Here is a 57,671-nt window from a genome sequence, read left to right on the forward strand (position 1 = left end):
ACTGCATCCAACACATTATTAAGCAATATGGCAGAGTTGACTGCCTCGTTTCAAACGCAGGCATACACTTCTCTGGAAACATCGAAGACACCAGTGAAGATGAGTTTGAACGAGTATTTGGTTTAAATGTAAAAGGTGCTATTGCTGCGACTAAAGCGGTGTTGCCACAAATGAAATTACAACAAAATGGGGTGATTTTATATATGGCCTCTGACCAAGCGCTAATTGCCAAACATAACTCGTTTGCCTACAACATGAGCAAAGCCGCACTGGCATCGATGGCTAAAACCACTGCCTTAGATTACGCTAAATATCAAATAAGAGCTAACGCTATCTGCCCTGGCACCATAGAAACACCGCTATACCACAAAGCCATCAATCGCTATGTAGCACAATCTGGGGCCAATATTGACCAAGTTCATGCTGAAGAAGCTGCGCTACAACCTATCGGCCGTTTAGGCCAAGCTAGTGAAGTGGCTGCTTTAACCTATTTTTTAGCCTCTGATGAGGCACGATTTATCACTGGCAGTTTGCAGGTGATTGATGGCGGTTATACGGCGCAATAGTGCGTCTATCGATATGACTGAGTCACACCACAAAATCATCGATCCGCATCTACACTTATTCAATTTAGAACAAGGCGATTACGCTTGGCTAAAACCTCATAACCCGCCTTTTTGGCCCGATAAACAAGTGATAAATAAAAGTTTTTTCGAAACAGATATATTACTTCAGTCACCAAATCAACTGGCAGGATTTGTACACATTGAAGCAGGCTTTGATAATCAGCAGCCTTGGAGAGAAATTGACTGGTTACAAAAATATTGCTCCCTTCCCTTCACATCTGTGGCCTTTGCCGATATCACTGCCACAACTTTCACTGAACATATCGATTTGTTGAAACAACGTAAATCAGTGGTAGGTATCCGGCATATACTCGATGAACAGGCTGCAGAAATACTTAGTTCTACTTTGATACAAGGGCATTTTTCATTGTTAGCAGAAATGGAATTTAGCTTTGATGCACAATTGTCACTGACAGACAGTCAAGCGGTTGAGCGATTAATTGCATTGGCAAACAAACATAAAGCAATGCGGATCATTATCAATCATGCAGGATGGGCACCAGCAGAAAACAATGTGTATGCACGAAAACAGTGGAAATTGAACCTGTCAAAAATCGCTAAGTGTGAAAACATAGCCATAAAATTATCAGGCTGGGAAATGTCGAGTCGTACCTGGAACCCTCAGCATAGCGCAACCGTGATACAAGATTGCCTAGCATTATTGGGTGAGACAAGAGTGATGTTAGCCAGTAACTTCCCCTTGTGTTTGTTCTCAATGTCATACACTGACTTATGGAATACTTACGCAGAACTGTCTGGAATAAGTGCCCAATGTTTTGAAAAAATCACTTTCAGTAATGCTAAAAGTTGGTACCGTTTACATTGAACAAAAACCTACATTTTCTCCAATCGTTCATTGATACATTCATAAGAACCCATCTCAAACTCTCGACAAATCCATGGTCTGTTTTCATAAATAGAACACATTAATGTATCTCGGTCTAAAGCGGAACACCAACCATCGTCTAAGCGCAGCATAGTTTCACTCCCATGTTCATCAACATCAATATGTTGACTAGGCACACCCGTATCTGAGATGAGCATCACTTCCAAACTACAACAACATGCCTTGCAGTTGGAACATGTCACTTCTGTGGGGGGGATATTTTTTACTTCAATCATACTAAACGTTCATGAATTAAATTATTGCTAGGATACGCTAGATAATAAACATTCTCGAGCTCACTGAATACTCTCTTTGAGTAAAACCTGCACTGGGTTACATACCGCGCTAGTTATCCCTTTAAAACTCAGTAATAATCACCACACCAGAATGACTAGAGTGCCTTTTTTGAATTACTTAAACCTTAGTGAAAATTCTTCTGCTTATATACAAAGTTCGTTGAAATCTGGCGTACTGACTATCATGATGAACAAGCCAAAGAAATTAAATGGCTGGACAACCGAAATGATGGAGGCCTTTGCGACGGCGTTTGAAAACGCCGCTAAAGATGAACCCACTAAAGCCGTGATTTTCACCGGAGCTGGGGATTATTATTCAGCAGGAGTCAATCTGGGTGGCACTTTAAAACTGATGGCACCTAAAAAACTGCATAAATTGATTGTTGAGCATAATCAAAAGTTGTTTGATCGATTTTTGACCTTTCCCAAACCTATATTAATCGCAATTAATGGTCCAGCCATTGGTGCCAGCGTGACTTCAGCCACTTTGTGCGACGCTATTATTGCTGTTGACACATCAACATTTTCTACACCTTTCGCCGCTCTGGGCATTTCACCAGAAGGTTGCTCGAGTGTTCAGTTTGTAACGCTGATGGGAGAACAAAATGCACAGCGTATGTTGGGAAATGAAGGCTGGAAGCCAAATGCTGAAGAAGCCCTCACTGTAGGTTTAGTCCAATGGGTTGTGCCAAAAGGTAAGCTACAAGCCGAGGCCCAAAAAGTTGCTCAGCAATGGGTGATTGATGGCCACAGCAGAAAAATTTTAGGTGGCAGAGAGTTATCAGAGTTACAGTTTGTTAATGCTCGCGAATCAATCGAGCTTGCTAACCGATTTTTAGGGGCTAATTTTTTAAGAGGCCAGTTCACTTTTCTTTGGCGAAAGAAGAAACACTTACAGTCTATGGTATTTTTGATACTTTGGTTGCTTCGACCCTTGTGGAAGCATTTTTTATGATAGAAATATTAGCTTTCAAAGCAACTCACGTCTTCGATTAGTTATCGTGAATATTCTTCTAATCCCTCTTTGACCTCGGTGATTAATGCCTGTTTTACTACTTATCCAGAGCTCAGGTTACTTTTTTGCTTGAATCTCTAGCCGTCACCTCGATTTAACCAAAGCAATGTTACCTGCAAACTTTCCACCAAACCCAGAATAATTAACACTGGGACTTATTCATTAACGATCCTTCACCAAGGCTTTATTAATATTTATTCAAACCATACCCAAAGGGATACAATGCATTTTCTGCGTCTGGCGCTAAAGGTAAATCTTCATATTTTTCAGGCCATGATGTTGGCAGCTTTCCAACGGGCTTAAACCCATTGGCTGCGAATAAAAAATCGGCTACTCCAGCGCCTTCAGAGCCTGGCAACCATGCAGCAATAAACGCATCACTTTGCTTAATGGTGTCTGTAACCGTCATAGCTCGTCCTGAAATTAATAACACTATTACCTGTTTCCCAAGCGACTTGCATTGCGTAATCATGTTTTGTTGGGTTTCAGTTAAATTCAGGTTAGTTGAGTCTCCCATAAATTCGGCATAAGGTAATTCACCCACTACGGCGACCACTTTATTGGCTTGCATGCCTGGGGTACATCCCATTGTATGATATTCTGCTTCGGGCGCAAAACCATGGATACCATCGAGTATGGTTGTTGCAGTGGCGTAGTTATGCTTTTGACCTTGCCAATGAATAGACCAGCCACCACTTTGCAAGCCACTATTGTTAGCATGTTCACCCACTACCGCTATTTTGTCTGTAGATTTAAGGGGTAATGCATTTGCTTCAGATTTTAATAAAACAAGCGACTCACGCACTGCCTGTCTGGCAACCTCGCGATGTACAGTAGAGCCTACTAATGCTGAAAACTCCTTTTTTGTAAAAGGGTCTTTAAATAAACCAAGATTAAATTTTAATCCCAATATACGTGTTACCGCATCGTTTATTCGTTCCATACTGACGGTGCCATCAATCACTGTTGCTTTCAGTTTTGACATAAACTCATCGTGATTAGCCGGTTGCATCGCAATATCAATACCGGCATTAATGACTGTGTAAGGTTCTCCCCAGCGAGTTCCGCCTAACCAATCAGTGACCACTACACCATTAAAACCAAGCTGCCCCTTCAATACGTTTTGCACCAAGTATTCATGTTGATGCATGTTGATGCCATTTACTGAGTTAAACCCTACCATTATTGAACCTATGTCCTGGTCTACAGCAGCTTGATAAGGCGGCAAAAATCGTTCTCTTAATGCTTGTTCACTAATAATAGCGTTACCGCCTTCTACTCCGCCAATCGTTGCTCCATCACCTAGGTAGTGTTTGGCAGTCGCAGCTATAGTATGGCGATGCGCTAAATCAGCACCTTGATAACCCTGTATCGATGCAATAAGCGCCTTAGTGGTTATATTTGCATCTTCCGAAAAGCCCTCGTAAACCCGTCCCCAGTGTTCATGCTCTGGCATGGCAATAACCGGCGAAAAGGTCCAGTTAAATCCAGTTCCAGCGGTTTCGATAGCGGTAATTTCAGCAGCACGGCGGATTAAATCATAATTGCGAGTAGCGCCCATCCCGAGATTATGTGGAAAGATAACCGCACCTTCGAAGGTATTTTGACCATGAATTGCATCAACCGCTATAAGCAGCGGAATACCGAGCCGAGTCTTTAAAGCATGCGCTTGAAAGGTGTCGAACGTTGTTACCCAATCACTGACCTTAGGGCCTGGCGTGAGTCCCTCGGTATGAATAATTGAGCCAATCATTCTATCTTTAATAATTTCGGGAGACACACTGTTATGCCAAACTGACTGGGTCATTTGACCAATTTTTTCATCTAGCGTCATTTCTTTTAAGAAACCATTGATTATCGCTTCTTTGCTAGCGTATTCACAGATGTCGAGTTTAGCACTACCCCAAATACACTGGACATCAGGCCTTTCTACTAGTATGGGTGCTGTTGTTTTTTGTAACGAACAAGCCTGAATCAATATCAAGCAAAGAGATGAGTAAAGAAGGTGTTTAACCTTGGTCATAATAATAGCTGTTCACAGTGTTGTATTTCCTGCTACTAATACTACACAATCAAAAGGGTATCGTTAAAGGTTTTTGGATCTATTGGGATTAGAACAACCTTAACCTCTGATGAATGGAAACCGTAACAAACTTATTTGATTAAAAAATTATCTGTTATTCCTAGCCAGTGAAACGGATACAGCGGGGGCTACCCTTTTGCTTACTGGGAGCATGTACTCAATTTACCTGATAATGGATGGGCTCTTTGCGACCCTTGTCAGCACAAATGTTCAATCATGGTTAATTTAAGCGTACTATTGCTCACATAAACCTACCCTAGTGGCATGATTATTAAATGCTTGATTCAAGTAGTGTGGAAATATTTCGATGAATAAAAAAATTAAACTGACCCCGGCACAATGGACAGAGTCTCTTGCAAAGGAAGAGTTGCCGGCCATTACATCCATCGCCAGTATTCTGAATAAGTTTTCAAATGATGATACTTCCTCAATCCCCAAGTTAAGCAAGTTCATTTTGCATGACCAATCTCTATCCTCTTGTGTGTTGAGAGTGGCGAATAGTTCTCAGCGTGCGTCAGTCAAAAAAGTCACCACAGTCTCTCGGGCTTCAATTCTGCTTGGTATTCAAGCCATTAAAAATATTTGTTTGACCTCAAAAATATTGGAAGGGCTACTACGCAGCAAAAGTTTGCTGCCTGAGGTCTATGACCGTTTAATGAGCTTAATGGCGAACGCCTTTTATGCGGGTTTACTGGCAAAGATCATGGTACCTAATTATGATGAGAATACTCAGGAAGAAGTCTACCTAGCCGCCATGTTATACCACATTGGGGAAATATCATTTTGGAGCACGGGCACTGAATTAACTGAACAACTAATTCAACAAGTAAATATGCCTGCTGCAGAATTTCAAAAGCATTGTGCTAGAATGTTGGGGGTAAACTTTAATGATTTAAGTATTGGTTTGGCCAAAACCTGGAATTTAGGAGACTTGTTGATTAAGTCTCTTGATAAACCAGAAAATCGAACCATTGAAATGAACATTATTAGTTTGGCGAATCAACTCAGTAGCTCAATTGCATCACCTCCTAAAAGTAAAGGGGAGTTTGATCAGATACTGAGCCGCATTGGCAAAATAATGAAAATAGATGAACAGCACTTAAAAGTCCGGATCGAACAAACCAGAGAATTAGCCCTAAATTTGTTAAGCTCCTACGGATCTTCAATTCTAGAAAGTTATATAAAGCCCTTACCAAAGACCGCAGATTTTGAGCCTCAACTCGCAAAAAAAAATGAGACAAAGATGAGCACAGAGCAAGCTATGCTGGTTGCCATAAAAACGCTCAGCCAGTTGACAAAAAGTAAGAGCAACATCAATGATTTTTTGTCTCATACAATACAAAGTTCTGCGCATATTCTTGGTTTTGACCGCTGCACATTCTGGGTGTTGAATGCCAACAAAAACACTCTCGAAGCCCGCATCTCTTTTGATGGTGACAGCCATCTAATCAGTTTTCATCGTGCCATTTCATTGGCACCCAATATGAATATCATGAGTTACACCATTAACAAAAATAACGCTTTATTGGTTAATGATTACCAACATGCTAAATGGCAAAACTACATATCTTCTGAGATCATAAAACTAATTGATAAAGGCGCAATTTGTATTGCCCCTGTTAAAGTGGGAGATAAAAGTTTAGGGGTGATCACTGGCCAAAATTTTGATAAAACGCAAAAAATAAGTGAAGAAAAATTTTCTCAGTTTGATTTTTTAATTGAACACCTGAACATGTGTTTAAGCATGATCGCTAATCGATAATTGACCATGTTAGCTGGAAGGAAAATCCCCAACAAAGTGGACACGTGTAAACCTGTAAATCTGCGTGGACAGAGCCGATGAAATGTCACTTTTAGATATTGTATAGTCAATTACATCAGGACCAGAGAAAGGCTGCAAAGGTGGCTCACACAACTATCAAAACCAATTTTATCGAGATACTGCTATGACCAGTTAAACTCACAGCACTTTTGAGCCGCTTAGTATGAAATACTAATCTCTTACACTTACGGGTAAACTTTAATGCAAATAATTATCCTTATGGGCGAACTTTATTGTCACTTCACTTTAGGCTCAAGATTAAAAACGTTGAGCCTCCCATAGCAATGCAACAAAGAGGTCAGAATTTTTAATCTCGACTCTGGCAGATCAAAAGGTAAAATCGGCTCACCTTACGAAGTGTAAAATTCAATTTGTTGTATATACCCATACCACTGTTACTATGAGTGTTACAATAAACGGTCAGTTATTTTAAGTGAAAATCACATGTCGAATCAAAAAGCTGGGGCAGGCGGTTATGATAAAGTGTTCGCCGAGCAGCAAGAATACATAGCCAAACGTGCATCGGGTTATCGTGAACAAGCCATTAAGATATACCCTTGGATCTGTGGCCGTTGTCGCCGTGAGTTTACCCATAGAAACCTATCAGAGTTAACGGTACATCACGTCGATCATAACCATGGTAATAACCCCAGTGATGGCAGTAACTGGGAACTGCTGTGTTTGTATTGTCATGATGAAGAGCATTCTAAGTTTGAAAATTTTGTACGTTACGGTAGTACCCAGGATACTGAAATCGAAACAAGCACGTACAATCCATTTGCCGATCTAAAAGACCGAATGAAGCAAAAAAAGTAGGTAACAGGAGACACTCTCACTATGAACACTGCACTACTTTTATGGGCCATAGTGTTTAGCTCAATAGGTGTAGGTTACTTTATCTATGGCAAAAAACGAGATGATTTTGCCATTCGTTCCACTGGCTTAGCGCTGATCCTATTTCCATATTTTATCGATAATGCATTTCTTCTGGTATTAGTTGGATTAATACTGATGGCTGTGCCAAAACTGCTTAGTCGATATATGTGATGTCGGCGTATAAAATCAAAAATAATAGGACATAATTCTTTATTTTCAGAATCATCACACAACATCCAGCAACTGTTATTATTCTTTCGATACAATTTTAAAAAAGCTGATAGTATGCGCCCGAAAACCACTAAGTATCTATGAGCAATTCCTCGGTATGAGTGATGGTTTAATCCTTTTTAACTTTTGCAGGTATTATAATGTCAGAACAACCAACCAGAAACAGACGTCTTCAAAAAAAATTGTATTTGGGTGAGTGGGCTATCTTAGGCTTTGAGTTTAGTTTTAAGTTAACCGAAGCATCAGAATCAGAATACGAACTTTTTTTTAATAACCTTGAAGCACTAGTCAATACCGAAGAACTTTATATTAGTCTTCATAACAATAGCGAGTCATTCGAAGGTTCTGTGACATCCGCAGCACGTTATGGCAATGCTACAGAAGAAGACAGAGCCGCTATTGAAGCGCTTCTTAACAGTCATGATATGGTCAGTGAAGTCAAAGTAGGTGCTTTAGTGGATGCATTTTACGAAATGTAACGATTGGATATAAAGTGTCAAACCATCCAAAAACACAACTATTATTGAATCGACCAGAATAATTGAAAACAAATAGGTGTATATAATGAATATTCAGATGCACCACTTTACCGTTAGCCGAGTAAAGAGAGTGTACTTATAGACTGAATCTGGGTATCAAAAGAATTCAATTACATGATGACTGCTTTTTAGCAGTCATTTACCTCTGTGCTCTCCTTGTCCTCTGTGGTTAAATTCTATTGGCTTTTAGCTTTGATAGTAACTATTAGCTTAAAAATTATACCGTAGTCCAACATTGACAGTCGTCACGGTTAAGTTGTCTTGGCCTTTAATATATTCTATCTCAGCACGGATCATAGAGCGGGCCCCCACAAAATAATCAAAACCTAAACCAATAACCCCAGCGACACCACCTTCGTCATAATCACACATAGTAGCGGCACCAAAATCCGTAATAGCCAAAACATTAGCTTGACCAAATTCGCATTCCCTCACACCTGCTAAAAGTTGTTGACCACGAATATCAGTTTTGAGCACACCTATACGATAAAATAACTCGCCGGTTGGGCTTGATGCTTTACCAAGAAAGGCCAAAAACAGAGCATCACCTTGTTGTACGTTTTCACCCTGAGTAACATCAGTAGCGGTGGGTAAATCATTGGTGTATAAGGTGTCGTTGATCAATTGTTGGTAACCCGCTTCAAGATACCACTGAGGGTCAAACTGATAACCAAAAGCCATTTTATAACCAAACCCTCGGTTAGGATCTTGGATAAATTCCACATCTGAGTACCCGACTGAAAATACAGTATAAAGATTATCAGCCGCTAATGTTTGTCCACTCACCATCCAACTTAGTACCAGTACAGCAATCTGCTTTTTTAACACGCTACAATTCCATATTACTTACTATTGATAGTACAATACTACATTCATACCCTGCTGCAATAGCGTACGAACTTATATATTGATACGGTTGTATACATAACAGTAATCTTAGATAACTCATCTGAAGATAACTGATTGCTAGATTTTTCTTTTAATCGCAGATGACAAATTGCGATCTTCTTTGACCCTGTTTAGTATGAATATCACAGAATATAAAATTGGAGTGTCTTTTGTTTAACCACGTTTTTTTTAAAATCTTAAGCATCAGTTTATTGGTTAGCGCATGTGCTAGTAATACCCCAACAATCATGACAGATGAAAAATTTGATTCTCGGTTAACGGATAAAGGGCAAACTGAATTTGTTTATGGTATTTCTTGGCAAAACACGTCTCAAGAATCGTTACTCCGTGATGGTCGTAAAGAAATAAAGCGACCTCAAACTGACGAGATTTTTTTGCAAGAAAGGCCCAACAGATTAGCCATGCAAGCCAACAACCAAACCAAACTTGACTTGGAAGATCAGGCAGCACAAGCTCTAAAAAGAAGACTCGTAAAAGAGCAGCTTTGCGCTAAAGGATATGAGATCAGTAATGTGATCTGGAAAGCCGAAAGTATCCGCTTGCTCGGATATTGTTTTTAGCATAGCCCCCACCTGGGTAATAGACTGAATAAAATAAGGACAAATAATGAAAAGTATTAAAACTCGCGCAGCTGTTGCTTGGGCTGCTGGTGAACCACTAAAAATTGAAGAAGTTGATTTAGCACCACCACAAAAAGGTGAAGTATTGGTCAGAATAGTTGCTACTGGCGTTTGTCATACTGATGCCTACACCTTATCTGGTGATGATCCAGAAGGATTATTTCCCGCTATATTAGGCCATGAAGGCGCGGGTATTGTTGAAGCGATTGGTGAAGGTGTCACCCTAGTTGCAGTAGGCGATCATGTTATTCCTTTGTACACGCCTGAATGTGGAAAATGTAAGTTTTGTCTATCAGGAAAAACTAATTTGTGTCAGGCAATACGCAGTACACAAGGTAAAGGAGTGATGCCTGACGGCACCAGTCGTTTTTCAATTAAAGGACAGCCGATTTATCATTACATGGGCACCTCAACTTTTGCTGAACATACAGTGATCCCTGAAATTGCCTTAGCCAAAATCCCTAAAGACGCACCACTAGAGAAGGTGTGTTTATTGGGTTGTGGTGTCACAACCGGTATGGGCGCTGTAACCAACACTGCAAAAGTAAAAGTGGGTGACACTGTTGCGGTATTTGGTTTAGGTGGAATTGGCCTTTCGGTGATAATAGGCGCAAAAATGGCCAATGCAGGACGCATTATTGCTATCGATATTAATGAAGGTAAATTCGATATCGCCAAACAATTAGGGGCGACAGATGTGATCAACCCTAAAGACTTCGACAAACCGATTCAAGAAGTCATAGTCGATATGACCGAGGGTGGAGTGGACTTTTCCTTCGAATGTATCGGTAACGTTAACGTAATGCGCTCGGCATTAGAGTGTTGTCATAAAGGCTGGGGCGAATCCATTATTATAGGTGTAGCAGGTGCAGGACAAGAAATATCCACTCGGCCATTCCAATTAGTCACTGGCAGAGTTTGGCGTGGCAGCGCTTTTGGCGGCGTAAAAGGTCGCAGCCAATTACCCGATTACGTGCAGCGTTATATGGACGGTGAGTTTGAGTTAGACACTTTTATTACTCACACTATGCCATTAGAAGATATCAATTCTGCCTTTGATTTGATGCATGAGGGCAAGTCTATTCGTACAGTGGTGCATTTTTAATGCCGGGTGAAATCCCGGGTACAACCGGATTAGCTGAACTCAGTGCTAATAAGTGTTTTGGTGGTTGGCAAAAACGCTACAGCCACAAGTCAACTGTACTTAAATGCGACATGCAGTTTAGTGTATTTATTCCACCGATTGTTAATCGAGACGAAAAGCTACCTGCGCTCTATTGGTTAAGCGGACTGACCTGCACTGACGAAAACTTTGCTGCAAAAGCAGGGGCACAAAGAGTAGCGGCTGAACTAGGTATCATGCTGATAATGCCTGATACCAGTCCTCGTGGCGATCACATACCCGATGCAGCATACGCAGCTTACGATTTAGGCTTAGGGGCCGGATTTTACATTAATGCCACACAAGAGCCGTGGCATGAGCATTATCAAATGTACGACTACATTGTTGAAGAGTTACCCGCCCTTATTAATAAAGAATTTAGAGTAAAAGCTAAATCTGCAATAGCCGGACATTCAATGGGCGGACATGGCGCGCTAATCATTGCATTGTCGAATATGAAGCAATATTGCTCGGTATCGGCCTTCGCACCTATTGTTAATCCATCAGATTGCCAATGGGGTCAAAAAGCCTTTAGCAACTATTTAGGCGATAACCCAAAAGACTGGGAGGCCTACGATAGCTGCGTGTTAATGCGTCAACAAGGGAAATTCCTGCATATTCCCATGTTAATTGACCAAGGTGTGGATGATAATTTTTATCATCCACAGAAACTCACTAAACCTTTAGAGGACGTAGCCTTAGAAATAGGTTACGAAGCCGAATTTCGATACCATGCGGGTTATGATCACAGCTACTTTTTTGTGGCTAGTTTTATTGAAGAACATCTAAGGTTTCATGCCAAACACTTATAATTAGAACTGCTTTTGCACTTAAAAATTTGTCTGTTCCTCGGTGCAGCAAATCCTCTTTGTCCACTGTGGTGCAAACACTCCTAAGCTAAAAAGCTAAAAGCTATCTAACCACAGAGGAAAACGAGGTCACCAGGTGCCGCAAACAGAGAAAAGAAAAAGAAAACTTAACATCTGTTCCTCGGTGCAGCGAAGCCTCTTTGTCCTCTGTGGTGCAAACGCTCTTAAGCTGAAAAGCTAAAAGCTATCTAACCACCCGACTTAGAAATAATACTCTACACTTAATTGAACGTAATCGTCTCTGCGCACTAGATAGCTAGGTTCTGCGGGTTCATCGCTAGAAAACAGCCATGCGTCTAGTCTCCACTTCCAATGATCATTTATGCGACTAGACGCCTCAATAAACCCCGTTCTAACATTTGAGTAATCAAGATCTTGTACTATACCTGCCAATATTTGAGTGCCATCAATATCATTAAACACTAGCCGAGTACCCAGCATTAAATCATTTTGTGCTACAACATTTGTCAGATCTTCGCGATCATCATATTGATATTCCATAAGCCAATTGATATCGTAGACACTATTAAAAAAACCTACAAAAGAATATTCAAAGCCCCCCACAAAAGCAGTAAAGTCTTGTTCCATGGCCTTGCGTTGAATGCCTTCAAACTTGATTGTCCAGCCACCCAACATGGCCAAAACATCGATTCCAGCTTGTTGAATTTGAGGATAAAATGGACGCAGACTTGGTTCTAATAATTCATTAGTGGTAAGAACAAAATCTGGCTCTCTGGAGGTTCCGTCAAAATATGATAAACCCACTTCCCAGTCGCCTAATGTATGTTGCCATCTGATAGCCCAATCAAGGTTTTTTTCCTCATCTTCGGACTCGTAGATTGGATTGTCGGTATCCACTGGGAGTGGAGGCCTTAAACGGCCATCATCTCCAGAAAAGGTGCGATCTCGAAAATATGGCAACAAAAACACCGTAGTATTACCCCAGTCTTTAAACAGAGAAAACGCCACCATTGGCTGACCTAACTTATCTTCGCCATCAATGGTTTCAACACCATCAGTTTGATTAATGATATCAACTAAATGTAACGACTCAGTTTGCCCCCAGAATACCTTACTGATACCTGTTTGGATCTCCCATTCCTCACCACTGTGTACCCACTTCAACTCGCGGATATCTCCATGGGTTCGTTCTGGATCTTGTTGGTCAAAACGGTAAAAACCTTTAAATAATAAGCTGTCATTACCGTCATTAAATGAGGTATAAAGTTCTGGGGCAAAATATACCGACAAATCAGCTCTTTCCTGTTGAGGATAAAGCGCATCTTGGAAAAAATAGCGTTGTTCTACAGCCGCGATACCTGTGTATTCGATTTCAGCAAACACTATTGTAGGTAGAAAAGCGATAAATAAGATAAGTATCTTCAATGTGCATCCTTTAAAAGCGGATCGTACACTTTTTTAGCAAAGCCAGATTTATCGAACATTCTTTAAAGTACCCTTATTAAAATCATTGTCCGATAAACCGGTATTAAAATTTATTTGATGAATAACTAGCTCAGTACTTTTACCATTTTGCTCATTAAACATTTCAGTGCGCTTTGGACGCCAATATTTGTCTAAGTACAAGGTAAAGTCATAGTTCACTAATTCTTTTAGCAAACTACCTTTACGATCATAAAATTCAGCTTTTAATAATCGGTAGTGCTTTTTATCAACCCAGATAATTTGTTTTGAATAACCTGAATCTTTATCAGTTGGTACTTGCTCCAACACAAAACTGGCCTGCCCATCAAAGGTTTCGTCCCGCAAATACCTAAAATCATATTTTTCTATTTCGAAGGAACTCATATCTTCGAATGCAAACTCACTGCCCATAAAAGGGCCTGACTTATTTCGAGAACGTATACGTTTTACTTTACTTAACTTAGGCAGATACATCCATTGATCATCAGGCTCAATTGCATGAGAAAAACTTAAAAATGCAGTACCTTTTACATCTAAGGGTTGATCAAAGATAGTTAAAGCTTTGTCTCCGTCATCAGCAATTTCCAACGATTTCATGCGCATTTTACGTTCAACTTCATCCCCTTGAGTATTACGTAAAATCATACTCATATCGCCGGTACTGTCTCCCCAGCCCGAATCTCTTAGCTTGCGCTCTTTAGCGATAGTCAGACCTTTTTCTTGCGCAGATTGTGCATAACTAACCAAAGAATGCGTCAAGAGTATAAAAACTAAGACTGCTTTTGTCACTGATGAAAGGTGATATCTATTCATGGGTAAACTCCTGCTTGATATTTTTTCTATCAAAGTACATTAAAAATGGTGGTAAAAATAAGAAATCGACAACTAAAGCAACCACGATAATAATACTGGTTAACATGCCCATATCTGAGTTCAAAGCGAATGGTGACAGCATCAGTATTGAAAATCCAGTTGCTAGCACTAAGGTGGTGATCCATATTGCTCTACCCACACTGGCAAAGGCATAACGTACACTTTGTTCAGCATCATTTCCACTAATCCGAGCATGGCGATATTTGCTTAGGAAATGCACTGTATCATCCACAATAATACCCAGTGTCATACTGAGTACCACAGATAGGCCAAGATTGACTTCCCCGGAGTAAATACCCCAAATGCCAAAACCGATACCAGCGGGTAATAAATTTGGTAGCAGGCTAATCATCCCCATTTTGAAAGACTTAAGTGCAAATACCAAAAGGCCCGATATGAGTACAAGAGCAACCAAAGTGCCTTTTAGCATACTAGCCATATTAGCTTCACTTATGTGGGCAAACATTAGCCCTGGACTTGCGACTGTCAGTTTTAAATTAGGTGCATTACTTGAGAACCATTGTTGTGCTTTAATTTCAAGGGCAGTTAATGCTTTACTGCCAGAGTTTTTGACCATTGCCGTAACACGAGTGGCTGACTTGTTCATATCCAGTTGATTGGTTAAGTCCAAGCCATAAGGTAATGACATTTCATATAAGAGTAGATACTGAGCAGCTAGTTCTCGATCATCTGGCAATTGATAATAGTCGGGGTTGTCGCCATGCATGTTTTTGTTCAAGCGTTTAAAAGTGTTGGTAATAGAAGAAACATGGTCTATTTCAGGTTGTATGTTGAGCCACTGACTAAAGGCTTCAATTTTTTGCAGGGTTTGTGGTTTATTAATACCTGAATCTTCGTCAGTGAAAATCGAAAAATCCAGATTAATCATACCGCTTAAATGTTTTTGTTGAAAATCAGTAGATTGCCGAAATTCGGTAGTTTTATCAAAATAGGCGGTAGGCACATCATTTAACTGATTTTTAAACGAAAATCCAATTGCTATCACGGCTACCACTAGCGTAAGAGGTAAAATCCGTTTGTGATGGGTGATCACCCACTCGCCAAGTCTTTCTATATACCCCAACTTAGTGCTAGATATTTGTTTGGGCAGTTGTTTCATCGGTAAAACCATTATGAGCGCGGGTAAAATAGTCAGCGAAAAAATACAGGCAAAAATAACACCCACAGCTGTTAGGTTGCCCAAATCAGCTAAAATAGGCACTGCCGCAAAATTAAGAGTTAAAAAGCCAACACTGGTAGTGGCACTGGTAATAAAAATAGGGGCTTTGTTAAGGGAAAGACTGTAGACCAGGGCTGCCTTTTTATCTTTACCTAGGCGCATCCCATACAACATAGTCGATATGACATGAATACAATCAGCGACAGCGAGTGTCATTACCATAGTCGGTACATTCACTGTTGCGGTGCTCATAAACATGCCAAACCACCCCGCAATGCCCATAGTTACAGCGATACTCGAAGCTATCACCACCACAGTCGAAAATGTTCCCACGGCAGTTTTTAATAGTAACCACATGATTAGTATAATGCTCAAAAACATCAGCGGAACAATAGTCGTGAAATCTCGCTCGGCAAATGAGGCAAATGAATAGTTCATCAAAACGTCGCCGGTATGATAAAAATCATGTTCGGGGTATTTTGCTTTATATTTGTCTGTTAAAGCTTTTATCGATTCAGTGATCTTCTTAACTTCAGCGGTTAGGTCTCCATCGGGTAAATTAACAGAAACGTTTATAACGGTAACATCGGCCTTGGCCGAGATAAGTCGGTTCAGTAGATTAGGTTCGTTCAAAGCGACTTTTTGAATATAAGCGAGCCTTTTCTGGTCAAGATCAGCCAAATCGTAGACGAGATCTTCAACAATCATGTCGTCGTCTTCAGCCCAGGTATGCTGAAAGTTAGTGAGGGAATCAATACGAATCGATAAAGGTGTTTGTTCTGCGTCTTCAGTCATTTCATGAATCAATGACAAGGTTTGTAAGGTAAAAACGTTCCCTGACTTTGGCGCAATAATAATGCTAGCGCTATCATTCTTACTAAAGGTCCTTTGCATCTCCTCAAATGCCATTCTTTGGGGATTTGAATCCTCAAAAAACACTTTGTAATCGCCGCGAAAATAAAGGTTTTTAGCACCCAAAGCAGTCGCAATAATGAGCATAAATCCAATGATAAGAACCGTCTTAGGACGATTAACTGAAAAGTCTAACCAAGAATTATTCACTTAGTTCTCCAAGTGTTAAAATTTACCGGCTGCAAGTATGAATTAATCGACAAAAATCGGGCTACGTAATTGTAGGACCTATTTTATACTCTGATTGTCTACTAAAATAAGTGATTACAGATTACATTTTTAAAATTAAAGACTATTGTTGAAAACCATTTTCAGGACATCTTTAGTATAGTTTTACTGCCCCAAAGAGTTTATTTGTAGTCAACAAAAGTTAAATGACAGCATAATTATCAATTAAAAGAGCCATTTCTGTTTAATAATCATTGATTATTAAATTCTATCAAATTTCTATTTTTTTAAATTATACCATTGAAAAATATCTACATTTCATCTTTCAAAGATGTTTTTAAAACGGTGATTATTAACAAACATACCAAAAAATTTTGATCTTTTTATGGAAACTAGTATTATAAATACCAACTGGTCAGATGAGCGGATGAGATAAAATGAGTATTAGAACAAGTCTTAAAAAAGTATTACCTCCTATTTCAATTACTGAACAAGAAGCATTAGAAGCTGGTGATGTATGGCTAGAAGCGTCCATTTATCAGGGCAAACCTGACATGCACGCGTTGAGAACCATACCTACTGCTAAACTTAGTGCTGAAGAACAAGCCTTTTTAGACGGCCCAGTAACACAAGTATTGTCGATGATCGATGATTTCGCGCTGCAAAGTGAAAACCGTATTCCAAAAGAAATATTAGACTTTATTTCAGTGAATAAATTCTTTGCACTAATCATACCTAAGCGATTTGGTGGCTTAGAGTTTTCCCCATATGCCAACTCCACCATAGTAGCTACATTAGCTGCCAAAAGTGGTGCATTAGCAGTAACCGTTATGGTGCCTAATTCTTTAGGTCCGGGCGAGTTGCTGATGCATTATGGAACGCCTGAACAACAAAACCATTATTTACCACGCCTAGCTGTGGGCACAGACATTCCATGTTTTGCCTTGACTAGCCCAGAAGCAGGTTCCGATGCTGGCGCTATTCCAGACGCAGGTATCGTCACCAAAGGTATGTGGGAAGGTAAAGAAGTCATTGGCCTGAGAGTTTCTTGGGACAAGCGTTACATTACACTGGCACCCATAGCGACGGTATTAGGTTTGGCCTTTAAAGTATTTGATGTAGATGGCCTATTGGGCGACAAAGTTGAACTGGGTATTACATGTGCACTCATTCCTAAATCACACCCTGGTGTTGAACTAGGTAATCGACACGATCCAATGGGTGTCAAGTTCTATAATGGCACTACCCGAGGTCAAGACGTATTTATTCCAATGGATTTTGTTATCGGTGGACAGAATAACATTGGCCGTGGTTGGCAGATGTTGGTTGCTTGTTTAGGTGCTGGCCGAGGTATTTCACTCCCAGCCATGGGCGTAGCTTCAGCACAAACAGCGCTTAAGTCTACTGCTGAATACTCCTTTGTTCGTGAACAATTTGGGGTACCCATTGGTCGCTTCGAAGGCATTCAAGAAGAGATGGCTGATATTGCCGGTAAAACATTTGTACTCGAAGCCATGCGAGTGTTAACCACTGAAGGGCTAAATCAAGGTCTTATCCCGGGTGTCGTTACCGCGATAGCTAAATACCATATGACAGAATTAGGCCGTGATGTGGTCAACACTGCTATGGATATTCAAGCAGGTAAAGCGATTCAACGTGGACCTCAAAATACCTTAGCAAGCGCATATGTCGCTTTACCTATCGCGATAACTGTTGAGGGCGCAAATATCCTGACACGTAGTTTAATGATATTTGGCCAAGGTACTATGCGTTGTCATCCACATCTTAAAGAAATGGTTGAACTAATTCATAGTAGTGAGCAAGATGCCGATGCGAAATTTAACAAGGTATTAGGCAAAACCGTTGTTTTTAGTGTCAAAAATGCATTCCGTAGTTTGTCGAAGAGCTACCTGCCCTTCACACGCGGAGCTCAGTCAGCATTACCAGAAGTGAGAAAGTACGAAAAACGTATGAATGCTCTTTCTGCAAAACTAGCGCCAATGGCTGATTTGTCATTACTTGTTTTAGCGGGTGATTTGAAGAAAGCTGAAATGTTATCTGCACGTCTTGGTGATGTAATGAGTTACATGTATGCAGCCATGGCTGTAGTACGGTTTTATGAGCAGCGTGTTGAGAGTCGTAAAGAAGCATTACCATACTTTGAATATGCTATTCAGTGGTGTTTAAATAAAGGCGAAACCGCACTGAATGAGTTTATTGTGAATTTCCCAAATACGGCTGTACGCGGCTTAATGCGTGTATTAACGAATACATACACCACTGCTGTTACAGGTATTTCAGATGACTTAAAACGTAAACTATCTGAAGCTTCGATGCAAGACACCAGCATCAAAGCTCAGTTAACACATTTGGTTAAAGTCATCCCAGGGGATGGAAACGATATCAACGAGCAAGCATTTAAGGCTAAACATGCCGTAATGCCACAACTCAAAAAGGTTCAAAAAGCTTTGCGCAAAACGCCTGTTGTGCCTTTCATTTCTTTTGAGCATGCCGTTGGTAAATTGCAAGAAGCCGGTGAATTGACTGCAAAGGAAGTTGCGTTAGTTATCGAATACAATGAAAAACGTAAGTTAGCTATCCGTGTTGATGAGTTTACTTATGATATGGATTTGTTAGATGACAAGCTTGAGCTAGTCAATGAAAAAGTGACAGCACAAGCGAATGCCGCTTAAGGTTGTGATGCAGTATTGCCTTATCGCATAATCGTTAAGTGCAAATATCACAACAACGGTATTGATACATTATCAATACCGTTTTTTTTTGCAAAGAATAAAAGACTTAAAAAGTTACTTCACTTCCATATTAGGTGAGCGGTATACCACTTCATCGTTAAGCTCTATACCTATGCCCGGCTCTTCTGACACTTCAAAAAAACCATTAACGGGTTGCGGATCTTGAATACATAACTCTCTATTCCAATCTTTAATTGCATAAGTGTGATGTTCATGAATTAAGAAATTAGGGATAGCGGTTTCTAAATGCAAACTGGCTGCTGTGGCAACAGGTCCGCCACACACATGGGCTTGTATACGGATGTCGTATACATCGGCGTAATCACAGACTTTTTTGGTTTCGGTAAATCCGCCGCATAACCCTACATCTGGTTGCAATACATCAATACTTTGATCTTCAAAATAGGGGCGTACATCCCAACGATGATAAAGCCGCTCTCCACCGGCAATAGGTACGCGTACATTTTCAGCTACTTTTTTATGTACCGCCGAGTTCAAATAATTCACTGGCTCTTCGTACATCATGCAGCCTACTTCTTCTACCAATTCACCCATTTGAATCGCTGAGGCCGCGCCCATTAATGAGTGTGACTCAAAAATAATGTCTACATCTGGACCTACTGCTGTACGGATAGCACGTAAACGGTCTCCGAATAATCTCATTTGAGGTTTAGTGAACAATTTAGTTCGATCAAACGACGAATTACCATCGCTGTCATATACTATTGGATCGACTTTTACCGCATCATAACCATCGGCTACTGCCTTTAGTGCTGCTTCCGCGTACTGCTCGGGTTGGGTCAACTTAGTGCATTCTTTATCCCAATCGAACTGTAATTGGCTAGCGTAAGTTCTTAATTTGCCGTTGGTTTTACCGCCTAAAAGCTGATACACAGGCACACCAAAAACTTTGCCTTTAATGTCCCACAGAGCAGTATCAATGGCACTCATAGCAGCATACAACACTGGGCCACCGCCCAATCCCCAAAAACTTTCCCGTAGCATACGCGACCATAACAATTCGGTATTCATTGGGTTAAAACCAATTAACATAGCTTCGGCAATTTCTTTGATCATATGGGCTGCCGCGCTATGACCTAAATCATAAGCGAGGCCTGCTTCACCTACGCCAGAAATTCCTTCATCTGTATGAATGCGAATAAATACAGGATTCCAAGATGGGCGTTTGGGACAGTGAGTGTCGAAAATTTCAACGCGGTTAATTTTCATATGTTTTTCCTGTTTTTTAATAATTTTTAACTAATACCAATCCGTATAACTGTTTAAACGAAAAGTCTATTCGCAAAATGAGGGATCGAGTTTGTAAGCCCGCCTTAACATCGCAGGCCACGCTTTTTGGCCACCTGTTTCACCGCTATGCACAATGTTTGCCTGAGCATAGATACCATCGACAATAGGTTGTGGGATCTCGATAACGGCTTGACCACATTGCATCAACTCCATTTGAATTTCACAGGCTCTTTGTAAGTCGTAAAAACGCATAAATGCGTCACCTACAGTTGCACCCACGGTTAATCCACCGTGATTATGCAGTAGCATGTGATTGGTCTGTCCAAGATCAGCTTGCAAGCGAGCTTTTTCGGCCTCATCCACCGCTAACCCTTCATACCCGTGATAACTTAACGAAGATAACGAAAACATCGCATATTGGCTCCAAGGTTTTAATCCACCTTGCACAGTCGCCACGCTAATAGTCGCTTTGGTATGTAAATGAATAACGCATTGGGCATCATGTCGTACTTCATGAATGGCACTATGAATAGTAAAACCAGCAGGGTTAATTTGATAGGGTGAACCATCCAATACATTGCCTTGCAAATCCACTTTAACCAAATTAGAAGCACTCACCTCATCAAAAGTTAAACCAAAAGCATTCACCAAATAATGTTCTGTATTAGGCACCCTTGCCGACAAATGGGTATAAATTAAGTCTCCCCAACCATGGACAGCCACCAGCCGATAACATGCGGCTAAATCTACTCGCGTTTGCCACTCCTGCTGCGAAACCTTGCCTTTTAGACTAAATTTTTCGAGTTGAAACACCTTGCCTCCCCTTTTTTGATTAACCTAATTAAAACGCCTATCAGCGCATCGATATAAATAAATACTACCTTAAATAACCCTAATAATTGAAAGAAAAAATAGGGTCTGTGGTTATTTCATATGCTTTGCGGCTTAGCGTAGACTCTTATGCTTTGCCAAAACTCATTATCCAGTAAAAACCACATCATTGCCTAAGTTGCAAAAATTCATAATCAGACATAAAAAAAGACTCATCACCCAGAACACCGAGATGAAAAAGTACGGCAACAGGCTCTACCTTTTTGTAATGCACAGCCCGTTTTTAAACAATGAGAGAATCCTATAGTAAACTTGGCTCAGCTTGCAGCCAGTTTTCTGTGGCATATTTCGTATTGGCACAAGTAATATGTAGGGTAAAGGCATGGCGCGACTTATCAGATAAGTTAGGCGCGCTGAAGTGTGGTAACAACCCATTAAATACCACTAGGGTTCCTTTTTTAACTTCTAAAGGTTTAGCACTATCGTCGTCAGGCCACGGCATATCATGCAAGGTTTTTAACTCTGTACTGTCATCTGGATAACGTAAAAACTGCTCTTTTAATGGAATAGCCGCCCCGCCCGATTGCACCTGTAGACAACCGTTTAGCAAGGTTGCATCTTCTACCGCCAGCCAAAAAGTCACCACTGAAAGAGGTGATGAGTAAAAGTAACTTGCGTCCTGATGCCAACGAATAACACCACCAATTTTAGGTTGTTTGAAAATATACATAGATTGGTGAATTTGAGGCCGCTGCAATCCTAGATCCTCTGCAATACGCTTAATTTTATCACTGTGGCTGAACGTCTTAAACTCGGGAACGAGTTGATGCAAAGCATGACCAATTTTATTAATGCTGAGTGACTTATCTTGCTTAAGTGCTCCTTTTTCATCAAACGCATCTTCTTCAAAAAAACACCGTACTTTATCGCCAGAGGATAAAAAATAGTCATCCCGAGTTTTACTTTGATCTTCAGTAGAAAATACTGAACGGGTTGAATTGGGATCAAAATTGGCAACTATTGCATTTGCAGAATCTTTTAAAAGGCTCATCTGCTCATCTGTAAAGCACTGTTCAATCACCAAATATCCGTTTTGTTGGTAAGATGTTAATTGTTCTGTTGTAAGCATTAAAGTGTCTCGAACTACTAAGAAGTGGATGATAATATGGCAAGCAAGATGGCTTATATAAGACAAGATTTCAAGTCCCTGAGATAAGAATCTTACTGGATAATCTCACGCTTTAAGCACTTTCAGTGTCGACTTGATGACAAGACCCGTTAACCAGATAGGTTAAACGGCCTATTTACTTCAGGCTTTTACTCACGCCGTCAAATATAGGACTATTTTTTTGTTATCACAGTCACAAAGCCGCTTTCGATAAGGTATTATTCATCTTACAAATTTATAATATTTTCTAATGAATACTTAAGGTTGTAACTTATTAGCTACAGTTTCAAAGGACCTTTACTTAAACAGTCTCAAATCAATAAAGCTCACCATTAATTTGCTATTTTGACTAACTTTTTGTGGTTTATTTGCTACTAACCATTAAGAAGAACAAACATAACTATAATTATCATACGCTTAGACATTTGGCACAGGTTCTGCTTTAGCAAATACCAGCACACAAACAAGAACAACAATTATTATCTCATTACGCACTAAGGACAACGATGACACTCTCTAAATTAACAACAGCGGCACTACTTACCGCATTAACCTTAAGTACATCAGGCTGTATCATTCACGTGGGTGGTCAAGATAATAATGACAAGGATAACAGTGATTATAGTAGTGTATTTGGTGGCGTAGATATTTCCGAAAACAAACAGGTGGGCGATCTTTCCTCAGTCAATGGCAATATCACCATTGAAGATAATGTTAGTGCTCGTGATGTTAATGCAGTAAATGGCAATATCGAAATAGACAATAACGTTCAGGTACATGATTTATCCACCGTCAATGGTGACATCCGAGCACTAACCTACTTGTCAGTGAAACGTGACGTGAGCACGGTTAACGGTAACATTACCCTTGGGACTGACTCAATGGTGGGCAATGATGTGACAACGGTTAATGGCGACATTTCTCTAACCAAAACCTTTGTAAGCGATGATATCAAAACCAAAAATGGCAGCATCACTCTTGTTAAGGGTTCAGTTGTTGGCGGAGATATAGAGTTTGAATCTCAAAATGACGGTGGTTGGTGGAGTGACAAATCACCTGAACATAATCCACCGACCTTAACGATTGATGCATCATCTGATGTAAAAGGAAAAATCGTCTTGCACCAAGTGGTTATTTTGGAAATTGCCAACCCGGCGTTGTTAGCAAAAGTGGAACGCCGTTACAAAGGTCAAGAGTAACTCTCACCCATAATCTAGTCTGAAGTTGATAAGGTCTACTATTGAGCAGACCTTATACCTTTTCTGACAAATACTGAGCGACATTAAGAGAAAATATAGTCATACAAAACCGCTCTAACATTTTCCCACTCTGCTTAACTAAATAACCTATCCCTAAGCGCTTATTCTTTTATCATAAAGTTGCTGATAAAAAGGCTTAACCTGATTAACCACGGCTAGCTGTTCAGCATTTAGGCTTAGATGTTTAGCTGAATAAGGCGCAAAACCGCTAGAGTTATCAACACTCTTGTACCAATGTTTTGCCCAAACACCATCACTTGTCCGCGTCCCTTGCGGCCATGTCAACATTGCAGGCGTAAATGAAACGCCTAATGTTTCACACAAGCGTTTTAAAATTCTTTCAGGATCTTTAAGTACGTCATTAGAGTCAATAATAGGAATATCTTGCCCTGTGATCCGAGTGATCTCTTGATACAACTCCCACTGTCTTTGAATGCCTATATCTTCCGCCGAGCACTCTCCACGACTGTTGGTATATGAATTGACGACCTGAGCAGGATCGCGGATCAAAAAACAATGTTGCAGCTCTTTAACCCAGTTTAAATCGATCCCTGCTAACATATGATGTGTCATATGTTTTTGATATTGCACCTTGTTGAGACAGGGGGTTTGCGTCAGCTCACTCACCACTTGTTCATAGCCGTTACTTTGGCTTTGTAATACTTCTTCAAAACACGGGTGAGGGCTCCGAGTTTTATGTAGATAAAAGGCGTAAAATGGTTCATCGACTACTTGGGTATCACTGCGGTTTTCCCAACTACGCATCATGGCTGTCGAAATATTCCGTGGACCAGACCACATGGCAATCCTCTGGGTCATCACTTACTTCCTTGTGTTTCAGTCTCAAGCAACTGCATATATAGTTGTTGAAGTCGCGCTAACATAGGTTTTTCACCCGTACCTATGGTGCGTCCATCAACCTGAGCAACTGCAGATAAACCAGCAAAAGTACCAGTAATAAAGGCCTCGTCAGCCCCATAAACATCAGCAAGGGTGAAATTGCGTTCAAATACCTTTATTTCATTGTCTTTGCACAGATTGATAACGTTACGCCGAGTGATCCCATCTAAACAATAGTCTCCTGATGAGGTCCATACTTCACCATCTCGCGCAATGAAAAAGTGAGTGGAATTGCAGGTTGCCACAAAACCGTGAGGGTCCAGCATTAACGCTTCTTCGGCGTGGGCTTTGGTTGCTTGAATACATGCAAGAATACAATTTAACTTTGAATGTGTATTAAGTTTGGGATCTTGTACATCTGGATAGCCTCTTCTTACATGACTAGTAAACAGTGACACCCCTTGATTGTCTATTTGCTCAACGGCAGATTTGTACTCCGCAATAATCACCACAGTCGCGGCAGAAATGGTCACTCTTGGATCTTGGTAAGGCGTGCTTTTGATACCTCTAGTCACCATTAAGCGAATGTGCACACCATCCAACATCTGATTAGCAACACAAGTGCCTTGAATTCGTTCAACTAGCTGAGACGCTGACAGTCCAATATTCATATCTAAGGCTTTAGCCCCATCATAAAGCCTGCGCATATGTTGATTGATAAAGGCGAGTTGTCCATGGTGCAGACGGATCCCCTCCCACACCCCATCGCCCAATATAAACCCGCTATCAAACACCGATATCTTGGCTTCACTACGAGGGAATAGCTCACCATTAATATTGATTAGAATATTCTCATTGCGAGAGTCTTGCTGATATTGATGTGTACCGGATGTCATAGTGATAAACCCAAACGATTAGCATTGCACAATAAGTTAGCATAGATGATATTGCCTAGCATGTATTTTAGGTTTGAAAAATACAAGGCATATTAGGAGGTTAAGAGTGATTTCAGATGGACATTGGCAGCTACTCAGAACGTACTTTTTAAAAATGACACCTCTACTCGATTTAGTCCAACATTTAGCTAACAGGCTTCTTAGCAGCATACTTGCGTTTTGCGCCGCTTTTAGTTTTTTTTGTAAACGTTTTTTTACCTAAGCCAGACAAACCTTGAGGTAATACATCAAGGCTCTGGGCAACCAAGTCTTTAAGTTGTTCCTCTAAAGGACCCATCAATTTTTTGTACTGACTTTTGCCTTCACTAATAGCTGACAACTCGGCTTCCCAGCGCGCGGTCATGTCTGGATAAGTCGCTACATCTGGCAACGCATTTACCAAACCTCGACCGGTCACTGTTGAAGTAATCGTTTTACCTGCACGGGACAAAAATCCTCGGGTAAAGAGTAACTCGATGATCCCCGCTCTGGTGGCCTCCGTTCCCAAACCGTCAGTTTCCCTAAGGATTTTACGTAATTGAGGATCACTCACATGGGCACTGATCCCCGTCATGGCAGCTAATAAGGTTGCATCTGTATATGCCTTAGGTGCTGAGGTGTTTTTTGCTAACACCTCAGCTTGTAATGATTTAAGTGCCTGGCCTTTTTCTAAAGGAGGTAACAGTTGCTGCACGTCACCGTTATTATCTTGATGATTATTTTTGATGCCGCGCACCAATAAGCACTTCCAGCCTTGTGCAATCAGTTCTTTTGCTACTGCGACAAATAAACCAGAGGCAATTCCGACTTCAACTCGTACGCCATAAAATTCATGATGGGCTAAAAATTGCGCCAAATAATTCCTGCAAATTAGACTATACACTTTGGCATCGTTGCCAGATAAATGGCTGCTGACTTTTTGGGTGGGAATAATACCGTGATGGGCATCTACCTTTTTATCGTTCCACGCTTTTGATTGGTGGCTTAAATCAAATTGAGTTTGATTTAATAACTTGCCCTGCTGGCCCAAATGTTGGCTATTGGCCAGCACAGCAGCATGTACCTCTTTAGCCTGCTCAAAGTGACTCATAGGTAAATATCGGCAATCAGAACGGGGGTAGGTAATTAACTTATGCCGTTCATATAACCCTTGGCAAATATCCAGTACCTGCTGGGCACTCAGACCAAACGCCTTACTTGCATCAATTTGCAAAGACGACAAATTGTAAGGCAGTGGTGGGGCTTGTTTTTTATGCTCACGTTTAAGACTTTTCACCTGAGCCGGTTGTTGACTAACACGCTTTGCTACATTTTGTGCCAGCGCCTCAGACAAATTGCGACCCTGTTCATCGAGATACTTTGCACATTGTTCACTGGGTTGCCACTTGGCTTTAAAGCCCTCCCCATTGCCAGTTTCTAAACAAGCCCAGACCTCATAAAACGCCTTACTCACAAAATCGGCTATGGCTTGATCACGGCGCACCACTAAGCCCAATAAAGGGGTTTGCACTCGCCCCACCGACAACACGCCGTTGTAACCCGCTTTTTGACCTTGCAAGGTATAGGCACGGGTTAAGTTGATCCCATATAACCAGTCAGCGCGGGATCTTGCCAAAGCAGAGGTAGACAAGGGAATAAACTCTCGGTTACTACGCAACTTACTCAGAGATTGTTTCACAGCAGAAGGGTTTAAATCACTGATTAAACAGCGTTGAATATTATTTTTTTTGGCCCCAGTCACCCCTAAAAAATTTATCACTTCGTCTACCAGCAACTGACCTTCACGGTCGGGGTCACCCGCATGTACCAAATGCTCAGCTTGTTTAACTAATTTACGCAAAACGCCCAATTGTTTAGCGGTTTGCTTTTTAACCCCAAGCTGCCAGTGCTCGGGAATAATCGGCAGATGTGCATGGTTCCACTTTTTAAAAGCAGGATCATAAGCCTCAGGCTGTTGTTGTTCGAGTAAATGCCCAATACACCAACTCACGGTATCGCCATTGGCGGCAGTGATATAACCATCCCCCTTCTTATGTGGCTTAGGTAATACCTCAGCAATAGCACGACCTAAACTGGGTTTTTCGGCAATAAAAAGGCGCATAACAATAACTTCACATGTTTTTTTATACAGTAGTGCATTTTTGTTGTTTGGGCAAGGGCAATGCTCCCGTGGTGCCAGATGCCAGCTGATTGTGCCCTCCTGACACTGGCATTCTGTTTTTTTCTTGAATTAAGGTAGAATCGATGTCTTCGTATCATTCAGAGAATACACATGCTCATCAATTCTATGGTTAAGCAAAATCGGTTTATTGTTTTAGTTAAGTTGTTTTTATTGTCCACGTTTGTAATGGCCACGAGTGCCGACGCCGCCAGCCAAAAGAAAGTCTATGAGTTACGCACCTATCATACCAATGAAGGTAAGTTACACGCGTTGCAAGCTAGATTTCGTGAGCATACTCATCATATTTTTGAACGTCTTGGAATGAAAGTGGTTGCCTATTGGATCCCAACCACAGCCCCTGCAGCTAACAATACCCTTATCTACATTATTGAGCATGATAGCGAAGCAGATGCCAAACAAAAATGGCAAACATTTATCAATGACCCAACATGGAAAACGGCTTACCAAACATCCATAAAAGACGGGGCTTTGGTAGACAGCATTGATGTGGTTTTTATGCAAAAAACAGACTTTTCACCTGAATTGTAGAGATGGAGTAAGTGTCTGAATATGGTGGAAAAGAACAAAGTAAACCATCAGGCACTTCGCTGATTTTTAGTGTAATAACAGCGAAAAGAAGCGACTAAACTACTTTAATGCAAAAAAACTCAAAGTGTTGGTGGTGCCAAAACAGAATGTGATCACACAGCCTACTATGATAAAGGCCCTTTTAATTCACCTTAGCTAATTGGCTAATGACCAGCAACTTTTTGACAATCTCCCTCAATAAATACGATTCCCTCTCAATGGAAAGGCCTTTTTCATCACTCGTCGCCATTACCTCATCATTGTGCGCAATCGCCTTATGAATATTCACCCACAGCGGTCTCATACCATTTTTGACTTAATGAGACTCAAGAGCGGTGTCACCCAATTCAGCATCAATTTCACACACATAACAATAGGAGATCATATGAATAATATCCCCATTAGGTTTATACCAAGGGCGGTATTCATCATAACGTGCAAAGGCTTTTACATTGCACGCCCTGCGCCCTGTTTCTTCCTGTAACTCACGAATTAAGCCCGCCACTTCATCCTCACCTTCGTCTATGCCACCACCAGGGAGACTGTAATCGTGATAACGTTGAGTGTATAACAGTAAAATATCTTCCCCCTTAACCACAATACCTCTAGCAGCGTGACGCACAATGACTCTAAGCTCACTGGCAGCAGAAATATCTTCAAGGGACACAGCGGGATGAAAAGCTGTTTTTAGAAGTTGCATGCATAATTACCTAAGGGGTTTGCCGCCATTTTATCATTGTTAAGCCTAGCTAATTTCAGATAATTGGAAGAAGTTCATAACTTGGCAATTAGCACTTTTCTCTCCTTAAAAGCTAAAGGCAGGCTTCGCGACATCTTTATCATTTTTAGTTGGCTAAAATAGCGAGCCAAGTGAGACTAGCTTATTATGATCAGTCTCGTTTGAGTGGCTTGTAAGGAACTTTGCTCTATTTCTTTGAGCGAGATTCAAGTATTGCAGCCCTAATCGCCATGGCAACAGCAACACTTGCTGCGAATGCAGCCAGCTCCATGCCTAATATTGTTCTACTCATATTACCCGACAATATTGACCCACTATAAAAACCTTTAATTGCATGTGCAACTAAAACACCGCCCATCACCAAGACAACCAAAACGCTTGCCAGTTGAATCTTATTTTTTAGCCAAGCCAACCAGAGACATAGTAAACCAATTCCGCAATTAGTTATTAGCTGCCAAATTTCATGAAATCTGGCATGTGCAGGCCAGCTAGAATTAAATACGTGAGAAGCGTTAACTTCTAGAATTGGAATAACGACTGCAAAAATCAATACGCAATAGGTAATAAGTATTCTTGATATCATCCTAGCTCCTAACACCTGTCTCACATGCATACAAAGTGATGTGGTTTTTTAGAAATGTTACAGCCATACACAAAGATGTGCCGCTTTGGCTAACGGTCGAGACTGGTTATACCGCTGCCAGTTGCCAAGCTACTTGGATGAGCATTGCAATCAATACAAAGCACCCAAGCAAGAACAACCGCAATCTAATTGGCACGTAATTGGAACCAATGTGCACATAGGCATGAGCGAACCTACTCAGTGCGAACAACCATGCCAGAACTATGGCAACCATGCCTACAGCATTAATACTGAAGAGCACCAAGCACAGTACGTAGGATGTAAACAACCTGAGCTCTGGATAAGCCATATCGTCCAGCACCACTATTCTCACGCCTATTTCAGAGCAAGCATATGGCAGACCATTAAACCAAGAAGGATCATCTTCGTGATCAGTTAGACATATCGCCGATCTAACACGCGAGGCTGTATATTAACTCGTTTTAAATTTATTTAGTTCATCCAATAACTTGCACACCCAAAGTAATAAAGTACCCAATCATAAGCAGTCTGTTTTGCTGTTTTTTTAAAATTGGGTGTCTTCTTTATCGTTTTCTTTATCCGCGGCTAAAAACTAAATAGTTTAACCGTATTCTCTTTCGCCCATCTTTTTTTAGCGTTTATTTGTTGATCTCGCTTTATTGCCTTATATTCCCATTTAGTGTTTGCTAGCTGTCTATTTTTTTCTACATTTGTGTTCCACGCGTCTCTAGCGGCAAGAGTACTAAACATATAAAGCTTTCCTTCTTCCAAGGTATAGATGGCCGGATTAGCAAGCATCTCTTTACCCATGGTAAGAGAATGTGCACAGTATGCTTCATATTGCGGGAGATATTTATTTGGATCGTTAGCAAACCTTTCTTGATTTAATAAAGACGAAAAGATATATCGCTTGCCTTTATAAACCGCTTGATATTTATCTGAACCCTTTTTAGCACCATTAATATTGAAATAAGTCAGAATATCATAACCTTCCACCGCTAAAGGGACTTCACTTTCAAGCTTTGTTTTATCCATTGATTGTGCGACAACAAATGCAGAGTTTAATGACAGTGCTACAAATAATATAAAATAATACAATTTTGAGATATCTAGAATTTTCATTAACATTACTTCCCTAAGCTTCTTATATAAGATATTTAACTACCATTACCCTATGGACAGGTAAAGAACGCGAGATATTACAAAGTAGTCACTCAAATTCGCCACTAAGTTTTCTGAATACACTATGAAAAATGTAGATCAAGTAAAAAATATCGTTCTAAGAAGGTGGTTTTGATTTCACTTTAGAGCTGGGGATCTGTGGGGTCAGCCGTTATCAATAGTGCGATTATAGCCGGAGCGCGTTGTAGCAAACATTATAGTTTGTGTACTGTGTCCCGAGTTTCATTCGCTATTCTGTTTTTCTATTGGTTGTGCTGGATAATTCATCCGCAACAGTCACCTATCTGGATCTAATCCTTGACCTGTGAAGCGTGAAGGCCAATTTCCCATGTACCGGGGTACGCCACAAAACTTTGCCGGGAGCAAAGTTTAACATCCGCAGGATGCCCTTTTGGTAATACTGTCTGGAAATACTAAGCTTGGAGAAAGCACTTCATACAACTATTGGGGTCAAAGTTAAATCATCCTGATTGGTTCAAATATCTGTTTAAGTACAACTATTGGGGTCAAGAACAAAGTTAAATCATCCTGATTGGTTCAAATATCTGTTTATGGGTATAAATCAAAGGCACGCTGCGCGTCAACGTCCCGCGCGGCGTCCGCTGATGGTTTTTATCTTGAATCCGTTCAAGCCAGCTACTAAAATTTTTAACCGCAAAAATGACTTAGTTTATGTACCCCAACCGCGTTGTCGCATCGAATGTAGCCCTTCAATCTCCACTCAAATGACTTACCCGCGCGGCGTAAGCTGTCATTTCCCCCAGGAATAAGCCACTTTTTGCTGAAACTTTAAAGGCGGAAACAACAGCGGCGGAGCCACCAAAGCGGTATCGGAGAAACCGATTTTTTGTTTTATCTTTTGCTCTATCCCTCGCATCGATGTTCGCCAATTATTTATGAGATTTCGTAGGGCAATTTACATGGGTGAAACTGGACTCTTTAGAAGCACAGCTTCGCCCAGTTGAACAGCTCGACAGGGAAGTCGAGATTGGGTGCCGATCATCAGGGATGTGTGATTGACCAAATTAAAGGGTTCATATTATTTACAAGTAAGTCGCACAGAAGGCGACCTACATGGATGTAGGAAGGTAGAATAACGCAGGAGCAGTTATCGAGATTCTGAGAGAAACCTGCCAAGCCGTGACCGCGCGGGATGGCAGTGCCCGCTAGTGCATAGAACCAAAAGGCACCCACCAAAACCAAACCTCAGTGACTACCCCAAAACCATCAATCAATAAGCGTGTTAATCCCGCTTTTTATTAGCCTGACGCACCCTATGCTTCTTAACCGACCGCCGCATACGACTAATCTTCACATGATCCAATTTACCGGGATCAATCTTAATCAAAGTATCTGTCTCAGCTGGCAATTGCACACTTTCTCTTAGGGTATTCAAATCAGGTAAACCCAATTCCACCCAGCCACCTTGAGGTAAACGTTTTTGTAATTCGAGTGTGCCATAACGTACTCGCATCAAGCGGCTTACTTGCACGCCTTGAGATTCCCATAAACGCCGTACTTCACGGTTTCTGCCTTCGGACAAACTGACGTTGTACCAGGTATTTTGACTTTCTTCGTCACCGGGCTTTTTAACAATATTGGTAAATTTGGCTTCGCCGTCTTCTAGTTGCACGCCTTTGGTTAGACGTTTCAGCATCATATCTTCCACTTCACCAAACACCCGCACCGAATACTCTCGCTCCACTTCGTGTTTAGGATGCATAAGGCGGTTAGCCAGCTCGCCATCGTTGGTGAACAACAATAAACCACTGGTATTAATATCTAATCGACCTACGGCAATCCAGCGACCATTTTTGATACTGGGCAAACGATCAAATACGGTGGCGCGACCTTCAGGATCTTTACGACTACACAGTTCACCTTCGGGTTTGTTGTACATTAAGACTCGGCACACGGGGGCGTCATTGGATGTATTAAGGGGATTGCCATCCACGCGTATTTTGTCGGAGGGTTCGACCCTGTCACCTAAGGTTGCCAGTTTGCCATTGACTGAAATACGCGCGGCCTCTATCCATTTTTCCATTTCGCGGCGCGAACCTATTCCAGCGTTAGCTAGTACTTTTTGTAATTTGTCACTCATTAATGTAATTGCTCTGGTTCATCTGCGTCATTTGACTCAATATTAGATTCAATAGTAGTCCTATCTGCAGATTTTTGTGGGGGATTATCCTCAGTAAGCCTGTTGTCAGCATCACTCGATAGGATATTCAGTTGATTGTCTATGTCTTCAGATCCCAAAAAGTCATCACTACTGGGTAAATCACTCAAACTTTTGAGAGAAAAATAATCAAGAAATGTTTTAGTGGTGGCATATAAGGACGGTCTGCCAGGTACTTCTTTATGTCCTATGACTTTTACCCAGCCTCTTTCACTCAAGGTTTTCATAATTTGACTACTCACAGACACTCCACGCACATCTTCAATTTCACCGCGGGTAATAGGTTGTCTGTAAGCAATCAAAGAAAGGATTTCAAGCATGGCTCGTGAATAACGAGGTGCTTGTTCTTGCCAAAGTTTACTTAACCAAGGGCTCAAACTGTCCATAGATTGAAAGCGATAACCCGAGGCGACCTCAACGAGTTGAATGCCCCGGGCTTGGTATTCAAGTTTTAGCTCTGTCAAAGTCTCTTTGAGCATGGTTTTACTGACAGCCAATCCGTCTAATACCGTTAATTGTATTTGTTCTTGGCTAAGGGGCTGGTCAGCTACAAAAATGGCAGCTTCGACTAATTGTTTCAGTTGTGCACGAGAAATCTTAGCCATTAAGATTGCACGCCTTGTGAAACTCTAGGCGAAACGCCAGAGGAAACCCGAATATGAATATTAGCGTAAGGTTGAGCTTGAACCAGTTCAATTAAACTTTCTTTGGCCAACTCTAAAATCGCTAAAAAGGTCACCACCACACCCGCTTTGCCTTCGCTGGCTAGAAACAACTCGTCAAAGCCTGTGAAATGTTCAGAAGAAATTTGCTGTAAAATCAAACTCATGCGCTCACGGGTCGAGAGGGTTTCTTTTTCAATATGATGGTGTTCAAAGGCTTGTGCTCTTTGCATGGCCGCTTGAAACCCTAGGACTATTTCTTGCAAACTGACGCTGGGCAGAACACGAATGGGGGCTACCGAGTCAGAAGTTTGTGCCTGTGCTGGGAATACGTCTCGCTCTTGGCGAGGAATATTATCGAGTTCCTGCGCCGCATGTTTGATCAATTCATATTCTTTTAAACGGCGGATCAGTTCAGCCCGAGGATCGTCTTCATCGTCTTCGGCATCAGGTCGTTTTGGCAGCAACATGCGAGATTTCACCTCGGCTAAAATAGCCGCCATCAATAAATATTCGGCTGCCAATTCCAGTTTAATGTCTTTCATCAGCTCGACATATTCCATGTACTGCTGAGTGACTTGATACACAGGCAAGTTGATTATATCGAATTTTTGTTTGCGAATTAAATATAAGAGTAAGTCCAATGGGCCTTCAAAAGCTTCTAAAATCAGCTCAAGAGCATCAGGAGGAATATACAAGTCTTCAGGTTTTTCGATTAACGCTTCGCCATTGATAAATGCCAGTGGCAACGGTTGCTGCACTGGATCATTGGCTACTTTTAAAGCTGAAAAAGAGGAATTATCCGCAGACATAAAAAATGGCTAGTAGATTTAAATGAAAGGGCTAGTGTCGCCACTACCCTTTCTAAGAATAATGTTTTCACCCTCTGACATATCAATCACAGTGGTGGGGTGCTCCCCTAAAAAACCGCCATGAATGATCAAGCCCACTTGCTTTTCTAATTCATCTCGAATGTCATCAGGATTAGATTCTGCCACCAATGCACCGGGTAAAATAAGGGTACAGGACATCAATGGCTCACCGAGTTCTTCCAACAGAGCTAAAGCAATCTTGTTATCCGGCACTCGGATCCCAATCGTTCTGCGTTTGGGGTTTTGTAGTCGTTTAGGGACTTCTTTGGTGGCTTTGAGGATAAAAGTATAAGGGCCAGGGGTATTATTTTTAATCAACCTAAACGAAGTATTGTCTATTCTTGCATATTCAGACAGCTCAGACACGTCGCGACAGATCAAAGTAAAGTTATGATCTTTACCTATTTGCCTTACTCGACAAACTTGCTCGAGGGCAGCTTTGTCATTCATATGACACCCTATGGAATAACCAGAATCTGTGGGAAAAACCACTACAGCACCTTTATGAATTAACTCGCAAGCTTGTTTAATCAAGCGAACTTGAGGGTTTTCAGGGTGAATATAAAAAAACTGACTCATGAGTACATTCCTATTCTACTATCGCAGCAGTATTGCCTGTTAAGTTGTGTAATGGATTAGATCGCTAATTCCCAGTCATGCCATATTGGCACAAGCTGTTCGGGAAGCGAAAGGTTTTTACCTAATTCAGTCCAGCGATTAGGATAATGAAAATCAGAACCACTGGAGGCTTGTAAATTGTGTTCAGCCGCTATATCGGCCAATAACTTTTTGCGTTCTGGAGTAAGATGAGAATGAATCACTTCCATCCCGTCGCCACCAGCATCAGCGAACTCTTCTACCAAACGCTTTAACCATTTTGTGGTCATATCATAATGCCCTGGGTGTGCTATCACTGCCTTACCGCCAGCATCCTGAATCCAAGTAATGGCTTCTGCTATATCAATCCATTGAGGCTTAACATGGGCTTTTTTGCCTTTACCCAAATACTTTTTAAATACGTCCTCAAAGTCTTTCACTACTCGGCGTTCGACCAATACTCTAGCGAAATGCGCGCGGGTAATTTGGCCTTTTCCTGCCAAGGTTTTTGCTTGTTCAAACATGTTGTCGATACCCACTTTAGCTAACTTGTCAGACATCTGCTGGGCACGGCGATCACGCTCTTTGCTTTGTTGGTCTAAGCGAGCTAAAAACTCTGGGTTAGTATGATCGACATTTAGGCCCAAAATATGAATATCAAAGTTATGCCAAGAAGTAGAAATTTCTACACCAGGCAATATTTGCATAGGGCGCTTTTGCCCAGACTGATAATCCATTGCCTCTTGAATACCGTTAACTGTGTCATGATCGGTAATCGCTAACACATTGACTTGCATGTTGTGGGCGCGATCAATCAACTCTTTGGGAGAGAGGTGCCCATCAGAATAATGTGTATGGCTGTGTAGGTCGATTTTCATTCAGTAATAACTTTATTCATTGTGTTTATTTATGGTTAAGATTAATTTGGGTGTTGACATAGCAGCGTTTTTGCTTTCTTCTATGCACAATCAAATTGATGCTATTCGGCGCTATTATACTGATCCTCATGTGAATAACAGCCGAATAACAGATTTAAACTGATAACGAGTGAAATAACTAATGAAAAATATTCAAACACACAACATTTGGTGGTGGCACAACCTGAACTAACGGGCTGTGAGTGTTTGTATTTTTGCAAATAAATTTCAAAAAAGCCCGTATAATGCGGGTTTTTTTATGCCTGCTCTTCAAGATAAATTGCAATAGAGAACCAAAAAAATGAGTTTAGCCCAATTAACAGAGCAGTTTGGCAAAGTAGAAACGTTATTAGTGGCAGCTGATTATGTAGCCGATCCGCTGCATGCTTATCAATACCTATGCCAAGGGCGTAGCAATAACTTATTATTAGAATCTGCAGAAATTGATAGCAAGGATAATCTCAAAAGTTTGTTATTGGTGGATGCCGCAATAAAATTAGAATGTCATGGTCTGCTTGTGTATTGCAGTGCGTTGTCAGACAACGGCCATGCGGTGTTGCCTATGTTTGATGAATATTGTCCCGTTGGTGTGACCCATGAATATGACCCCAAAAAAGGCTTAGTCACTCTGACCTTTCCAGCGCCAGATGTAGAGCTTGATGAAGACAGTCGCTTGAAAGCCCCAGCCGTATTTGATGCCTTAAGACTTATCACTAATAAAATCAACGCTATTCGCCAGCATCCCCATGCCGTATTTCTAGGCGGTGCACTGGCCTATGATTTATTGGCCACTTTTGAAACCCTTCCTGATGTTGAGGATAGTGCTAACACCTGTCCAGATTTTGTGTTTTATCTGGCAGAAACCTTGGTGATAATCGATCACCAAACCAAACAAAGCGAAATCATTGGTAGTGTGTTTAGCGGTAAAAATGTGGCGAATAACTATTTTTCTGTGAGTCAACGCTTAGAGCAAGTCAAACATAAATTAGGCACCATCAAACCCTTATCGGAGACGATTAAAACGGCTATCACACACGATGATCTAGAAGTGAATAAATCCGATCAAGAATACATAGATGATGTGATTGGGCTCAAAGAAAACATTCTAGCAGGTGATATTTTCCAAGTTGTGCCCTCACGCACTTTTAGTTTACCTTGCCCTCACCCTCATGATGCTTACCGTGCTTTAAAACAACAAAACCCCAGCCCTTATATGTTTTTCTTACAGGACGACGACTTCTGTATGTTTGGCGCATCGCCTGAGTCAGCCTTGAAGTACACCAAACACACCAACCAAGTGGAGATTTACCCCATAGCCGGCACTAGACCCAGAGGTAAACGAGCCGACGGTAGCATCGACTTAGACTTAGATTCTCGCTTAGAGCTGAATCTACAAGAAGATCAAAAAGAGCGTGCCGAACATATTATGTTGGTCGATTTGGCTCGAAATGACGTAGCTAAAGTATGTAAGCCCGGTACACGATATGTTACCGATTTACTCAAAGTTGACCGCTATTCTCATGTGATGCATTTAGTGTCTCGAGTAGTAGGGCAATTGCGGGATGATTTAGACGCACTGAATGCCTACCAAGCCTGTATGAATATGGGCACCTTAGTCGGCGCTCCTAAAGTCAGTGCTGCCACATTAATTCGTCAGGTAGAAAAACAACGTCGTGGCAGTTATGGCGGAGCAGTGGGTTATATCAACAGTCAAGGCGATATGGATACTTGTATTGTGATCCGTTCTGCATTTGTAAAAAATGATGTGGCTTATATTCAAGCCGGTGCAGGCGTTGTGTTTGACTCCGATCCACAGTCAGAAGCCGATGAAACCCGAGGTAAAGCACAAGCGGTAATTGGCGCTATTATTTCCAGCTCGCAAAGACCTAGTCCTCAAACAAAGGGAGCAGCATAGTGATTTCACAAACCGCTCAAATCAAGCAACAAATTTGTGTCTTTTTGTTAGATAACTTTGACTCATTTACCTACAACTTAGTGGATGAATTGCGGACCCTAGGCCTTGAATTAATCGTTTATCGGAATAATGTTTCGGCCGCTGTGATTTTTCAAAAAATGCATGAACAGGCACAACAAACTGATGAACATGGTCACACTAAACAGGTGATGCTGATGTTATCACCTGGGCCGGGCAATCCTTCTCAGGCAGGTTCAATGCTAACACTGCTAAACTTGGTGAAAGGCCAATTTCCAGTGTTGGGCATTTGTTTAGGTCATCAGGCGATTGTTGAGTCTTATGGTGGCAAAATTATCCGTGCCGATAAAGTGATGCATGGTAAATCCTCTTTAATTGACCATTGCGCTGATAAAATGTTTGCCAATATGCCACAGCCATTACCGGTGGCCCGTTATCATTCTTTGATGGCGAGCAATATTCCCAACGTTTTAACTGTATTAGCAAATTTTGCCGACATTCCTATGGCAGTGGCACATTTGGAAGATAAAATGTTGGGCTTTCAATTTCATCCAGAATCTATTTTGACCTCTCATGGCAGCCAGCTGCTGATGCAAAGTATTCAATTCTTAACCCAAGATAAGGTGTAGACATGATCCACACAATTCTTCAACAACTCTATCAAGGCCAAGACTTAAAGCAGGATGATGTCACCGAAGTATTTTCACAAGTGGTGACCGGTCAGGTGGATGATATTATTTTATCGTCTTTACTTACCGCATTAAAAATAAAAGGCGAACAACCAGAAGAAATAGCCGGTGCGGCTAACGCATTAATCGCTAACGCAGGTTTTTTTCCGCGCCCAGATTATGAATTTGCCGATATCGTGGGCACAGGGGGGGATGGACATAATACCATTAACATCTCATCGGCATCAGCCATTGTCGCTGCAAGCTGTGGTGTTAAAGTCGCTAAACATGGTAATCGCAGTGTTTCGAGTCAATCTGGCTCGGCTGACTTATTCAAAGCATTCGATTTAGAATTAGGCATGTCAGCATACACCGCCCGTCAATGTCTCGACGAATCAAACCTGTGTTTTTTGTTCGCACCAAATTATCACTCTGGCATTCGCCATGCGATGCCTGTGCGCACCACATTAAAAACCCGTACCTTATTTAATTTACTGGGTCCCTTGGTTAACCCAGCTCGTCCTAGTCATATCATTATTGGGGTATATGCTCCAGAATTACTGATGCCTTTTGCAAAAACCTTGCAGCTATTAGGTTATCAAAAAGCCTTAGTGGTGCATGGCAGTGGTTTGGATGAGTTTGCCTTGCATGGCAATACCCAAGTAGTGGAAGTAAATGGTGACAAGTTAACACAAAGTAGTGTCTCTCCAGCAGATTTTGGACTTGAAAATTATCCGTTAGATGCCATTAAAGGTGGCGAACCAGCAGAAAATAAAATCCTGATTGAAAATGTGTTATTAGGCAAAGGCGAAGCAGCCCATCAAACGGCAGTGGCGATGAATACAGCTGCATTACTAAAACTCTGTGGCAAAGTAGAAACCTATGCACAAGGGGCTGAAATGGCAATTAAGGCCATGCAGCAGCAACGTCCATTAGCCACCATTAAATTGTCGGCTTCCATCAGCCAAAATCAATAAAGGACAACGTTAATAACAATGGTCAATGTATTAGAAAAAATCGTTTTAGACAAAAAACAAGAAATAGCTCAACGCAAGATGAATTTACCGTTAGCAAGTTTTATTGATGCTTTAACGCCATCTGACAGAAGTTTTTATGATGCATTGGCACAGCCCAATGCTGGCTTTGTATTAGAATGTAAAAAGGCGTCACCGTCTAAAGGGCTAATTCGTGAAAACTTCGACTTAGATGAAATCATTCAGGCTTACAGTCCTTACGCTGCCTGTATATCGGTATTAACTGATGAAAAATATTTTCAAGGTAAGTTTGAGTACCTAGAATATATTCGCAGTCGGATGACTCAGCCGGTTATTAACAAAGATTTTTTTGTTGAACCTTATCAAATCTATTTAGCCCGCTACCATAATGCTGATGCTGTGTTGCTGATGTTATCAGTGTTAGATGACACCGAATATACGGCACTCGCCACACTTGCCGAGCAATATCAACTCGACGTATTAACCGAAGTCAGTAACGAACAAGAAGTACTCAGAGCCTGCGCGCTGCAAGCCAAAATCATTGGCATTAATAATCGCGACTTGCGTGACCTGAGTACCGACTTAGCCACAACTGAGCGATTGGTGCCTTTGATTAAACACCATGCTACACATCAACATGTGCTTATCTCTGAATCCGGTATTTATACCCATCAAGATGTGCGCAGATTAGCGCCTCTGGTTGATGGTTTTTTAGTAGGAAGTTCATTAATGTGCGAAAAGGATATCGAATTAGCGGCAAAACAGTTGGTGTACGGCAAAGTGAAAATTTGTGGCACAACAAGTTTAACCGGCGCCAAGCTAGTTAAAGATAGCCCAGCTAGTTTTGCGGGCCTGATCTTTGCCGAAAAGTCCAAACGTTTTGTGACCTTAGAGCAAGCAAAACAAATAACGTATGCCGTGCCATTTTACTATGTAGGCGTGTTTGTTAACGCCCCGATTGAACAAGTGGTGAATTACGCACAGGTTTTGGCATTATCGGCTGTCCAGTTGCACGGTCAAGAAAACCAAACTTATATCGATAGTTTACGTATGAAACTACCAACTCATTGTCAAATTTGGTTAGCTAAAGGTGTGACAGATGTTGTACCTACTTTAGATGAACATGATGTTGACTACTTCTTATTAGATTGCCAAGTAGGTGAACAATCAGGTGGCACTGGCCAGGCTTTTAGTTGGCAACTGTTAGATGAGATAACCGACAAGTCCAACATTGTGCTTGCTGGCGGCATCACCCCAAACAATGTTAAACAGGCAGCTAATTTACAAGTCGCGATGCTCGACTTAAATTCTGGTGTAGAAAGCGCACCGGGTATTAAGCAGCAAGATAAAATTAATCAGGCTTTTAAGCAGCTTAGAGAGTATTAAGAGCAGCTACGAGCATCGAGCTGAGAGCTAAATAGCATTAAATGAAGCCAATCAATTTTAGTTTTTGCTCGTAACTCGTAACTCGTAGCTCGTAGCTAGAAGCGAAAACCGTTTTAAAAAGGTGAGTAATAGATGAATCATTTAGACAGTAAATTTGGTGACTATGGTGGTATGTATGTACCCGAGTTGCTGATCCCTGCACTCGATCAACTCGAGCAGGTTTTTATCGATGCCCAGAAGGATCCAGAATTCCAAGCTGAATTTATGGGTTTATTAAAAGATTATGCGGGTCGCCCCACAGCAATGACATTGACTAGAAACTTAGTCAATAACCCCAAGGTCAAGCTTTACCTCAAGCGTGAAGACTTATTGCACGGTGGCGCCCACAAAACCAATCAAGTATTAGGTCAAGCACTGTTAACGAAGCGCATGGGCAAAACGGAAGTCATCGCCGAAACTGGCGCGGGGCAACATGGTGTCGCCACAGCATTAGCTTGTGCATTAATGGGTTTAAAAGCACGGATTTATATGGGTGCAAAAGACATGGAGCGCCAAGCACCTAACGTATTTAGAATGCGTTTAATGGGCGCAAAAGTCATACCGGTTAACTCAGGTTCTGGTACCTTAAAAGATGCAGTTAACGAAGCCATGCGTGACTGGTCTGCTAACTATGATACCGCTCATTATTTACTAGGCACAGCGGCAGGCCCTCACCCGTTCCCAACGATTGTCCGTGAATTCCATCGCATGATTGGTGAAGAAATCCGCGCACAAATTATGGAAAAAGAAGGTCGTTTACCCGACGCTTTGGTTGCTTGTGTAGGCGGCGGTTCAAATGCGATTGGTATGTTTGCTGATTTTATCGATGCGCCTAGTGTACGCTTAATAGGTGTCGAGCCTGCTGGTAAAGGGGTGCATACCAAAGAGCATGGTGCTGCTATAGGTAAAGGTACCACGGGTGTTCTTCATGGTGCTTACAGCTATATCATGCAAGATGACGATGGCCAAATTGAAGAGTCGTATTCAGTCTCTGCAGGACTTGATTATCCAGCTGTTGGCCCACAACACGCCCATTTATATGATATTGGTCGGGCGGAGTATGAATCCGTAACGGATGAAGAGGCGCTAAACGCATTTCAACTTTTATCTCAAAAAGAAGGCATTATTCCTGCTCTAGAACCTGCACATGCCCTCGCTCATGCTTTAAACATGGCTGATGAAGCAGCAGATGGCACTATCATAGTGGTGAATTTATCTGGACGTGGAGACAAAGATTTAGAGCATGTCCGCAGCATTTTAGGAGATCAAAATCATGATTAATTCTATTGACCGCTACGCAAACATGTTTAAACAGCTTGACGCAAAGAATGAAGGTGCGTTTGTGCCTTTTGTTATGGTCGGCGATCCCGATATCCACACCTCTGTGAATATCATCAAAGCATTGGTTGAGGGAGGCGCAGACGGATTAGAATTGGGCTTCCCTTATTCTGACCCTATTGCTGATGGCCCTACCATTCAAAAAGCCAGCATTCGGGCGCTGTCAAATAAAATCAAAATCGATGACTGTTTTGAAATCATTCGCCAAGTCCGTGAAGCCTATGCCGACATACCTATTGGTTTATTGTTATATAGCAACTTAGTGCTGAAGCGAGGTATCGAAAAATTTTACCAAGACGCAGCCAAAGCGGGTGTAGATTCGATTTTAATAGCCGACGTACCCCTGCGTGAAGCCGACCGTTTTATTGCTATTGCCAAGCAAACAGCGATTAAACAAATTTTAATTGCACCACCCAATGCCAGTGACGAAACCTTTGCTGAAATTGGCAAAAAATCCCAAGGTTATACCTATTTATTAGGTCGGGCTGGGGTAACGGGAGCCGAGACAGCCGTGACTATCCCTGCCAGTGAGTTAATCGACAAACTCACGCAATATAAAGTGGCTCCACCACTGCTTGGATTTGGTATATCAACACCGGTACAGGTGGCAGATGCCATCCAGTCTGGTGCAGCAGGCGCTATTTCTGGCTCAGCAACGGTGAATATTATCGCTGAGAATCTCAGCCAACCCGATGTCATGCTCGAAAAACTAAAACGTTTTGTAACAGAAATGAAAGCGGCTACTCACAAGTAGCCGTTTCTATTTACATAATTAAAAGGATATCACTATGTGGTATGTCATTTATTCAGAAGATGTTGAAAACAGCTTAGCTCTTCGCAAACAAACAAGAGCAGCACATTTAGAACGGATTCAACTATTGGTTGATCAAGGTCGAGTATTGGTAGCCGGCCCCTGCCCCGCCATTGACAGTGAAGATCCCGGCGAAGCAGGCTTTACCGGTTCATTGGTGATTGCTGAATTTAGTAGTTTAGAAGAAGCACAACAATGGGCAGATACCGACCCTTATGCACTAGCAGGTGTGTATCAAAAGGTAGTAGTGAAACCTTATAAAAAAGTACTACCTTAAATAGTGAACCAGCCTTAAATGAGTTACACACCGAACATTGAATCACTTATGCCCGCCATCGATTTAAGCGCCATGCGCGCTCAGGGCGCTGGTGGGCAAAATGTGAATAAAGTCTCTAGTGCCATTCATTTAAGGTTTGATATTCAAGTGGCGGCTATGCCTGAATACGTTAAACAAACGCTGCTTTCAGGCAAAGATAAACGGATCACCCAAGAAGGAATATTGATAATAAAAGCCCAAAGCTATCGCACTCAAGAAATGAACAAACAGGATGCGATAGACAGGTTGACTGAAGTACTGATGGAGGCTGGCAAACTGCAAAAAGCCCGCAGGGCAACCAAACCCAGTAGAAATTCTCAAAAGAAACGAGTAGACAGTAAAGTGAAATCTGGTAGAACAAAAGAGTTGCGAAAAAAAGTTGATTTTTAAAACATTGAGTTATTCACCTATTTGCCGATACAACACTTAAGGTCTGAGGAGTGTTGGATGTATAAAATCAAAGAATGTATGCTTAACAGAGTTATTTTTAGTGTGTCTGCGCTGTTTATTGCGATCACTTTAAGTGGCTGTATGCAAAGTAATGCTGCCACCACTGATAGTGCAACCACGACTTTGCATAAGCCGCAAAAAGTCATTACAGATAACACCCTAAAAATCGTCAACGCGGCATTTTATCAAACATTTGTTTTAGGTGAATGGCGCTATAAAGGTGCCCGAAATCGTGGTGGTACCATCAACGCCTATATCCAAATCCCCGGGCCATTGGATATGAGTAAAGAAGTCCAAAAATCCTATCTACAAAAAGCTATTTGTCCATCATCTGCAAACACTAGTATGTGGAACGAAATAAGTGGCATTCCTCTGAGTGTTCATATCTATACCCACAAACAAAAAAATAGTCTACATGTCAATTGTATCGACCCTTTTATTAGAGCCGGATAACGTTTTTCTAGTTAACCTGAACTCTGGTTAAGACGTGCCGCTTCGTTTAAACTCAATTCAGCTAAAATTCAGCCCCAACAGATTAGTCTTGTAACCACTTTAAACAGGAGTGGTTACATGAAATTATTAATAACAAGCGCGTTACTATTTTTAGCTTTTCCTACTTTAGTGCAAGCTAAGCATGATCCTAGTTATCAAAATAATCACCAACATAGCCGTGGTGCATTCAAAGCTAAGGTGATTAATGCAACTCCTGTCTACAAATACCTGACAGTCCGCCAACCACAAGCATACTGCGAACCAGCAGTGATACATTCAACTCATCGCCACTCTCATGATAATCGGTCTCATAATAAAAGTGCAGCCATAATCGGAGGAGTTTTAGGTGGTGTGATTGGCCATGCAGCTAGCGACAACAACCACAAAGGTTTAGGCACAATTGTAGGTGCTGTGATTGGCAGTTCATTAGGGCATAACATCGGGTATGCTAACAACAATCACACTCGTAACGTGCAAATTAAACAACAAAACTGTGTGGTTACATCCAGTAAGACCAAGAAAATTCGGGTATTAGATGGGTATAGAGTGACTTATCGCTCACAAGGGAAAATTTACCGAAACTTTAGGCAAGATAAGCCCCAAAAGTATATGCGTATTGATTACTAGGTAAAATGTATGTTCAACATATCACCAAATATAATGATAAGAATAGCAATTACTTTTAAGTCAATTGATGATTGGGGTAAACTAGAATTTGAACAACAACTAACATGAGCAAAACTTTGAAGCAGAATCCTTACATTAGATTTTTAATTATTTGTTTAACAGCGATATCGTTAAACAGCTTAACGGTTTCCGCTCAAGACACTCAAGCAGCGCCAAAAACCAAATCTGATGCGGCAAAACAGGCTCAACAAAAAGTCAGCGGTAGGGTGTTGAGAGTGGATCAAAGTAAGAGTAAATATCGAGTCAAAGTGTTGCAAAAATCTGGACGGGTTGTGTCTGTTGATGTTGACAAAAAATCAGGAAAAGTGAGTCAAAAGAAAAAAAAGGATTAGACAGGTTTTCGTAACCTTGGAAGAAAATCGTCACCAGCAAGATAAACATAAAGGAAAAATAGGCTCCCAATGCGCATATTAATAGTAGAAGACGATAGCCGATTACTTACCCAGCTTGACATATTACTGCAAAAAAATGGTTACAGCGTGGACTTGGCAGACGACGGTGCCAAAGCGTTATTTTTGTTACAAGAACATACCTATGACTTGGCCATCATTGATATAGGACTGCCGGTAGTCGATGGTTTTGAAGTGATCCAAAAAGCGCGTAAAAACGATGTCAGTTGCCCAATATTAATCTTAACCGCTCGGGATAGATGGCAAGAAAAAGTGGAAGGATTAGATGCAGGGGCAGATGATTATCTGACCAAACCTTTTCACAACGAAGAATTGTTGGCGCGAATTAATGCACTAATACGCCGCGCCGCAGGTAAAGCACACCCCACTATCGAAAAAGGCCCCATCAGCCTTGATACCTTAAGTGAAGAAGTGACAGTGAACGGCCAATTTATTGAGCTCACCGCATACGAATACAAAGTATTAGAATATCTGTTACTCAATCCTCAAAAAGTAATTTCTAAAACCGAATTAACCGAACATATCTATGATCAAGATTTTGACCTAGACAGTAATGTCATTGAAGTATTTGTAGGACGCCTTCGTAAAAAGATTGACCCTGATGGCACTATTAATCCTATTGAAACACTCCGTGGCCGAGGATATCGAATCAATCGTGAGCTCTAACTTAATTAGAAACCCTAGTGCATAACCTGTCCCTTAGAGTAAGGAGTTTTGCTGCCGCAGTGCTTGCGTTGCTGATTTTTATTCCTCTTACTGCGATAACCTTAGAGCAAGCTTTCAACGGCAGTTTGAGTCAATCAATGTTGCAACAGCTGCGGGTTCAAAGCTTAACCTTAATCTCTGAATTTGAATTAGATAACACAACTAGCCAAGCTCAGATGCCTGAACAGCTATATAATGATCAATTCAATATTCCAGACTCTGGCTTGTACGCTTTTATTCAATCCCACGATGGCGTGTTATGGCAATCACTGTCTACTCTCAATTGGCAGCAACAACCTGAATTTGTTGCGCCAGACATAGGCGCTGAGATATTTATTGAAAATTTTTCGATGCACAACAGCTACTTTTTATATGCTTATACCGCTGAATTTGAATCGTCAGTAGGTTACCAGCCAGTGAGTTTTTATATCCTACAAGATAAACAAGTGTTTAATACCGAGAAGAGTAAATTTGCCAATACCTTATGGAATTGGTTAGGGCTGATTGCGCTGTTATTGCTTATCTTGCTATTGGTAAGCCTTAACGCTGCTTTGCTACCCATAAGCAGACTGAATAAACAAATACGCCAAGCTGAAAGTGGCCAACTGAAACGCATCGACCAGCACTACCCACCCGAACTGGAAAAACTCAAAAGTAGTATCAATAATTTACTGGATACCGAACAACAACAGCGCAGTCGCTACAAAAATAGCCTAAGCGATTTGGCCCATAGTCTTAAAACCCCCTTAGCGGTATTATCTGGAACAGAAGGCTTACCAGAGCAAGCTCAAGAGCCTATTAGTCAAATTAACCTACAAATACAGCGGCAACTCAAACGCGCCGTTGCGGGTACTACAAGCACATTCGAGCAAGCCGTTCCTATTATGCCTGTGGTCGACAAATTGTTTAACGCTATGGACAAAGTTTACGCCGACAAACACTTAACCCTTACCCATGATATTCAACATCAAGCATTAGGCTTTCACGGCGATATAACTGATTTGATGGAAATATTAGGCAATGTGTTAGACAACGCCTGTAAAGCTGCCGTCAAGCAAGTCACACTTTCAGTGTTAACTAGCCTGAATACATTACTGATCCATATTGAAGACGACGGCCCCGGCATACCAAAAGATAAACGCGAACAGTTGTTAGAAAGAGGCACCCGTTTAGATAGTTATAAAGAAGGTCAAGGCATAGGCATGGCCGTGGTGGCAGACTTAGTCTCTGCTTACCAAGGTCAACTCGAAATCAAACAGAGTGATTTAGGCGGAGCTAAACTCACGTTGATTTTTCCTATCAGAGTGTGAAAATCACTAAAATGTGCCCTGTTTATCATATTAACGTTCACGACAAAAAATTAAGCTATTGATTTAAAATGAATTTTCAACTGGCATGCTATCTGCTTTATTTTTTAAAAATATCAATCACTAAAAAGTAGGAAAGCAACATGGCCGTAATACTCGAAGACAGACCGATTGAAACCGTACGTGAAGAAGTTATCGATACCCTGATTTATAACTACAGTCATGGCGTGATTTCTAGTGAAGCATTTGAGCGCAGGCTCGATCAGGCCATGGCAAGTCAAAACCATCAAGAAATAGTCAATTTAGCAGCAGATTTAGAACACACTAGTGATCCAGAGTTTAGCTCGCAAAAAGAGCGTCAGTTCAACGTCAACTATGCCGCGAGTGACAATGACGAAACAGATACCATAGTCAATATCCTTGGAGGATCCGGTCGCAGCGGCCAATGGACAGTGCCACGAGAGATAAGAATTATTACTATTTTTGGAGGGGCTGATATCGATTTTACCGACGCTATATTTACCACTCCCAATGTCACCATAAAAATATTATGCCTGTTTGGTGGTGATAATATTTATGTACCAGAAAACATCAACGTCGTTTCAAAAGCGTTTTGCATTTTAGGCGGCATAGATAATAAGGCGCCTTCCATTGCGTCGCGACAAGCCCCTACCCTGACGATCGAAGGATTAGTATTATTTGGTGGTTTGGATATCAAGATAAAACGCACCATAAAAGAAAAATTTGTCGCCTTCGCCAATCAAATGAAAACCATGTTTAACGACCGTGCTTAAGAGTCACTGTGGATAACGAGTAAAGAAAAACAAGGCGTATTATGTAAGAATTGTCTCAATCCAAGTGTGTTCTATAGACCTGGCATAGAGCTTATCCTTGCTATACTCAAATAAACTGCATAAAGTTTGTTACATTGGGTGATTTTTACGCGTAGTAAGAACTCAAAATAACAATAACTTTCTCATTGTTTCAGCTCACTTTATGTTTTATGTAGATTAAAAACAGAAATGATGAAAATTCTGGCCATGCAGTCTCACATAATCAAACAATTCAATCGCCAAGGTGGCTCGTTTTGAAGCACTATATTACTAGGATAAGCCAATCCATTAAGCGCCATAATTCTGCTGCAAAACGCAAGGCACTTATGCCACTCAAACATGGTTTATTGGCCGTTAAACGAGGGTTAGCCCAGGAAACCCGAGAGACCAAGATCATGCTGATCACCTATCAGCGATTCACTAAAGGCCGAGCGAGCAAGCAGGAAATGCAAGAAGCGAATAAACAATTTATTGATGTTATTCGTGGGCTAGGATTGGGGGTACTTGCGGTCTTACCTTTTGCGCCAATCACTTTACCTTTTGTTGTCAAATTGGGGGAAAGAATAGGGGTGAATGTATTGCCCAGTGCATTTATGATAGATCCTCAGGAAGATGAAATTATCGATATTCAACAACAAATTGAAGTAATAGTTGAGTCAGACAGTGTGTCCCACCCTATTGACGATAAACTATAACCATTCTTAATTTAACGTCGAGAGAGGTTACTAGAGGACGTCTTTAAAAGACTAGGCTAAGTGTATCAAAGTCTTCATCACCTCGTTTATTCTGTTCCTCAGATTATTTATTTACATCACTTTTACCCATTACTAAAGTCAGATTGTCATAATCTAGGTCGTTGTATAGCTCAGAGATAGCGCATATCCTTGATGTATACAAACTAAACGGTTAGGGCATATGCAAGCAACACCAAGCGTAAAAGAGCGTAAACCACTTATTCGGCAAGCCATTATTTTTCAATTGAAATTGGGCTTAGATGCACTGCGCGATATTTTGATGAGCCCAGTATCAATCATACTGGTAATAACGGATATCGTTATGGCGAATAACCATCAGCAAAGTTATTTTATACGTCTAATGCGGCTAGGGAAAAAAAGTGATCATTGGATTAATTTATTTGGTGTTGAGTTAGCCAACACAGAAGATCAAGACAATGAAGTCGCTTCCGATAGTAATGTTGATGACTGGTTTACAAAGATTGAAGAGGTGATCAAAGAACAGCAAGTAGATGGCAAATTGAGTCAATCAGGGAAGGAAAAACTTCAGAAATACTTTAGACGAATCAATCAATCCACAGACAAGCCAAAAGGTAAGGAAGAATAAAATTACGCCAAATGAGCTAATGTGTGTTCGCACAACACCGATCCAAAAAAACTTAAGTCTGCCACTGGTCATAAAAATAACGGCTTTGGAACTGAAAAGAGTCAGGCCAGTCTGAAATCAGCCAATGGTATCTCATAGACAACATTCAAATTAGGACTCAATTCCCATCTAGTAAGTGAGCCGAATATTAACCAGCACAACTGAGTCCTTTTCTTTTCCTTTGCTTTAAGATCGAAGCTCTTGCTCTTTTTCTTTCTCTTCAGCCAAAGCGTCAATCTCATGAATCACCGGTTCACCACTATCGCTGGCTAATAATAACGCGACCCAGCGTGTATCTGGGCTAGATTCTAAGGCTATTTTGACTATCATAGTTAAAGGTACCGATAACAACATACCTACTGTCCCTAACAACCACCCCCAGAAAATCAAAGATAAAAACACCACCAAAGTCGACAAGCCTAAACCACGTCCCATATAACGTGGCTCGATAACGTTGCCCATGACCATATTCGACACCACAAAGCCCAATGCGGTAAACCCCGCAGTGGTAGGGCCCAATTGTACAAAAGCTAATAACACTGCAGGTACAGCAGCGATGATAGAGCCAATGTTGGGGATATAGTTAAACAAAAAGGCCAAGACAGCCCATAACAAAAAGTGATCAACACCTAGAACATATAACCACAGGCCAATGATTAGGCCGGTGCCTAAACTGACCAAAGTTTTAATCGCTAAATAATTTTTAACAGAAACTAAAAACTTGTCAATTTGTTGCATTTTCATACTGGGATCATCCAGCGCAATATGAATTTTTTTGGGTACTGATTCCGCCTCAAACAACATAAATACTACTATCAGTAAGATCAGTAAAAAATTTGTCAACACACCGCCTAAGCTCGATAATAAGTTAGTCGCCATGTTCATTGCTGCACCGGGGTCCAAATAAGAAATTAAGGCATCCTTATTGACTATAATATTGACCTTATCAAGCTGACCTATTACCCAAGCAAACTCTTCAACCAATTGTTCTCTATATTTAGGTAGGTTTTGACTAAATTCATTCATCGATTGGCCAACTAATGCAGCCAAAATCAATCCAAATACCACTATAATCAGTATGACTAGTACAACTGCTATAGCTCTGGGCAGTTTATATTGATTTGCCCAAGTAATAATAGGGCTACAAGCCATAGCGATAAATACTGACAGTAAAAATGGCACGACTATCGCACTAGCGGCTTTAACACCCGCTAAGATAATGACTAATGAAGCCATTATGAGTAATATCTTGACGGAACTTTGTGATTTGATTTGCATATGAAGTTTCTGAACGAATAACTTGTGAGCAAACTAGCAGATCTGTATGGTATTTTATAGCGCATAATAAAAAATTATAGGAAGGATATGAATCTAAATCCCGCTACAATTAGGATTAAAAATTTACGTTTACGGACTTTTATAGGTATTAACGACGATGAAATTGTGAATATGCAGGATGTCGTCATCAACGTAAAAATAAGTTACCGCGCAGATCAAGCAACAGATTCAGATGAAATGGACGATGCCCTCAATTATAAAACTATCACCAAAAGAATTATTAAATTGGTTGAAAGCAATCGATTCTCTTTACTTGAAAAACTCACTGCGGATGTACTTGCCATCGCTGCAGAGCATCCTAGGGTCAACTACGCGGAAGCAGAAGTGGATAAACCCCACGCCTTACGTTTCGCAGATTCTGTTTCTTTATGTTTGTCATGTAACAAAAATGGCTAATACAAACATTTTACTAAGGAAGTTATGAAAATACTTATCACTGGGGGTTCAGGCTTAATTGGTTCAAGCCTTATCCCTATTTTGCGTCCTTGCGACGTATCGGTATATACCCGAAATGTGGCCATGGCTGAACAAATACTTGGACATAAAATTTACTTTTTATCCACACTCACACATCTTTCCAACCTAGACGATTATGACGTGGTAATTAATCTCGCAGGTGAACCCATTGCAGACAAAAAATGGACGGATGAACAAAAACGTAAAATTGAACATAGTCGTTGGTCCATCACAGAAGACATAGTGGCACTTATCAACGCAGGTGAAACGCCACCTAAGCTACTCATAAGTGGTTCAGCAATAGGCTTTTATGGCCGTCAACAAGACCAAATTATCGATGAGGACTTCTCATCTCCTCACGATGAATTCAGCCACCAACTTTGCGAACGTTGGGAGTTTTTAGCTAGAAAAGCACAGTCAGATAAAACCCGGGTATGCATTTTACGAACGGGTGTGGTTATCACCAAAAGAGGTGGCGCATTACAAAAGATGCTGATGCCATTTAAACTAGGTTTAGGTGGGCCAATTGGTAACGGTAGTCAATATATGTCATGGATACACCTAGAAGACATGCTGCAAGGTATTGCACATTTAATTACCAATGAAAGCTGTGAAGGGGTTTATAATTTTACGGCGCCCAACCCTGTTACAAATGCAGAATTTAGCCGTGAACTGGCTGCAGCCCTATCTCGCCCTTGTCTATTTAAAGTGCCTGAATTTGTGCTCAGAATGATGATGGGAGAAATGGCTGATTTAGTTTTATATGGTCAAAGAGTGGTGCCTAAACGCTTAGAAGAAAGCGGTTATCAGTTTATTTATCCTGAAATATCCCAAGCTTTGGATTGTTTGCGCAAGTAAATATTTTCAAATAATGTAATCAAAACAAGGAAGTTGATACCCTTGAGCATCAACTTCCTTGTATTTACACCATCTGACGTAACAATTGACTGGTGTTAAGTGACAACAAGCGCCAGCAACCTAAAGCACCAAGAATACCCACCACCAGCGCACCCGCTAGCGGCGCAATGATCCAATACTCAAGATGCAAACTAGCAGGCATTTGGAATATCTGGGTCTGCAGCATATACAAACTGAATTCATTGGCCACAGCGGCCATGGCCCCAGCCACTACCCCAATGATGATAAATTCAAACACCACACTGGCTCTTATAAGCCGGCCTTTAGCCCCCAACGTACGTAAAATAGCGAGTTCTTGTTGACGTTCATCCATACTAGCCTGCACTTGAGCAATCAGCACCAATGCGCCCGCGGCTAAAACCAATATCAGAATAAACTCTACAGCCATAGAGACTTGGTCGACGATACTCCTCAGTTGATTAATTCTCGCATCAACATCAATTAAGGTAACGTTTGCAAAAGGCTGCATCAATTGGGTGATATCGGATTTGCGCTCAGTGGGCAAATTGAAACTAGAAATGTATGTTGGAATAAAGTTCTGCAACGCACGAGGTTCAATCACAAAGAAGAAATTCGGTTGCATAGATTGCCAGTTAACATTCCTGATGCTGGTCACGTTAAGATCAACAATTTCACTGCCAATATTAAAGGTTAATTTATCACCTAGGCCCAGTTGCATTCGCTCTGCAATACCTTCTTCAATCGACACTTCAAAAGGTCTTTGTGCTGCGGTGTCGCTATTATTGTTTTCACCCAACCATTTCCCAGCCATGACCTCGCTGCCTTTTTGCAGAGTATTGCTCCACGTTAAATTCGCTTCTCTGCCTAAACCATCACGGCCATTACTTTGTTCGTCTGGATCTTCTTTGGATACCGCAGTGCGTACCTTTTCATCGTTAACGGCAACAAACCGGCCACGAACAACAGGGTAAAACTTATCGATTTCAACTTGATTAGTGACAAAATGTTGTTGCAGATTAGGTTGCTGCGCTTGACTAATATTAACTAAGAAGTAGTTAGGAGTACCTTGAGGTAACTGGTCTTGCCATTGTTGAACCATATCGTTACGCATGACCAAAACAATCAACAGCAACATAATAGTGACGGCAAAACTAATCAACTGCACACTATTATCCATTGCCCGGCGATGAATTCTTGCCCAAGCCAACTGCCAAGCCCCCATTTTACCTTGGCCGAGTTTACGCCCCACCCAAATCAAACCATAGGTCACACCAAACAAACTGACGACCAAAATAATGCCTGAAATAAACAAGATAGCGCTAACCTTAATATTTTGGCTATAGGCCCACATCAACAAAAATATAGCCCCGCCGGAAGCCACAAACTGGATCAACCTAGAACTTAAATTTGCACCTAAGTCGCGGCGTAATACGCGCAGTGGCGATACCGAAAATAGTTTCATCAAGGGATATAAAGAAAACAATACCGCACACACAGTGCCGGTAAAGATAGCGATAATAAGTGGCCGCCAATGCCACACATCGACCGACACGTCGACTTTGCCAGCAATAGCCAATACAACCAACTGCTGGATCACAAAGCCCAATATCACCCCAATGGTGATACCCAATGCGGTAATAAACAAAATCTGTAATAGATAAATTTGTTGCACCATTTTTTTCGGTGCACCTAGGGTTTTCATAATCGCGACGGGGTCGTAATGCCGCATACTGTATCTCTGCGCTGCCACAGCTATAGAAACAGCAGCCAAAACAATGGCTAACAGACTTGCCAATAAAAAGTATTGCCCCGCCCTACCCACTGCTCGGCCAATACCCGATTCGTCGTCTTCAACAGAGTCCCAATCATGAATTTCATTGTCGAGTTGTGGCTCAAGCCAATCGTAATAATCATCCAAATCACCACTATCGCCGGTAAAGAAATAGCTGTAATCAATCCGACTACCGGGACCTTCAACCTTAGTTGCAGCTAAATCCATTTTTGAAATCAATACTTTAGGATCGCCACCAAATACACTAAATCCAGCGTCAGGCACTTCAGTCAAAACCTTACTGACCCTAAATATTTTGTCACCCACTTCAATATTGTCGCCAACAGAAATCGCTAAGGTTTGAAACAATTGAGATTCAATCCATGCCTCACCTGACGTTGGCAGACGGTCTATCGCAATACCTTGTGTGAATGGCTCATCCGCTACTTTGACGGTGCCTTTTAGGGGATAACCTGTATCTGCAGCTCTTAAATCTACTAAGTCCATCTGTTCGTTGGCAAACACCATTGAGCGGGCATAAGTTTGGTGGGCCGTGTTTAACCCCATCTCTTGGGCTTTTTCAATCCAAGCAAGGTCAACAGGTTTATTGGATTCAAGCACTCTATCGGCGGCAATAAACTCCGCACTTTTTTCAGTTAATGCATATTTAAGTCGTTCACTGAATAACGACAGTGATAGCACAGACGCAACCGATAAAATTATCGCCAGCAGTATAATGGTTAACTCGCCTCGCTTAGTTTCATGACGAAACAGTCGCCAGGCTAGACTCAAAGTATAATTAGTCATATTACTAACCCACTTTACGAGCAGCTTGCTCAATAGAAGGGGTTGGGAAAACCTCGGTTAACTCACCCGCTTGCATATGTAATTGACGTTGACATTTACTTGCCAACACAGGGTCATGAGTCACCAATACCAAAGTAGTATGAGAATTTTGGTTTAACTCGAACAATAACTTTTCAATTTTGTCACTATTGTCTGCATCCAAATTACCCGTGGGCTCATCTGCAAATAAAATTTTAGGCTTGGAAATAAACGCTCGAGCTATCGCCACCCGTTGTTGTTCACCACCAGATAATTGATTGGGGTAGTGGCTTGCTCTGTGATCTAGCCCCACCAGCTCTAGAATGTCTAAGGCTCTTTTTTTCGCATCGTGGTGGCCAGCTATCTCTGCCGGTAACATAATGTTTTCTAGGGCAGTTAAGCTTTGCACTAACATAAAGCTTTGAAAAATAAAGCCCACTTTCGCACCTCTTAATTGAGCTCGCTGCTCTTCATCCATGTTTTGCATGGCTTGACCATCTATGTAGATTTCTCCTTCGCTCACCTCATCGAGTCCCGCCAACAAGCTAAGCAAAGTAGATTTACCTGAGCCTGACGCACCCACTATGGCAATCGACTCACCCGCCTTGACTTCAAAGCTAATAGGCTTGAGGATCTGTAATTGACCTTGAGTCGTAGTAACTGTTTTGCTAATACCGTTTGTCTTAATCATAGTTGTTGGAGTCATAGTGCTGTTTCTTAATACCAATTCGTTACGAAATAAAATATATATATTATTGATCCTTATACCCTTATTACTGATTTCAGATCAGTTACAGGCTAAAGAAACCAAATTGCTTATTTTAGGTGATAGCCTAAGTGCTGCTTATGGTTTAAAGCAAGAGCAAGGCTGGGTAAGTTTGTTACAAAATGCGTGGCAAAGCGAAGATATTATTATTATCAACGGTGCCATCAGCGGAGAAACCACAGACGGTGCGCTTGCTAGGTTACCAAGATTGTTAAAGCAGCATAGTCCTACGCATATTTTTGTTGAACTAGGTGGCAACGATGGATTGCAAGGCCACCCAGTGAGTAAAATGCGCAATAACCTGGAACAAATCATTCAATTGTCTCAAAAAAGTGAGGTAATAGTCATACTGCAACAAATGCAGATACCGACTAATTATGGCAAACGATACACACAGATGTTTACTAATACCTATGCCGATTTAGCAACAAAATACGAACTTACATTACTGTCTTTTTTCTTAGAAAACATAGCGTTAGATAAAAGTTTAATGCAAAGAGATGGCATCCATCCAAATGCCGAAGCACAACATATCATAGCTAAAGATATGCAAAAAACATTAGGCGATATTATTTTCCCCTAGCAGAATAAAAAATAACCAACTAGAATAGAAGTTCACCTTTCTAGGAATTCATTCTGTAAAGAATAGGAGTACGATATGGAAGTAAGTTCATCAGGTGCTGGTTCACTCGGGCAGATTGCACCCACTCAAACAGGCTCTGTACAGCAGGTCAATCGAGCTGCACAACAAGCCACCTTAAAAGAAACGCCGGCAGTGCAAGAAAGTCAGTCGCCAGCTCCAGTACAAGACCAGCGAGTAGGCTCTTTGGTTGATGTTAGAGTGTAAAAACACTAGACAATAAAAAACCGAGTTCATTAACTCGGTTTTTTATTGTCTGTAACCTCGCTGTTCACACTTTATATCTAAGGGCGAACATACTGCATGGGTTTATCAGTTTGTAATTTTAAGTAACGGTCTCTGAGTTTACTTTGCCTAGAATGCATATCGACTTTCTCTCCTGAGATCAATACCAACTCGGCCGCCTCAGTTACCTCAAGGGGATCACCAGACCAAATGACGACATCAGCAATTTTCCCAGAGTCAAGGCTACCCAACTTATCATCTATGCCATAAAGCTTAGCCACGTTAATGGTCAAGGCAGCTAAGCCTTGGTCCCAACTTAATCCATTGGCGACCGCATTACCTGCGTGTTGTCTTGCCAAGCGAATATTATGGGTCTCCATGCCAATGCTTACTTCGACACCGGCAGCGGCTAATCTACCGGCATTTTCCAGGGTTGAGCCTAACTGGTCAAAACCAAAAGGTAGGTTTGCTTCGGGATCAAGGATCACTGGGATATTGTTATCGGCCAACTCTTTAGCCACTCGCCAGCCTTCAGTGGCGTAAGTAATGACTATATTCAATTGAGGTTGGCGTTGTTTTAAAGCAATAACCTGACGAATATCCGCCGCTCTGCGGGCATCCACTAAAAGCGGTACTTCGCCCTTAACAACCGGAATTAATGCTGCAATATCAGCTCGGCTCAATTCACCATGCCATTCATCAATTGGAGTGAGTGATTTTCCAATCGCAAATTTGGCTTCAGCAAGGGCTGTTTCAAGGCTAACCCAAAGTACACTTCGAGAGCCTCCAACTGTGTCTGCGCCATTATTACCCAATCTAGTGCTGATAAATGCTCTGCCTTGGATTATTGGGTCGCTGCTGTCACCTAAAGAAATCAAAGCTCCTTGACCGTTAAATAATTGCCCAGTGCGACCCATTGAGGTGGCCGCAGATGTCACACCTTCAATCCGCGCAATGGCCATTAACGATGATTCAGGGTTGATGGCATATG

The 57,671-nt window shown here is 41.3% G+C and carries 57 protein-coding genes and 1 pseudogene (2 of these 58 cut by a window edge); 33 read left to right on the forward strand and 25 right to left on the reverse strand.

Translation table 11 applies throughout. The features are described from left to right. A protein-coding gene (locus CXF95_RS21090; RefSeq protein WP_101200548.1) for an SDR family NAD(P)-dependent oxidoreductase crosses the window boundary here: on the forward strand, positions 1-566 show its 3' portion. The gene continues 205 nt to the left of window position 1, outside the view; only the last 566 of its 771 coding nucleotides appear in the window; the start codon falls outside the window, past its left edge; it ends in the stop codon at positions 564-566. Beyond that, positions 544-1,452 carry an amidohydrolase gene (locus CXF95_RS21095; protein ID WP_101200549.1) on the forward strand — a complete coding sequence of 303 codons (909 nt, stop codon included), beginning with the start codon at positions 544-546 and terminating at the stop codon, positions 1,450-1,452. The genes CXF95_RS21090 and CXF95_RS21095 overlap by 23 nt, the downstream gene beginning before the upstream one ends. An 8-nt stretch (positions 1,453-1,460) precedes the next feature. Here CXF95_RS21095 and CXF95_RS21100 read toward each other — a convergent pair whose 3' ends face one another. After that, positions 1,461-1,748, reverse strand: a complete 288-nt coding sequence (locus CXF95_RS21100; protein ID WP_101200550.1) for a YkgJ family cysteine cluster protein — start codon at positions 1,746-1,748, stop codon at positions 1,461-1,463. A 160-nt stretch (positions 1,749-1,908) separates the two neighbouring features. Between CXF95_RS21100 and CXF95_RS21105 the strand changes: the two genes are divergently transcribed. After that, positions 1,909-2,763 (forward strand): enoyl-CoA hydratase/isomerase family protein, encoded by an 855-nt coding sequence (locus CXF95_RS21105; RefSeq protein ID WP_232787971.1) that lies wholly within the window; start codon positions 1,909-1,911, stop codon positions 2,761-2,763. Between the two features lie 247 nt (positions 2,764-3,010). Here CXF95_RS21105 and CXF95_RS21110 read toward each other — a convergent pair whose 3' ends face one another. Further along, on the reverse strand, positions 3,011-4,846 hold the full coding sequence (locus CXF95_RS21110; protein ID WP_101200552.1) for a glycoside hydrolase family 3 N-terminal domain-containing protein: 1,836 nt from the start codon (positions 4,844-4,846) through the stop codon (positions 3,011-3,013). A gap of 367 nt (positions 4,847-5,213) precedes the next feature. Between CXF95_RS21110 and CXF95_RS21115 the strand changes: the two genes are divergently transcribed. From CXF95_RS21115 to CXF95_RS21130, 4 genes are all read left to right on the forward strand, one after another. Continuing rightward, positions 5,214-6,668: an HDOD domain-containing protein gene (locus CXF95_RS21115; RefSeq protein WP_101200553.1), complete on the forward strand. Its 1,455-nt coding sequence runs from the start codon at positions 5,214-5,216 to the stop codon at positions 6,666-6,668. 504 nt (positions 6,669-7,172) lie between these two features. After that, positions 7,173-7,544, forward strand: coding sequence for a YajD family HNH nuclease (locus CXF95_RS21120; protein WP_101182940.1), 372 nt, complete (start codon positions 7,173-7,175; stop codon positions 7,542-7,544). Positions 7,545-7,565: 21 nt separating this feature from the next. Continuing rightward, complete coding sequence (locus CXF95_RS21125; protein WP_101200554.1) at positions 7,566-7,775, forward strand: hypothetical protein; 210 nt, start codon at positions 7,566-7,568, stop codon at positions 7,773-7,775. Positions 7,776-7,975: 200 nt separating this feature from the next. Beyond that, entirely contained in the window at positions 7,976-8,314 is a 339-nt protein-coding gene (locus CXF95_RS21130; RefSeq protein WP_101200555.1) for a YggL family protein, read from the forward strand. 270 nt (positions 8,315-8,584) lie between these two features. On the opposite strand, the gene CXF95_RS21135 is transcribed toward CXF95_RS21130, so the two are convergent. Continuing rightward, the gene (locus CXF95_RS21135) at positions 8,585-9,202 is read right to left on the reverse strand and encodes an outer membrane beta-barrel protein (RefSeq protein WP_101200556.1); all 618 of its coding nucleotides are present in this window, start codon (positions 9,200-9,202) and stop codon (positions 8,585-8,587) included. A 230-nt stretch (positions 9,203-9,432) separates the two neighbouring features. On the opposite strand from CXF95_RS21135, the gene CXF95_RS21140 reads away from it, so the two are divergent. Genes CXF95_RS21140 through fghA form a run of 3 tightly spaced genes read left to right on the forward strand, consistent with a single transcriptional unit; the run spans position 9,433 to position 11,877 of the window. Beyond that, positions 9,433-9,843, forward strand: coding sequence for a hypothetical protein (locus CXF95_RS21140; RefSeq protein ID WP_101200557.1), 411 nt, complete (start codon positions 9,433-9,435; stop codon positions 9,841-9,843). Positions 9,844-9,889: 46 nt separating this feature from the next. Beyond that, positions 9,890-11,008, forward strand: a complete 1,119-nt coding sequence (locus CXF95_RS21145) for an S-(hydroxymethyl)glutathione dehydrogenase/class III alcohol dehydrogenase (RefSeq protein WP_101200558.1) — start codon at positions 9,890-9,892, stop codon at positions 11,006-11,008. Further along, a complete protein-coding gene (gene fghA, locus CXF95_RS21150; protein ID WP_101200559.1) occupies positions 11,008-11,877 on the forward strand; it encodes an S-formylglutathione hydrolase in 870 nt (289 codons plus the stop codon). Before CXF95_RS21145 ends, fghA begins: the two co-directional genes overlap by 1 nt. A gap of 258 nt (positions 11,878-12,135) precedes the next feature. Here fghA and CXF95_RS21155 read toward each other — a convergent pair whose 3' ends face one another. The 3 genes from CXF95_RS21155 to CXF95_RS21165 are packed head-to-tail and all read right to left on the reverse strand — an operon-like array spanning position 12,136 to position 16,474. Continuing rightward, positions 12,136-13,320, reverse strand: coding sequence for a hypothetical protein (locus tag CXF95_RS21155; protein WP_101200560.1), 1,185 nt, complete (start codon positions 13,318-13,320; stop codon positions 12,136-12,138). 48 nt (positions 13,321-13,368) lie between these two features. Continuing rightward, on the reverse strand, positions 13,369-14,172 hold the full coding sequence (locus tag CXF95_RS21160; RefSeq protein ID WP_369809338.1) for an outer membrane lipoprotein-sorting protein: 804 nt from the start codon (positions 14,170-14,172) through the stop codon (positions 13,369-13,371). Beyond that, complete coding sequence (locus CXF95_RS21165) at positions 14,165-16,474, reverse strand: RND family transporter (RefSeq protein WP_101200561.1); 2,310 nt, start codon at positions 16,472-16,474, stop codon at positions 14,165-14,167. Before CXF95_RS21165 ends, CXF95_RS21160 begins: the two co-directional genes overlap by 8 nt. A 455-nt stretch (positions 16,475-16,929) precedes the next feature. Here CXF95_RS21165 and CXF95_RS21170 point away from each other — a divergent pair, with 455 nt between their 5' ends. Further along, entirely contained in the window at positions 16,930-19,185 is a 2,256-nt protein-coding gene (locus tag CXF95_RS21170) for an acyl-CoA dehydrogenase (protein ID WP_101200562.1), read from the forward strand. A gap of 114 nt (positions 19,186-19,299) precedes the next feature. Here the strand turns inward: CXF95_RS21170 and CXF95_RS21175 are convergent, their stop codons facing one another. The 3 genes from CXF95_RS21175 to CXF95_RS21185 all read right to left on the reverse strand — a co-directional run bounded on the left by CXF95_RS21175 (position 19,300) and on the right by CXF95_RS21185 (position 22,456). After that, positions 19,300-20,475 carry a mandelate racemase/muconate lactonizing enzyme family protein gene (locus CXF95_RS21175; RefSeq protein WP_101200563.1) on the reverse strand — a complete coding sequence of 392 codons (1,176 nt, stop codon included), beginning with the start codon at positions 20,473-20,475 and terminating at the stop codon, positions 19,300-19,302. A 66-nt stretch (positions 20,476-20,541) separates the two neighbouring features. After that, the gene (locus tag CXF95_RS21180) at positions 20,542-21,309 is read right to left on the reverse strand and encodes a class II aldolase/adducin family protein (RefSeq protein ID WP_101200564.1); all 768 of its coding nucleotides are present in this window, start codon (positions 21,307-21,309) and stop codon (positions 20,542-20,544) included. 319 nt (positions 21,310-21,628) lie between these two features. Further along, positions 21,629-22,456: a phytanoyl-CoA dioxygenase family protein gene (locus CXF95_RS21185; RefSeq protein WP_101200565.1), complete on the reverse strand. Its 828-nt coding sequence runs from the start codon at positions 22,454-22,456 to the stop codon at positions 21,629-21,631. Between the two features lie 545 nt (positions 22,457-23,001). On the opposite strand from CXF95_RS21185, the gene CXF95_RS21190 reads away from it, so the two are divergent. Beyond that, a complete protein-coding gene (locus CXF95_RS21190; RefSeq protein ID WP_101200566.1) occupies positions 23,002-23,694 on the forward strand; it encodes a hypothetical protein in 693 nt (230 codons plus the stop codon). 153 nt (positions 23,695-23,847) lie between these two features. Here the strand turns inward: CXF95_RS21190 and CXF95_RS21195 are convergent, their stop codons facing one another. The 3 genes from CXF95_RS21195 to CXF95_RS21205 form a co-directional block, all read right to left on the reverse strand. After that, positions 23,848-24,573, reverse strand: coding sequence for a hypothetical protein (locus CXF95_RS21195; protein ID WP_101200567.1), 726 nt, complete (start codon positions 24,571-24,573; stop codon positions 23,848-23,850). Then, complete coding sequence (locus tag CXF95_RS21200; RefSeq protein ID WP_101200568.1) at positions 24,573-25,490, reverse strand: aminotransferase class IV; 918 nt, start codon at positions 25,488-25,490, stop codon at positions 24,573-24,575. Before CXF95_RS21200 ends, CXF95_RS21195 begins: the two co-directional genes overlap by 1 nt. 184 nt (positions 25,491-25,674) lie before the next feature. Further along, positions 25,675-27,630, reverse strand: coding sequence for a DNA topoisomerase III (locus CXF95_RS21205; RefSeq protein WP_101200569.1), 1,956 nt, complete (start codon positions 27,628-27,630; stop codon positions 25,675-25,677). A 171-nt stretch (positions 27,631-27,801) separates the two neighbouring features. Here CXF95_RS21205 and CXF95_RS21210 point away from each other — a divergent pair, with 171 nt between their 5' ends. Next, positions 27,802-28,239, forward strand: coding sequence for an NIPSNAP family protein (locus CXF95_RS21210; RefSeq protein WP_232787964.1), 438 nt, complete (start codon positions 27,802-27,804; stop codon positions 28,237-28,239). 181 nt (positions 28,240-28,420) lie between these two features. On the opposite strand, the pseudogene CXF95_RS21215 reads toward CXF95_RS21210, so the two are convergent. The 9 genes and pseudogenes from CXF95_RS21215 to CXF95_RS21255 form a co-directional block, all read right to left on the reverse strand. Continuing rightward, positions 28,421-28,978: pseudogene (locus tag CXF95_RS21215) on the reverse strand (NUDIX domain-containing protein). 226 nt (positions 28,979-29,204) lie between these two features. After that, the gene (locus CXF95_RS21220; RefSeq protein WP_101200571.1) at positions 29,205-29,600 is read right to left on the reverse strand and encodes a hypothetical protein; all 396 of its coding nucleotides are present in this window, start codon (positions 29,598-29,600) and stop codon (positions 29,205-29,207) included. Positions 29,601-29,706: 106 nt separating this feature from the next. Beyond that, complete coding sequence (locus CXF95_RS21225) at positions 29,707-29,949, reverse strand: MAPEG family protein (RefSeq protein ID WP_101200643.1); 243 nt, start codon at positions 29,947-29,949, stop codon at positions 29,707-29,709. Positions 29,950-30,206: 257 nt separating this feature from the next. Next, on the reverse strand, positions 30,207-30,743 hold the full coding sequence (locus CXF95_RS21230; RefSeq protein WP_157828196.1) for a YHS domain-containing (seleno)protein: 537 nt from the start codon (positions 30,741-30,743) through the stop codon (positions 30,207-30,209). A gap of 1,303 nt (positions 30,744-32,046) precedes the next feature. Then, complete coding sequence (rluB, locus tag CXF95_RS21235; RefSeq protein WP_101200573.1) at positions 32,047-32,904, reverse strand: 23S rRNA pseudouridine(2605) synthase RluB; 858 nt, start codon at positions 32,902-32,904, stop codon at positions 32,047-32,049. Then, a complete protein-coding gene (scpB, locus tag CXF95_RS21240) occupies positions 32,904-33,587 on the reverse strand; it encodes an SMC-Scp complex subunit ScpB (RefSeq protein ID WP_101200574.1) in 684 nt (227 codons plus the stop codon). Before scpB ends, rluB begins: the two co-directional genes overlap by 1 nt. Then, positions 33,587-34,456 carry a ScpA family protein gene (locus CXF95_RS21245; protein ID WP_101200575.1) on the reverse strand — a complete coding sequence of 290 codons (870 nt, stop codon included), beginning with the start codon at positions 34,454-34,456 and terminating at the stop codon, positions 33,587-33,589. The genes scpB and CXF95_RS21245 overlap by 1 nt, the downstream gene beginning before the upstream one ends. A gap of 18 nt (positions 34,457-34,474) precedes the next feature. After that, positions 34,475-35,095, reverse strand: a complete 621-nt coding sequence (locus tag CXF95_RS21250) for an L-threonylcarbamoyladenylate synthase (RefSeq protein ID WP_101200576.1) — start codon at positions 35,093-35,095, stop codon at positions 34,475-34,477. Positions 35,096-35,151: 56 nt separating this feature from the next. After that, positions 35,152-35,991 carry a PHP domain-containing protein gene (locus tag CXF95_RS21255; RefSeq protein WP_101200577.1) on the reverse strand — a complete coding sequence of 280 codons (840 nt, stop codon included), beginning with the start codon at positions 35,989-35,991 and terminating at the stop codon, positions 35,152-35,154. 340 nt (positions 35,992-36,331) lie between these two features. Here CXF95_RS21255 and CXF95_RS21260 point away from each other — a divergent pair, with 340 nt between their 5' ends. From CXF95_RS21260 to CXF95_RS21335, 16 genes are all read left to right on the forward strand, one after another. Next, positions 36,332-37,945 carry an anthranilate synthase component 1 gene (locus CXF95_RS21260; RefSeq protein ID WP_101200578.1) on the forward strand — a complete coding sequence of 538 codons (1,614 nt, stop codon included), beginning with the start codon at positions 36,332-36,334 and terminating at the stop codon, positions 37,943-37,945. Then, entirely contained in the window at positions 37,945-38,592 is a 648-nt protein-coding gene (locus CXF95_RS21265; protein ID WP_101200579.1) for an aminodeoxychorismate/anthranilate synthase component II, read from the forward strand. The genes CXF95_RS21260 and CXF95_RS21265 overlap by 1 nt, the downstream gene beginning before the upstream one ends. Before the next feature lie 2 nt (positions 38,593-38,594). Continuing rightward, positions 38,595-39,608: an anthranilate phosphoribosyltransferase gene (gene trpD / locus CXF95_RS21270; RefSeq protein ID WP_101200580.1), complete on the forward strand. Its 1,014-nt coding sequence runs from the start codon at positions 38,595-38,597 to the stop codon at positions 39,606-39,608. 18 nt (positions 39,609-39,626) lie between these two features. Beyond that, positions 39,627-41,012: a bifunctional indole-3-glycerol-phosphate synthase TrpC/phosphoribosylanthranilate isomerase TrpF gene (gene trpCF / locus CXF95_RS21275; protein WP_101200581.1), complete on the forward strand. Its 1,386-nt coding sequence runs from the start codon at positions 39,627-39,629 to the stop codon at positions 41,010-41,012. Between the two features lie 132 nt (positions 41,013-41,144). Next, positions 41,145-42,332, forward strand: coding sequence for a tryptophan synthase subunit beta (gene trpB, locus CXF95_RS21280; protein ID WP_101200582.1), 1,188 nt, complete (start codon positions 41,145-41,147; stop codon positions 42,330-42,332). After that, on the forward strand, positions 42,325-43,143 hold the full coding sequence (gene trpA, locus CXF95_RS21285; RefSeq protein WP_101200583.1) for a tryptophan synthase subunit alpha: 819 nt from the start codon (positions 42,325-42,327) through the stop codon (positions 43,141-43,143). Before trpB ends, trpA begins: the two co-directional genes overlap by 8 nt. A 34-nt stretch (positions 43,144-43,177) precedes the next feature. After that, positions 43,178-43,477 carry a YciI family protein gene (locus CXF95_RS21290; protein WP_101200584.1) on the forward strand — a complete coding sequence of 100 codons (300 nt, stop codon included), beginning with the start codon at positions 43,178-43,180 and terminating at the stop codon, positions 43,475-43,477. A gap of 18 nt (positions 43,478-43,495) precedes the next feature. Continuing rightward, positions 43,496-43,906 (forward strand): alternative ribosome rescue aminoacyl-tRNA hydrolase ArfB, encoded by a 411-nt coding sequence (gene arfB / locus CXF95_RS21295; protein WP_101200585.1) that lies wholly within the window; start codon positions 43,496-43,498, stop codon positions 43,904-43,906. A gap of 57 nt (positions 43,907-43,963) precedes the next feature. Then, complete coding sequence (locus tag CXF95_RS21300) at positions 43,964-44,419, forward strand: hypothetical protein (RefSeq protein WP_101200586.1); 456 nt, start codon at positions 43,964-43,966, stop codon at positions 44,417-44,419. Positions 44,420-44,536: 117 nt separating this feature from the next. Then, the gene (locus CXF95_RS21305; protein WP_101200587.1) at positions 44,537-45,085 is read left to right on the forward strand and encodes a glycine zipper 2TM domain-containing protein; all 549 of its coding nucleotides are present in this window, start codon (positions 44,537-44,539) and stop codon (positions 45,083-45,085) included. Positions 45,086-45,189: 104 nt separating this feature from the next. Continuing rightward, the gene (locus CXF95_RS21310) at positions 45,190-45,477 is read left to right on the forward strand and encodes a PepSY domain-containing protein (protein ID WP_198556662.1); all 288 of its coding nucleotides are present in this window, start codon (positions 45,190-45,192) and stop codon (positions 45,475-45,477) included. A gap of 69 nt (positions 45,478-45,546) precedes the next feature. Next, a complete protein-coding gene (locus tag CXF95_RS21315) occupies positions 45,547-46,221 on the forward strand; it encodes a response regulator transcription factor (RefSeq protein ID WP_101200588.1) in 675 nt (224 codons plus the stop codon). 17 nt (positions 46,222-46,238) lie between these two features. After that, positions 46,239-47,570 carry an ATP-binding protein gene (locus tag CXF95_RS21320; RefSeq protein ID WP_101200589.1) on the forward strand — a complete coding sequence of 444 codons (1,332 nt, stop codon included), beginning with the start codon at positions 46,239-46,241 and terminating at the stop codon, positions 47,568-47,570. A gap of 140 nt (positions 47,571-47,710) precedes the next feature. Continuing rightward, complete coding sequence (locus CXF95_RS21325; RefSeq protein ID WP_101200590.1) at positions 47,711-48,361, forward strand: LiaF domain-containing protein; 651 nt, start codon at positions 47,711-47,713, stop codon at positions 48,359-48,361. Between the two features lie 293 nt (positions 48,362-48,654). Next, entirely contained in the window at positions 48,655-49,095 is a 441-nt protein-coding gene (locus tag CXF95_RS21330; protein WP_232787965.1) for a hypothetical protein, read from the forward strand. A gap of 220 nt (positions 49,096-49,315) precedes the next feature. After that, complete coding sequence (locus tag CXF95_RS21335; RefSeq protein ID WP_101200591.1) at positions 49,316-49,741, forward strand: hypothetical protein; 426 nt, start codon at positions 49,316-49,318, stop codon at positions 49,739-49,741. Positions 49,742-49,966: 225 nt separating this feature from the next. Here the strand turns inward: CXF95_RS21335 and CXF95_RS21340 are convergent, their stop codons facing one another. Further along, positions 49,967-51,058: an AI-2E family transporter gene (locus tag CXF95_RS21340; protein WP_101200592.1), complete on the reverse strand. Its 1,092-nt coding sequence runs from the start codon at positions 51,056-51,058 to the stop codon at positions 49,967-49,969. A gap of 87 nt (positions 51,059-51,145) precedes the next feature. On the opposite strand from CXF95_RS21340, the gene folX reads away from it, so the two are divergent. Both folX and CXF95_RS21350 read left to right on the forward strand, forming a co-directional pair. Then, a complete protein-coding gene (gene folX / locus CXF95_RS21345) occupies positions 51,146-51,514 on the forward strand; it encodes a dihydroneopterin triphosphate 2'-epimerase (protein ID WP_101200593.1) in 369 nt (122 codons plus the stop codon). Between the two features lie 24 nt (positions 51,515-51,538). Beyond that, positions 51,539-52,432: a TIGR01777 family oxidoreductase gene (locus CXF95_RS21350; protein WP_101200594.1), complete on the forward strand. Its 894-nt coding sequence runs from the start codon at positions 51,539-51,541 to the stop codon at positions 52,430-52,432. 64 nt (positions 52,433-52,496) lie between these two features. On the opposite strand, the gene CXF95_RS21355 is transcribed toward CXF95_RS21350, so the two are convergent. Together CXF95_RS21355 and CXF95_RS21360 are read right to left on the reverse strand one after the other, a co-directional pair. Continuing rightward, positions 52,497-55,031: an ABC transporter permease gene (locus CXF95_RS21355; RefSeq protein ID WP_101200595.1), complete on the reverse strand. Its 2,535-nt coding sequence runs from the start codon at positions 55,029-55,031 to the stop codon at positions 52,497-52,499. Between the two features lie 4 nt (positions 55,032-55,035). Next, positions 55,036-55,755, reverse strand: coding sequence for an ABC transporter ATP-binding protein (locus tag CXF95_RS21360; RefSeq protein WP_101200596.1), 720 nt, complete (start codon positions 55,753-55,755; stop codon positions 55,036-55,038). Between the two features lies 1 nt (position 55,756). On the opposite strand from CXF95_RS21360, the gene CXF95_RS21365 reads away from it, so the two are divergent. Together CXF95_RS21365 and CXF95_RS21370 are read left to right on the forward strand one after the other, a co-directional pair. Then, on the forward strand, positions 55,757-56,398 hold the full coding sequence (locus CXF95_RS21365) for an arylesterase (protein WP_101200597.1): 642 nt from the start codon (positions 55,757-55,759) through the stop codon (positions 56,396-56,398). Between the two features lie 75 nt (positions 56,399-56,473). Continuing rightward, a complete protein-coding gene (locus CXF95_RS21370) occupies positions 56,474-56,662 on the forward strand; it encodes a hypothetical protein (RefSeq protein WP_101200598.1) in 189 nt (62 codons plus the stop codon). A gap of 77 nt (positions 56,663-56,739) precedes the next feature. Here CXF95_RS21370 and CXF95_RS21375 read toward each other — a convergent pair whose 3' ends face one another. Further along, positions 56,740-57,671, reverse strand: the 3' portion of a protein-coding gene (locus CXF95_RS21375; RefSeq protein WP_101200599.1) for an amidohydrolase family protein. Its footprint extends 349 nt past the window's final position; the window shows 932 of its 1,281 coding nt (coding positions 350-1,281); its start codon lies beyond the right edge, outside the window; the stop codon is at positions 56,740-56,742.

The organism is Paraglaciecola sp. MB-3u-78, from assembly GCF_002835935.1.
Taxonomy (GTDB): domain Bacteria; phylum Pseudomonadota; class Gammaproteobacteria; order Enterobacterales; family Alteromonadaceae; genus Paraglaciecola.

Bases quoted from the DNA above. Each gene is read 5' to 3' on its own strand.
- CXF95_RS21370 (WP_101200598.1), top strand. From the start codon at position 56,474: ATGGAAGTAAGTTCATCAGGTGCTGGTTCACTCGGGCAGATTGCACCC.
- CXF95_RS21190 (WP_101200566.1), top strand. From the start codon at position 23,002: ATGACACTCTCTAAATTAACAACAGCGGCACTACTTACCGCATTAACC.
- CXF95_RS21260 (WP_101200578.1), top strand. From the start codon at position 36,332: ATGAGTTTAGCCCAATTAACAGAGCAGTTTGGCAAAGTAGAAACGTTA.
- CXF95_RS21120 (WP_101182940.1), top strand. From the start codon at position 7,173: ATGTCGAATCAAAAAGCTGGGGCAGGCGGTTATGATAAAGTGTTCGCC.
- CXF95_RS21115 (WP_101200553.1), top strand. From the start codon at position 5,214: ATGAATAAAAAAATTAAACTGACCCCGGCACAATGGACAGAGTCTCTT.
- CXF95_RS21305 (WP_101200587.1), top strand. From the start codon at position 44,537: ATGAAATTATTAATAACAAGCGCGTTACTATTTTTAGCTTTTCCTACT.
- CXF95_RS21160 (WP_369809338.1), bottom strand. From the start codon at position 14,172: ATGAATAGATATCACCTTTCATCAGTGACAAAAGCAGTCTTAGTTTTT.
- CXF95_RS21360 (WP_101200596.1), bottom strand. From the start codon at position 55,755: ATGACTCCAACAACTATGATTAAGACAAACGGTATTAGCAAAACAGTT.
- CXF95_RS21255 (WP_101200577.1), bottom strand. From the start codon at position 35,991: ATGAAAATCGACCTACACAGCCATACACATTATTCTGATGGGCACCTC.
- trpD (WP_101200580.1), top strand. From the start codon at position 38,595: ATGATCCACACAATTCTTCAACAACTCTATCAAGGCCAAGACTTAAAG.
- fghA (WP_101200559.1), top strand. From the start codon at position 11,008: ATGCCGGGTGAAATCCCGGGTACAACCGGATTAGCTGAACTCAGTGCT.
- CXF95_RS21145 (WP_101200558.1), top strand. From the start codon at position 9,890: ATGAAAAGTATTAAAACTCGCGCAGCTGTTGCTTGGGCTGCTGGTGAA.
- trpCF (WP_101200581.1), top strand. From the start codon at position 39,627: ATGGTCAATGTATTAGAAAAAATCGTTTTAGACAAAAAACAAGAAATA.
- CXF95_RS21250 (WP_101200576.1), bottom strand. From the start codon at position 35,095: ATGAGTCAGTTTTTTTATATTCACCCTGAAAACCCTCAAGTTCGCTTG.
- CXF95_RS21300 (WP_101200586.1), top strand. From the start codon at position 43,964: ATGTATAAAATCAAAGAATGTATGCTTAACAGAGTTATTTTTAGTGTG.
- CXF95_RS21325 (WP_101200590.1), top strand. From the start codon at position 47,711: ATGGCCGTAATACTCGAAGACAGACCGATTGAAACCGTACGTGAAGAA.
- CXF95_RS21245 (WP_101200575.1), bottom strand. From the start codon at position 34,456: ATGTCTGCGGATAATTCCTCTTTTTCAGCTTTAAAAGTAGCCAATGAT.
- CXF95_RS21220 (WP_101200571.1), bottom strand. From the start codon at position 29,600: ATGATATCAAGAATACTTATTACCTATTGCGTATTGATTTTTGCAGTC.
- CXF95_RS21175 (WP_101200563.1), bottom strand. From the start codon at position 20,475: ATGAAAATTAACCGCGTTGAAATTTTCGACACTCACTGTCCCAAACGC.
- CXF95_RS21355 (WP_101200595.1), bottom strand. From the start codon at position 55,031: ATGACTAATTATACTTTGAGTCTAGCCTGGCGACTGTTTCGTCATGAA.
- CXF95_RS21100 (WP_101200550.1), bottom strand. From the start codon at position 1,748: ATGATTGAAGTAAAAAATATCCCCCCCACAGAAGTGACATGTTCCAAC.
- CXF95_RS21225 (WP_101200643.1), bottom strand. From the start codon at position 29,949: ATGGCTTATCCAGAGCTCAGGTTGTTTACATCCTACGTACTGTGCTTG.
- CXF95_RS21185 (WP_101200565.1), bottom strand. From the start codon at position 22,456: ATGCTTACAACAGAACAATTAACATCTTACCAACAAAACGGATATTTG.
- CXF95_RS21095 (WP_101200549.1), top strand. From the start codon at position 544: ATGGCGGTTATACGGCGCAATAGTGCGTCTATCGATATGACTGAGTCA.
- CXF95_RS21110 (WP_101200552.1), bottom strand. From the start codon at position 4,846: ATGACCAAGGTTAAACACCTTCTTTACTCATCTCTTTGCTTGATATTG.
- CXF95_RS21125 (WP_101200554.1), top strand. From the start codon at position 7,566: ATGAACACTGCACTACTTTTATGGGCCATAGTGTTTAGCTCAATAGGT.
- folX (WP_101200593.1), top strand. From the start codon at position 51,146: ATGAATCTAAATCCCGCTACAATTAGGATTAAAAATTTACGTTTACGG.
- CXF95_RS21195 (WP_101200567.1), bottom strand. From the start codon at position 24,573: ATGACCCAGAGGATTGCCATGTGGTCTGGTCCACGGAATATTTCGACA.
- CXF95_RS21350 (WP_101200594.1), top strand. From the start codon at position 51,539: ATGAAAATACTTATCACTGGGGGTTCAGGCTTAATTGGTTCAAGCCTT.
- CXF95_RS21340 (WP_101200592.1), bottom strand. From the start codon at position 51,058: ATGCAAATCAAATCACAAAGTTCCGTCAAGATATTACTCATAATGGCT.
- CXF95_RS21315 (WP_101200588.1), top strand. From the start codon at position 45,547: ATGCGCATATTAATAGTAGAAGACGATAGCCGATTACTTACCCAGCTT.
- CXF95_RS21230 (WP_157828196.1), bottom strand. From the start codon at position 30,743: ATGAAAATTCTAGATATCTCAAAATTGTATTATTTTATATTATTTGTA.
- arfB (WP_101200585.1), top strand. From the start codon at position 43,496: ATGAGTTACACACCGAACATTGAATCACTTATGCCCGCCATCGATTTA.
- CXF95_RS21130 (WP_101200555.1), top strand. From the start codon at position 7,976: ATGTCAGAACAACCAACCAGAAACAGACGTCTTCAAAAAAAATTGTAT.
- CXF95_RS21200 (WP_101200568.1), bottom strand. From the start codon at position 25,490: ATGACATCCGGTACACATCAATATCAGCAAGACTCTCGCAATGAGAAT.
- trpB (WP_101200582.1), top strand. From the start codon at position 41,145: ATGAATCATTTAGACAGTAAATTTGGTGACTATGGTGGTATGTATGTA.
- rluB (WP_101200573.1), bottom strand. From the start codon at position 32,904: ATGAGTGACAAATTACAAAAAGTACTAGCTAACGCTGGAATAGGTTCG.
- CXF95_RS21310 (WP_198556662.1), top strand. From the start codon at position 45,190: ATGAGCAAAACTTTGAAGCAGAATCCTTACATTAGATTTTTAATTATT.
- CXF95_RS21210 (WP_232787964.1), top strand. From the start codon at position 27,802: ATGCTCATCAATTCTATGGTTAAGCAAAATCGGTTTATTGTTTTAGTT.
- CXF95_RS21205 (WP_101200569.1), bottom strand. From the start codon at position 27,630: ATGCGCCTTTTTATTGCCGAAAAACCCAGTTTAGGTCGTGCTATTGCT.
- CXF95_RS21170 (WP_101200562.1), top strand. From the start codon at position 16,930: ATGAGTATTAGAACAAGTCTTAAAAAAGTATTACCTCCTATTTCAATT.
- trpA (WP_101200583.1), top strand. From the start codon at position 42,325: ATGATTAATTCTATTGACCGCTACGCAAACATGTTTAAACAGCTTGAC.
- CXF95_RS21335 (WP_101200591.1), top strand. From the start codon at position 49,316: ATGCAAGCAACACCAAGCGTAAAAGAGCGTAAACCACTTATTCGGCAA.
- scpB (WP_101200574.1), bottom strand. From the start codon at position 33,587: ATGGCTAAGATTTCTCGTGCACAACTGAAACAATTAGTCGAAGCTGCC.
- CXF95_RS21290 (WP_101200584.1), top strand. From the start codon at position 43,178: ATGTGGTATGTCATTTATTCAGAAGATGTTGAAAACAGCTTAGCTCTT.